General features: G+C 72.4%; 47 protein-coding genes and 1 pseudogene (1 of these 48 running past the window's edge). 31 read left to right on the forward strand and 17 right to left on the reverse strand.

Features of this window, described 5'->3' with window-relative positions:
• Positions 1–460: 460 nt before the first annotated feature.
• Positions 461–1,945, forward strand: a complete 1,485-nt coding sequence (locus tag SM793_RS18435) for an AI-2E family transporter (RefSeq protein ID WP_320439297.1) — start codon at positions 461–463, stop codon at positions 1,943–1,945.
• Between the two features lie 72 nt (positions 1,946–2,017).
• Here the strand turns inward: SM793_RS18435 and SM793_RS18440 are convergent, their stop codons facing one another.
• Together SM793_RS18440 and SM793_RS18445 are read right to left on the reverse strand one after the other, a co-directional pair.
• Positions 2,018–2,560 carry an alkyl hydroperoxide reductase gene (locus tag SM793_RS18440; RefSeq protein ID WP_266271271.1) on the reverse strand — a complete coding sequence of 181 codons (543 nt, stop codon included), beginning with the start codon at positions 2,558–2,560 and terminating at the stop codon, positions 2,018–2,020.
• A 3-nt stretch (positions 2,561–2,563) separates the two neighbouring features.
• Entirely contained in the window at positions 2,564–3,115 is a 552-nt protein-coding gene (locus SM793_RS18445) for a peroxiredoxin (protein WP_030397082.1), read from the reverse strand.
• Positions 3,116–3,308: 193 nt separating this feature from the next.
• Here SM793_RS18445 and SM793_RS18450 point away from each other — a divergent pair, with 193 nt between their 5' ends.
• On the forward strand, positions 3,309–4,262 hold the full coding sequence (locus tag SM793_RS18450; protein ID WP_320439298.1) for a LysR substrate-binding domain-containing protein: 954 nt from the start codon (positions 3,309–3,311) through the stop codon (positions 4,260–4,262).
• A 69-nt stretch (positions 4,263–4,331) separates the two neighbouring features.
• On the opposite strand, the gene SM793_RS18455 is transcribed toward SM793_RS18450, so the two are convergent.
• The gene (locus SM793_RS18455) at positions 4,332–4,955 is read right to left on the reverse strand and encodes a TetR/AcrR family transcriptional regulator (RefSeq protein WP_320439299.1); all 624 of its coding nucleotides are present in this window, start codon (positions 4,953–4,955) and stop codon (positions 4,332–4,334) included.
• 160 nt (positions 4,956–5,115) lie between these two features.
• On the opposite strand from SM793_RS18455, the gene SM793_RS18460 reads away from it, so the two are divergent.
• Entirely contained in the window at positions 5,116–7,320 is a 2,205-nt protein-coding gene (locus SM793_RS18460; RefSeq protein ID WP_320439300.1) for an MMPL family transporter, read from the forward strand.
• A 112-nt stretch (positions 7,321–7,432) separates the two neighbouring features.
• Here the strand turns inward: SM793_RS18460 and SM793_RS18465 are convergent, their stop codons facing one another.
• From SM793_RS18465 to SM793_RS18475, 3 genes are all read right to left on the reverse strand, one after another.
• Complete coding sequence (locus tag SM793_RS18465) at positions 7,433–9,322, reverse strand: SpoIIE family protein phosphatase (protein WP_320439301.1); 1,890 nt, start codon at positions 9,320–9,322, stop codon at positions 7,433–7,435.
• A gap of 110 nt (positions 9,323–9,432) precedes the next feature.
• The gene (locus SM793_RS18470) at positions 9,433–10,161 is read right to left on the reverse strand and encodes a class I SAM-dependent methyltransferase (protein WP_320439363.1); all 729 of its coding nucleotides are present in this window, start codon (positions 10,159–10,161) and stop codon (positions 9,433–9,435) included.
• Positions 10,162–10,805: 644 nt separating this feature from the next.
• Complete coding sequence (locus tag SM793_RS18475; protein ID WP_320439302.1) at positions 10,806–13,784, reverse strand: AfsR/SARP family transcriptional regulator; 2,979 nt, start codon at positions 13,782–13,784, stop codon at positions 10,806–10,808.
• Between the two features lie 216 nt (positions 13,785–14,000).
• Here SM793_RS18475 and SM793_RS18480 point away from each other — a divergent pair, with 216 nt between their 5' ends.
• Entirely contained in the window at positions 14,001–14,267 is a 267-nt protein-coding gene (locus SM793_RS18480) for a hypothetical protein (protein ID WP_320439303.1), read from the forward strand.
• A 486-nt stretch (positions 14,268–14,753) separates the two neighbouring features.
• Here SM793_RS18480 and SM793_RS18485 read toward each other — a convergent pair whose 3' ends face one another.
• A complete protein-coding gene (locus SM793_RS18485) occupies positions 14,754–15,032 on the reverse strand; it encodes a hypothetical protein (protein ID WP_320439304.1) in 279 nt (92 codons plus the stop codon).
• Between the two features lie 218 nt (positions 15,033–15,250).
• On the opposite strand from SM793_RS18485, the gene SM793_RS18490 reads away from it, so the two are divergent.
• Entirely contained in the window at positions 15,251–16,012 is a 762-nt protein-coding gene (locus tag SM793_RS18490; protein ID WP_320439305.1) for a GntR family transcriptional regulator, read from the forward strand.
• Between the two features lie 202 nt (positions 16,013–16,214).
• Here SM793_RS18490 and SM793_RS18495 read toward each other — a convergent pair whose 3' ends face one another.
• Positions 16,215–17,882, reverse strand: a complete 1,668-nt coding sequence (locus tag SM793_RS18495) for a fumarate hydratase (RefSeq protein ID WP_320439306.1) — start codon at positions 17,880–17,882, stop codon at positions 16,215–16,217.
• 223 nt (positions 17,883–18,105) lie between these two features.
• On the opposite strand from SM793_RS18495, the gene SM793_RS18500 reads away from it, so the two are divergent.
• Both SM793_RS18500 and SM793_RS18505 read left to right on the forward strand, forming a co-directional pair.
• Complete coding sequence (locus tag SM793_RS18500) at positions 18,106–18,831, forward strand: DUF1707 SHOCT-like domain-containing protein (protein ID WP_413815989.1); 726 nt, start codon at positions 18,106–18,108, stop codon at positions 18,829–18,831.
• Between the two features lie 474 nt (positions 18,832–19,305).
• On the forward strand, positions 19,306–19,659 hold the full coding sequence (locus SM793_RS18505; protein ID WP_320439365.1) for a WhiB family transcriptional regulator: 354 nt from the start codon (positions 19,306–19,308) through the stop codon (positions 19,657–19,659).
• A gap of 189 nt (positions 19,660–19,848) precedes the next feature.
• Here the strand turns inward: SM793_RS18505 and glpX are convergent, their stop codons facing one another.
• Positions 19,849–20,889: a class II fructose-bisphosphatase gene (gene glpX / locus SM793_RS18510; protein WP_320439307.1), complete on the reverse strand. Its 1,041-nt coding sequence runs from the start codon at positions 20,887–20,889 to the stop codon at positions 19,849–19,851.
• A 214-nt stretch (positions 20,890–21,103) separates the two neighbouring features.
• On the opposite strand from glpX, the gene SM793_RS18515 reads away from it, so the two are divergent.
• On the forward strand, positions 21,104–21,640 hold the full coding sequence (locus SM793_RS18515) for a DUF4245 domain-containing protein (RefSeq protein ID WP_320439308.1): 537 nt from the start codon (positions 21,104–21,106) through the stop codon (positions 21,638–21,640).
• 149 nt (positions 21,641–21,789) lie between these two features.
• Here the strand turns inward: SM793_RS18515 and SM793_RS18520 are convergent, their stop codons facing one another.
• The 4 genes from SM793_RS18520 to SM793_RS18535 all read right to left on the reverse strand — a co-directional run bounded on the left by SM793_RS18520 (position 21,790) and on the right by SM793_RS18535 (position 25,463).
• The gene (locus tag SM793_RS18520; protein ID WP_320439309.1) at positions 21,790–22,389 is read right to left on the reverse strand and encodes a malonic semialdehyde reductase; all 600 of its coding nucleotides are present in this window, start codon (positions 22,387–22,389) and stop codon (positions 21,790–21,792) included.
• A gap of 120 nt (positions 22,390–22,509) precedes the next feature.
• Complete coding sequence (locus tag SM793_RS18525; RefSeq protein ID WP_320439310.1) at positions 22,510–22,773, reverse strand: exodeoxyribonuclease VII small subunit; 264 nt, start codon at positions 22,771–22,773, stop codon at positions 22,510–22,512.
• A 76-nt stretch (positions 22,774–22,849) separates the two neighbouring features.
• Entirely contained in the window at positions 22,850–24,082 is a 1,233-nt protein-coding gene (gene xseA, locus SM793_RS18530) for an exodeoxyribonuclease VII large subunit (protein ID WP_320439311.1), read from the reverse strand.
• Positions 24,083–24,092: 10 nt separating this feature from the next.
• On the reverse strand, positions 24,093–25,463 hold the full coding sequence (locus SM793_RS18535; RefSeq protein ID WP_320439312.1) for an APC family permease: 1,371 nt from the start codon (positions 25,461–25,463) through the stop codon (positions 24,093–24,095).
• Positions 25,464–25,550: 87 nt separating this feature from the next.
• Here SM793_RS18535 and SM793_RS18540 point away from each other — a divergent pair, with 87 nt between their 5' ends.
• A complete protein-coding gene (locus tag SM793_RS18540) occupies positions 25,551–26,528 on the forward strand; it encodes a 4-hydroxy-3-methylbut-2-enyl diphosphate reductase (protein WP_320439313.1) in 978 nt (325 codons plus the stop codon).
• A 180-nt stretch (positions 26,529–26,708) separates the two neighbouring features.
• Positions 26,709–27,455: a polyphosphate--glucose phosphotransferase gene (gene ppgK / locus SM793_RS18545; RefSeq protein ID WP_320439314.1), complete on the forward strand. Its 747-nt coding sequence runs from the start codon at positions 26,709–26,711 to the stop codon at positions 27,453–27,455.
• Positions 27,456–27,520: 65 nt separating this feature from the next.
• On the opposite strand, the gene SM793_RS18550 is transcribed toward ppgK, so the two are convergent.
• The gene (locus SM793_RS18550; RefSeq protein ID WP_320439315.1) at positions 27,521–27,964 is read right to left on the reverse strand and encodes a DUF6542 domain-containing protein; all 444 of its coding nucleotides are present in this window, start codon (positions 27,962–27,964) and stop codon (positions 27,521–27,523) included.
• A 353-nt stretch (positions 27,965–28,317) separates the two neighbouring features.
• On the opposite strand from SM793_RS18550, the gene SM793_RS18555 reads away from it, so the two are divergent.
• From SM793_RS18555 to SM793_RS18570, 4 genes are all read left to right on the forward strand, one after another.
• Positions 28,318–28,710, forward strand: coding sequence for a glyoxalase (locus tag SM793_RS18555; protein ID WP_320439316.1), 393 nt, complete (start codon positions 28,318–28,320; stop codon positions 28,708–28,710).
• Between the two features lie 77 nt (positions 28,711–28,787).
• The gene (ychF, locus tag SM793_RS18560) at positions 28,788–29,861 is read left to right on the forward strand and encodes a redox-regulated ATPase YchF (RefSeq protein WP_320439317.1); all 1,074 of its coding nucleotides are present in this window, start codon (positions 28,788–28,790) and stop codon (positions 29,859–29,861) included.
• 178 nt (positions 29,862–30,039) lie between these two features.
• On the forward strand, positions 30,040–30,321 hold the full coding sequence (locus SM793_RS18565) for a type II toxin-antitoxin system prevent-host-death family antitoxin (protein WP_320439318.1): 282 nt from the start codon (positions 30,040–30,042) through the stop codon (positions 30,319–30,321).
• Positions 30,318–30,572, forward strand: coding sequence for a Txe/YoeB family addiction module toxin (locus tag SM793_RS18570; protein WP_320439319.1), 255 nt, complete (start codon positions 30,318–30,320; stop codon positions 30,570–30,572). Before SM793_RS18565 ends, SM793_RS18570 begins: the two co-directional genes overlap by 4 nt.
• A gap of 306 nt (positions 30,573–30,878) precedes the next feature.
• On the opposite strand, the gene SM793_RS18575 is transcribed toward SM793_RS18570, so the two are convergent.
• Positions 30,879–31,136, reverse strand: coding sequence for a type II toxin-antitoxin system prevent-host-death family antitoxin (locus SM793_RS18575; protein WP_320439320.1), 258 nt, complete (start codon positions 31,134–31,136; stop codon positions 30,879–30,881).
• 227 nt (positions 31,137–31,363) lie between these two features.
• Here SM793_RS18575 and SM793_RS18580 point away from each other — a divergent pair, with 227 nt between their 5' ends.
• A complete protein-coding gene (locus SM793_RS18580) occupies positions 31,364–32,701 on the forward strand; it encodes a M20 metallopeptidase family protein (protein WP_320439321.1) in 1,338 nt (445 codons plus the stop codon).
• Positions 32,702–32,771: 70 nt separating this feature from the next.
• Here SM793_RS18580 and SM793_RS18585 read toward each other — a convergent pair whose 3' ends face one another.
• Positions 32,772–33,425, reverse strand: a complete 654-nt coding sequence (locus SM793_RS18585; RefSeq protein ID WP_320439322.1) for an HAD-IA family hydrolase — start codon at positions 33,423–33,425, stop codon at positions 32,772–32,774.
• Between the two features lie 90 nt (positions 33,426–33,515).
• Positions 33,516–34,711, reverse strand: a pseudogene (locus SM793_RS18590) (dihydrofolate reductase family protein).
• Between the two features lie 175 nt (positions 34,712–34,886).
• On the opposite strand from SM793_RS18590, the gene SM793_RS18595 reads away from it, so the two are divergent.
• From SM793_RS18595 to SM793_RS18670, 16 genes are all read left to right on the forward strand, one after another.
• The gene (locus SM793_RS18595; protein WP_320439323.1) at positions 34,887–35,702 is read left to right on the forward strand and encodes a methyltransferase domain-containing protein; all 816 of its coding nucleotides are present in this window, start codon (positions 34,887–34,889) and stop codon (positions 35,700–35,702) included.
• Between the two features lie 201 nt (positions 35,703–35,903).
• The gene (locus SM793_RS18600) at positions 35,904–37,328 is read left to right on the forward strand and encodes a DUF4190 domain-containing protein (RefSeq protein ID WP_320439324.1); all 1,425 of its coding nucleotides are present in this window, start codon (positions 35,904–35,906) and stop codon (positions 37,326–37,328) included.
• Positions 37,329–37,511: 183 nt separating this feature from the next.
• Positions 37,512–37,694, forward strand: coding sequence for an SPOR domain-containing protein (locus SM793_RS18605; RefSeq protein ID WP_320439325.1), 183 nt, complete (start codon positions 37,512–37,514; stop codon positions 37,692–37,694).
• A gap of 29 nt (positions 37,695–37,723) precedes the next feature.
• A complete protein-coding gene (locus SM793_RS18610; protein ID WP_320439326.1) occupies positions 37,724–38,143 on the forward strand; it encodes a (deoxy)nucleoside triphosphate pyrophosphohydrolase in 420 nt (139 codons plus the stop codon).
• Between the two features lie 265 nt (positions 38,144–38,408).
• On the forward strand, positions 38,409–41,153 hold the full coding sequence (locus tag SM793_RS18615) for a SpoIIE family protein phosphatase (protein WP_320439327.1): 2,745 nt from the start codon (positions 38,409–38,411) through the stop codon (positions 41,151–41,153).
• Between the two features lie 206 nt (positions 41,154–41,359).
• Positions 41,360–43,963, forward strand: coding sequence for a SpoIIE family protein phosphatase (locus tag SM793_RS18620; RefSeq protein ID WP_413815987.1), 2,604 nt, complete (start codon positions 41,360–41,362; stop codon positions 43,961–43,963).
• A 186-nt stretch (positions 43,964–44,149) separates the two neighbouring features.
• The gene (locus tag SM793_RS18625; RefSeq protein ID WP_320439328.1) at positions 44,150–45,892 is read left to right on the forward strand and encodes an ABC transporter family substrate-binding protein; all 1,743 of its coding nucleotides are present in this window, start codon (positions 44,150–44,152) and stop codon (positions 45,890–45,892) included.
• A gap of 240 nt (positions 45,893–46,132) precedes the next feature.
• Positions 46,133–48,001 (forward strand): translational GTPase TypA, encoded by a 1,869-nt coding sequence (gene typA, locus SM793_RS18630; protein ID WP_320439329.1) that lies wholly within the window; start codon positions 46,133–46,135, stop codon positions 47,999–48,001.
• Positions 48,002–48,442: 441 nt separating this feature from the next.
• A complete protein-coding gene (locus tag SM793_RS18635) occupies positions 48,443–50,077 on the forward strand; it encodes an ABC transporter substrate-binding protein (RefSeq protein WP_320439330.1) in 1,635 nt (544 codons plus the stop codon).
• A gap of 90 nt (positions 50,078–50,167) precedes the next feature.
• Positions 50,168–51,112, forward strand: coding sequence for an ABC transporter permease (locus tag SM793_RS18640; protein WP_320439331.1), 945 nt, complete (start codon positions 50,168–50,170; stop codon positions 51,110–51,112).
• On the forward strand, positions 51,105–52,046 hold the full coding sequence (locus SM793_RS18645; protein ID WP_320439332.1) for an ABC transporter permease: 942 nt from the start codon (positions 51,105–51,107) through the stop codon (positions 52,044–52,046). The genes SM793_RS18640 and SM793_RS18645 overlap by 8 nt, the downstream gene beginning before the upstream one ends.
• A gap of 19 nt (positions 52,047–52,065) precedes the next feature.
• Entirely contained in the window at positions 52,066–53,115 is a 1,050-nt protein-coding gene (locus SM793_RS18650; RefSeq protein WP_320439333.1) for an ABC transporter ATP-binding protein, read from the forward strand.
• The gene (locus tag SM793_RS18655) at positions 53,108–54,145 is read left to right on the forward strand and encodes a dipeptide ABC transporter ATP-binding protein (RefSeq protein ID WP_320439334.1); all 1,038 of its coding nucleotides are present in this window, start codon (positions 53,108–53,110) and stop codon (positions 54,143–54,145) included. Before SM793_RS18650 ends, SM793_RS18655 begins: the two co-directional genes overlap by 8 nt.
• Positions 54,146–54,576: 431 nt before the next feature.
• Positions 54,577–56,223, forward strand: a complete 1,647-nt coding sequence (locus SM793_RS18660) for an ABC transporter substrate-binding protein (RefSeq protein WP_320439335.1) — start codon at positions 54,577–54,579, stop codon at positions 56,221–56,223.
• Between the two features lie 92 nt (positions 56,224–56,315).
• Positions 56,316–57,260: an ABC transporter permease gene (locus SM793_RS18665; protein ID WP_320439336.1), complete on the forward strand. Its 945-nt coding sequence runs from the start codon at positions 56,316–56,318 to the stop codon at positions 57,258–57,260.
• A protein-coding gene (locus tag SM793_RS18670; protein ID WP_320439337.1) for an ABC transporter permease crosses the window boundary here: on the forward strand, positions 57,253–57,671 show its start. It continues 595 nt past the right edge of the window; only the first 419 of its 1,014 coding nucleotides appear in the window; the start codon lies at positions 57,253–57,255; its stop codon lies beyond the right edge, outside the window. Before SM793_RS18665 ends, SM793_RS18670 begins: the two co-directional genes overlap by 8 nt.

Here is a 57,671-nt window from a genome sequence, read left to right on the forward strand (position 1 = left end):
GGGGGGCCCCCGCGGCGTTTCCGCAGCTCTTTCGGGGTCGGGGCCGGGGTCGGGGCCAGAGTGCTTCGGAGGCCCGGCGGTCCGGGAAGCGGGCCGCGCCGCCCGCCGACGCTGACCATGGCGCCCACGGGCGGTGCGGTCCTGGGTGCGGACGCGGGGACGGGGAGGGGTCCTGGTGACTCCCCGCCCGGCCGGTCCGCCGACAGTTGGCTTCTTGGCTCCTGCTTCCCGCTCGACTCCTCCCCGCTCTCCCGTGCCTGAAACCACCGGGGACATCCGGGTTTGCCCCGGAATCGACCCCTGCCCGACCGGCCCCCCGCCGCAAGAACCCGCGCGGATCCCGCTCACCGGGCGGACTCACCGCGCCGCGGCCGGGTAGCGTCTATCCCTGACGGCCGTGGCGGGACCCACGGCGTGCCGCCGCAGCGGGCGGCTCCGGCGGGGAGAAGTGGTAGCGAGCATGGCGCGGGGCGGAAAGGCCTTCAAGGCCGTGGCCAAGGGCATGGCCGTGGTGGCGAGCGCGGCCGCCGTCATCGAACGGCGCCGACGGGCCGCGATGGCGGCCGACTTCCACGAGACCCTCCACCCGGTGGAGCCGGTGGACCTGATGGACCCGGCGGCGGCTCCGGCCGCCCGTCCGCTGCCCGGTCCGCGCGGTGCCGCCGTACCCGCGGCGGCGGCGGCCGTGACCGGCGTACCGTCCGGGTCGTCCGTTCCGGCTGCCGCGCCCGTTCCGGCTGCCGCGCCCGTCCCGGTGGCCGCACTGCCCGCCCCCGCGCCGCTGGCCGCCCCGCTGACCCCGCACGGCCACTTCGGCCGGCCCGCCACCCCCGCCGAGGCGGTGCCGTGGAGCCTGCGGGTCGCCGCCGAGTCCACCTGGCGGCTGCTGCTGCTCGGCGCCGCGCTCTACGTCGTCTTCTACATCGTCGACATGCTGCGGCTGGTCGCCTTCGCGGTGCTCGCCTCGCTGCTGATCTCCGCGCTGCTGGAGCCCACCGTCTCCTGGCTGCGCCGGCACGGGGTCCCGCGCTCACTGGCCGCCGGCGGAGTGTTCATGAGCGGACTGGCCGGCATCGGGCTGGTCGGCTGGTTCGTGGTCTGGCAGGTGACCACCAACCTGGAGACCGTCACCAGCAAGGTCAAGGCCGGTGTCGACCAACTGCGGGACTGGCTGATCACCGGGCCGCTGCACCTGACCGAGCAGCAGATCACCGACTTCGCCAACCAGATCACCAAGGCGATCAGCACCAACAGCGAGCAGATCACCTCCGCCAGCATCACCGGCGCGCAGATCGCGGTCGAGGTGCTGACCGCCGTCCTGCTGGCGTTCTTCACCACCTTCTTCCTGCTCTACGACGGCGAGCGGATCTGGAACTGGGCACTGCGCGGGCTGCCCAGGCACTCCCGGTACGCGATGGCCGGCGCGGGCCCCAAGGCCTGGGCCACGCTGACCGCCTACGTCCGCGGCACCGTCTGCGTGGCGTTCATCGACGCGGTCTTCATCGGCGTCGGGATCCAGCTGCTCGGCGTGCCGATGGCGCTGCCGCTCGCCGTGATCATTTTCCTCGGCGCCTTCGTCCCGCTGGTCGGCGCACTGGTCACCGGCACCGTCGCGGTCCTGATCGCGCTCGTCACCACGACCCCGTGGACGGCGTTGATGGTGCTGGTGGTCCTGATCGCCGTCCAGCAGATCGAGGGCCACGTCCTCCAGCCGCTGATCCTCGGCCGCGCCGTCCGGGTCCACCCGCTCGGCGTCGTCCTCGGCGTGGCCGCGGGGTCGATCATCGGCGGCATCGGCGGCGCCATCGTGGCCGTCCCCCTGATCGCGGTCACCAACACCGTGGTCACCCACCTCCGCCGCCGCAACGAGGCCGGCCAGGCCGTCTTCACCGCCCTCGAAGCCGCCCGCGAGGCCGCCACCCGCCCCCATCCCCCCACCACCTGACCAACCACGAACGGGCCCCTCGCCACCCGGACCGGAGTCCGGGGCGAGGGGCCCGTTCGTGGTGGTGCCGGGTCAGGCGGTGATGCCTGCCAGGGCGGCCTCGGAGTCGAGGACGCCCGCGACGGCCTGGAGGACGGCGGCGATCTTCATCGAGGCCTGGACGACCTCGCGGTCGACGCCGGCCTTGCGGAGGACGGCCTCGTGCGAGTCGAGGCACTGGCCGCAGCCGTTGATCGCGGAGACCGCGAAGCACCAGAGTTCGAAGTCGACCTTCTCGACGCCGGGAGTGCCGATGATGTTCATCCGCAGACCGGCCCGCATGCTGCTGTACTCCTTGTCGGAGAGCAGGTGCAGCGTCCGGTAGTAGACGTTGTTCATCCCCATGACCGCGGCCGCGCCCTTGGCGGCGTTGTACGCCTCCGGGGAGAGGTTGGCCTTGGCCTCGGGCTCCAGCTCGCGCAGCACGGCGGGGCTGCGGGTGGCCATCGCGCAGGAGAGCACGGTGCCCCACAGCTGCTGGGCGGGGAGGTCGGAGTTGCCGATGACCGAGCCCAGGTTGAGCTTGAGGTCCTTGGCGTAGTCCGGGAGGGCGGACTTCAGGTCGTCGAGGGCCATGGGTCAGCCGGCCAGCAGGGCCTGGGCGTCGAGGGTGTCCTCGCCCTTGGTCCAGTTGCAGGGGCACAGCTCGTCGGTCTGCAGGGCGTCCAGCACCCGCAGGACCTCCTTCGGGTTACGGCCGACGGAGCCGGCGGTCACCATGACGAACTGGATCTCGTTGTTCGGGTCGACGATGAAGACGGCGCGCTGGGCGGTGCCGTCCGCGGCCTCGACGCCGCAGGCGCGCATGAGGTCGTGCTTGACGTCGGCCAGCATCGGGAACGGCAGGTCGCGGAGGTCCTTGTGGTCCTTGCGCCAGGCGTGGTGCACGAACTCGGAGTCGCCGGAGACGCCGAGGATCTGGGCGTCGCGGTCGGCGAACTCGTCGTTCAGCTTGCCGAACGCGGCGATCTCGGTCGGGCAGACGAAGGTGAAGTCCATCGGCCAGAAGAAGACGATCTTCCACTTGCCCTCGTAGGACTTGTGGTTGATCTCGGCGAAGGCGTTCGCGGCGTCCAGGTCGACGCAGGCGTTGAGTTCGAACTCGGGGAACTTGTCACCGATCGTGAGCACGTTCGCTTCTCCTGAGGTTGAGACTGAGGGGAGTTTGTCCGTTTTGCGGAACGGTCTCCACCATTCCACATCGTGGACTGATCAGGGAAATAGCTACACTCGATGTGACTGATCGGAGAGAGTTATCAACAGTCCCACGCCCCCCTCCCGCCCCGTCCGTCGCAGGGCTTCCGCCCGTAAACCCGACGCGACTGTGGGGAACGCCACCTCGCGCACCCCCCGGACGCCGACGGTCGCCCAGCTCAGGGCTTTCGTCGCGGTGGCCGAGCACCGGCACTTCCGGGAGGCCGCGGCGGCCACCGGTACGAGCCAGCCGGCCCTCTCCGGGGCGGTCGCGGCGTTGGAGGAGTCACTGGGCGCGCAACTCGTCGAGCGTACGACGCGCCGGGTCATGATCACTCCGCTGGGTGAGCGCGTACTGGAGCACGCGCGCCGGGTACTCGCCTCCGTGCAGGCGCTCACCGAGGAGGTGGACGCCGCCCGCCGGCCCTTCACCGGGCCGCTGCACCTGGGCGTCATCCCGACCGTCGCCCCGTACCTGCTGCCGACCGTGCTGCGGCTGGTCCGCGACCGCTACCCGGAGCTGGAGCCGCACGTCCACGAGGAGCGGACGCCCTCGCTGCTGGAGGGACTGGCCGCCGGGCGGCTGGACGTCCTACTGCTCGCGCTGCCGGCCGGCGGTGCCTCGCCGACCCGGGACATCCCGCTGTTCGACGAGGACTTCGTCCTGGTCACCCCGCCCGACCACGAGCTGGCCGGGCAGGTGGACGTGGCCCGCGACGTGCTGCTCGACCTGGATGTGCTGCTGCTCGAGGAGGGCCACTGCCTGCGCGACCAGGCCCTCGACATCTGCCGCGAGGTCGGCGCCGACCCCGGCGGCTCGACCACCAGGGCGGCCGGTCTGTCCACCCTGGTGCAGCTGGTGGCCGGCGGTCTCGGGGTGACCCTGCTGCCCGCCACCGCGCTGGACGTCGAGGCGGGACGCGCGGACCGGCTGGCCGCCGTCCGCTTCGCCGCGCCCGCGCCGGGCCGCCGGATCGGGCTCGCCGCCCGGCCGGGCTCGGCCCGCAGCGGCGAGTACGACCGCTTCGCGGCCTCGCTGCGGGAGGTGCTGGCCGAGCTGCCGGTCCGGATCGTCCAGTCCTGACGGGGTCGGGGGGCGCACCGGAGGCGCGCGGACGCGACGGCGTTCAGGGCCGCCCGCCGCCGACGGCGCTCAGGGCCGCGCGGACGCCCCGAGGCAGAGGCCGACGGTGGTGGCGACGAGCAGGTCGAGCGCCCGGCGGGACTCCGGCTCCGGGTCCTCGCCGGCGGCCTTGAGGACCAGGTAGCGGTCGCTCAGGCCGTTGAAGCCCGCCAGGAAGTACACCGAGACCTCCCGGGCGGGCAGCGGCAGCGTCAGTCCGTGCGCGGCGGCGAGCCCGGTGAGCAGCGCGGCGGCGGTGTCCTCGATCTCGTGCTGGAGCGCCCGCATGGTCTCCTGCAGGTCCGGGTCGCGCAGTGCCATCGCGGAGAACTCGGTGATCAGCGCGCACTTGCCGTCCTCGCCGACGGCGCTGTCCCAGAGGGCGTGGACCATCGTCCGGACCTGCTCGCCGAACGGGCCCTCGGCGGGTGCCGAGGCCCGGACCTGACCGATGAACTCGGCGGTCAGCTGCTCGACGACGGCCCGGTAGAGGTCCTTCTTGGTGCCGAAGGTGTAGTGCACCGTCGCCTGTGCCACGCCCAGCTCCGCCGCGATCGCGCGGGTGCTGCCGGCGGCGATCCCCTCGCGGGCCATCAGGTCGATCGCGGCCTGGATCAGTTGGGGGCGCCGCTCGGCGGCCGGGACATGAGCCATTGGGCCAGGGTATCGCCATGTTCGGACAACCGGATCGAATGATCTCGTCGAGCGTTCGCGTCGTCCGACTTTGTCATGCGACAAGGTTGCGCGTACGGTGAGGCGGACGACCGGGCACCCCACTCCCGCCTGCCCGAACGACCCGATCGAAGGTGCACGCATGGCCACGTACCTGTACCGCCTGGGCCGCCTCTGCTTCCGCCGGAGGCGAACCGTCCTCGCCGTCTGGCTCGCCCTGCTGATCGCGGTCGGCGGCGGCGCCGCGGCCTTCGGCGGCGGGACCACCGAGGAGTTCAAGGTCCCCGGGACCGAGGCCCAGGCCACCCTGGACCGGATCAAGGACACCTTCCCGGCGCAGGCCCACGGCTCCGCCCAGGTGGTGTTCCGCAGCGACGCGGCCGGTGGCATCGCGGCCCCCGGGAGCGCCCGGGCCGTCGGCGAGGCGGTCGCCCGGATCGCCGCCGTCCCCGGAGTCGCCGACATCCCCGACCCGTACGCCACCGGCGCGCTCTCCCCGGACGGCACGGTCGCGCTCGGCCTGGTCTCCTTCGACAGCAAGCTCGGCGACATCACCGACCAGCAGCGCGACGCGGTCAGGGCGGCGGCCGACCCGGCCAGGGCGGCCGGTGTCACGGTGGCCTTCGGCGGCGACGCCTACAACAGGATGGCCCAGGTCGACGGCGGCGAGGTGATCGGTCTGATCGTGGCCGGGCTGGTCCTGGTGGTCACCCTGGGGTCACTGGTCGCGGCCGGGCTCCCGCTGGTCACCGCGCTGGTCGGGGTCGGGATCGCGATGGCCGGGGTGTTCACCGTGGCCGGCTCCTTCGAGGTCATCTCGACCGCGCCCGTGCTGGCGCTGATGGTCGGTCTGGCGGTCGGCATCGACTACGCCCTGTTCATCGTCTCCCGGCACCGGCGCCACCTCGCCGAGGGACTGGAGCCGGAGGAGGCCGCCGCCCGCGCCAACGCGACCGCCGGCAGCGCGGTGGTGTTCGCCGGCCTCACCGTCGTCGCCGCCCTGGCCGGGCTGGCCGTCGCCGGGGTGCCGTTCCTGACCGTGATGGGCCTGTCCGCCTCGGCGGCCGTGGTGGTCGCCGTGCTGGTGGCGGTCACCCTGCTGCCCGCCGTGCTCGGCTTCGCCGGCCGCGGCATCGACCGGCTGCCGGTTCGGCGGCGCGCGCCGCGGACCACCGGGCGCCCGACGCTCGGCGAGCGCTGGGCGGGCTTCGTGGTGCGCCGCCCGCTCGCCGTGCTGCTGGTGGGCCTCACCGCCCTGGTCGCCCTCGCCGTGCCGGCCGCGAGCCTCACCCTCGGCCTGCCGGGCGGCGGTTCACAGGCCAAGGGCACCGACGCCCGCACCGCGTACGACCTCGTCGACCACAGCTTCGGCCCCGGCTTCAACGCGCCGCTGGTCGTGGTGGTCGACGCCGCCGGGGCGGCGCAGCCGGAGCAGGCGGTCCAGGGCGTGGCCGGGCGGCTCGGCGCGCTGCCGGGTGTCCGGACGCTGCTCCCGCCGCAGTCGGACGGGCCGAGCCGCACCGCGCTCCTCCCGGTCATCCCGAAGACCGGCCCGGACCACGCCGACACCCGGCAGCTGGTCACCGACATCCGCGACCAGCGCGACGCCCTCCAGGCGGAGACCGGCGCGCGGATCGACGTCACCGGGACCACGGCCGCCAACATCGACGTCTCCGCCAAGCTGAGCGACGCGCTGCCGCCGTTCGTCGCGGTGATCGTGGGCATCGCGCTGGTGCTGCTGGCGCTCGCCTTCCGTTCGATCCTGGTGCCGCTGAAGGCGGTGGCCGGCTTCCTGCTCTCCATCACGGCCTCGCTGGGCGCCGTCGTCGCGGTCTACCAGTGGGGCTGGCTGGACGGCCTGATCGACGTGCCGAAGGTCGGGCCGGTGGTCAGCTTCGTGCCGATCCTGCTGATCGGCGTGCTGTTCGGGCTCGCGATGGACTACGAGCTGTTCCTGGTCTCGGGGATGAAGGAGCACCACGTGCACGGCATGGAGCCGCGCGAGGCGGTGGTGGCCGGGGTGAAGAACGGTGCCCGGGTGGTCACGGCGGCCGCGCTGATCATGGTCGCGGTGTTCGGCTCGTTCGTCTTCGGCCACGACCCGATCGTCCAGCCGATCGGCTTCGCGCTCGCGGTGGGCGTGCTGGTGGACGCCTTCGTGGTGCGGATGGCGCTGGTGCCGGCCGCGATGGCGCTGTTCGGGCGGGCGGCCTGGTGGTTCCCGAAGAGCCTGGACAAGGTGGTGCCGCGGGTGGACATGGAGGGCGAGCAGCTCATGGCCCGGCTGGAGCCGGCGGCCGGCTCGGCCGCCGCCGACCCGGGGGCGAAGCTGCCCGAGCGGGTCTGAGCCGAGGCCGGCCGGGTCCGAGTTGAAGGCCGGGTCCGAGCCGAGGGCGGCCGGGTCCGGCCCGAGCACGGAGGGGGCTGCCCCGGCGTACGCGCCGGGGGCAGCCCCCTCCTCACGGCAGCCGCTGCTCGAACCAGACCACCTTGCCGTTGCCCAGCCGGGTCGCGCCCCAGCGTTCGGCGCACCTGGCCACTATCTGCAGGCCCCGTCCGCGCTCGTCCTCCGGCCCGGCCCGGCGCGGCCGGGGCAGCAGCGGACTGTCGTCCCCGACCTCGCAGCGCAGCCGGGTGGTGCGGACCAGGCTCAGCGTCACCGGGCGGGTGGCGTGCTGGACGGCGTTGGTGACCAGTTCGCTGACCATCAGCTCGGTCGCCTCGGTCAGTTCCTCCAGCCCCCAGCGGCGCAGGGTGTGCGCGGCCAGCCGGCGCGCCCGCCCCGGCGTCTCGTTGCGCGGCTGGAGGTACCAGTGCGCGACATCCCCGGCCGGGATGCCGTCGAAACAGGCGGCCAGCAGGGCGATGTCGTCGCCCCGGTCCCCCGGCGGCAGGATCCGCAGCGCCTCCTGGCAGAGGTGCTCGGGCGCGTGCCGCAGGGTGCCCGAGAGCCGGGCGCGGAGCAGTTCGAGACCGTCGCTGAGCGGTCGGCTGCGGGTCTCCACCAGGCCGTCGGTGAACAGCAGCAGGGCCGATCCCGGCGGCGCGGGCAGTTCGACGGAGGAGAAGTCCACCCCGCCGACGCCGATCGGCGCCCCCGCCTCCAGGTCGAGCAGCTCGGCCGTGCCGTCCGGTTGGACGAGCACCGGCGGAACGTGTCCGGCGTTGGCGAGCACCACGCGGTTGGCGATCGGGTCGTAGACCGCGTAGACGCAGGTCGCCAGGTGCTGTTCCCGGCCGAGCCGTTGGGCCTGTTCGTCCAGGTGGTAGAGCACCTCGTGCGGCGGCAGGTCGAGGGCGGCCAGGGTCTGCGCGCTGGTGCGCAGCTGGCCCATGATGGCGGCCGAGGTGAGCGAGTGGCCCATCACGTCGCCGACGATCAGCGCCACCCGGTTGCCGGGCAGCGGCACTGCGTCGTACCAGTCGCCGCCTACCTGGGCGCCGCGCTCCCCGGGCAGGTAGCGCTGGGCGAGCCGGACACCGTGCGGCTGGGGCAGTCGCAGCGGCAGCATGCTGCGCTGGAGCTCGTTGGCTATCTCCCACTCGCGGGCGTACCGCAGCGCGGTGTCCACGGCCAGCCCGGCCTGGGTGGCGAGGTGGGTGGCGGTGGCGGTGTCGGCGGCGTCGAAGCCGGGCCGGCCGCTCTTCTCCTGCGGGCGCCGGATCAGCACCAGCAGTCCGAGCACGGCTTTGCGGCCGCGCAGCGGCAGGGCGAGCACCGAGGTGCCCGGGCTGAGCCTGGCCAGGCCCCGGGCGCCGTACAGCTCACGCAGCAGTTCGGTGGTGCGGGCGCTGCCGCTGTCCTCGGCGGAGCCGAGTACGACCGGTTCGGCGGGGCGCCGGCTGAGCAGGGTGTGCGCGAGCGCGCCGCCGCGGGTGACCGGGGTGGCCGGGCCGGGGTCGGCGGTGGAACGCGCGCCGTACCGGCTGCCGTAGCGGTCCCCGTAGCGGTCGCGCTGGTCGTCGCCGGCCGGGCGGCCGCGCCGGCCCAGCCGGGTGCCCTGGCTGTGGTGGATCCGCAGCTGTTCGGGGAAGCCGGGCTCGCGTTCGACGTTGGGCAGCGGGTCGCGCAGGTGGACGACGGCGGCGTCGGCGAGGGCGGGGACCAGCACCCGGCCGACGTTGCGCAGGGTGGCGGCCAGGTCGAGCGCGCTGTTGATCCGCCGGGTCGCGGAGTCGAGGTAGGCGAGGCGCTCGGCGACCCGGTCCGGCGGCCGGGGCTGCTGGGCCTGCTGCTCCGGCTGCTGTCCGGACTCGGCCGGGTCCGGTGGTGGCGGGGGTGACGGCGACCGGCGCGGGAGCGGCAGGGCAGGCGGCTGTCCGGCCTCGGATTTGAGCTGGTCGCGCACGGGTGCCTGTCCTGGGATCGGTACGGTCTGGGGCCTGTTGCTGGTCTGGGGTGTGCGGTCGTGCTCCGGTCCGCCGGCGCCGCCGGGGTCCGTCGGGTGCCGACCGGCCGTCAGCCGACCCGTCGACAGCGGAGGAAGAGCTGCTCCTCCGGCGGCAGCGTGGTGCTGGCCGGCGCGTACGGACGCCCCTCCTGCTCCTCGATCACGAACCCGGCGTCCAGCAGGACCCGTTCGAGATCCTCCCGCAGGTACCCGCTGATCCGCAGCTCCCGCCCGAGGAAGGGCAGCGGAACGTGGTCCAGGTCCGCCTCGACCATACCGAGCGCCAGCAGTCCGTCGGGCCGCAGCAGGGCGCGCAGCCGGGCCAGCACGGTCGGGATCTCGTCCTGGGGGAGGAGGATCAGGGAGAAGAACGCGGTGACCGCGTCGAAGGTGCCCCGCCCGGCGGGCCCGAGCCCCGGCAGGTTCCAGGCCGAGTCGGCGCGTTCGGTCGCGAGGTCGTACATGTCGATGCGGTGCAGGGCCGGCGGGTGCGGGCCGGGGTGGTGGGCCTCCCGGGCCAGGGTCAGCATGACGTCCGACAGGTCGACGGCGGTGACCCGCATCCCGGCCGCGACCAGCTGGCGGACGGTCGGTTCGCCGCTGCCGCAGCCGACGTCCAGCACCGCGGCGCCCGGCTCCAGCCGGGCCAGCAGCCGGCGCCCGCAGGCCAGCTGGCCGTGCTTGGAGGGGAACGCCTCCGCGTAACCGGTGCCGATCGTGTCGAAGGCGACCGCCTGCAGGGCGCGCGCGGCCCGGCGGCGCAGGACGTCGGGACCGCCGCCCGCGTCCTCGTCGATGGGGAACGGATCCGATATCTGTCCGGTCGTCACGATTGAGAGGCACCTTTCGGCCGGGCCTCCGGTCGGCTGGGCGAGGCGCGAGGCAGGACCGCCGTCTCCTCCCGGCGCTCGCGCTGCCCCGCCGGCCCGCTGCCGGTGGCGGTACGTCACGCTCCCCGCGTCACACTGACTGCATTGCCACGCTGACTGCACTCTGACACTTTGCACAGACTCTTTGCACAGGGACACTCTGCACTGCGGAAGCGCCGCCGCGCTGCCTTTTGCCGGATGCTCCACCGGAGAAGTGCACTTGTGTGTGTACTGGAATCCGAGAATATGCGTGATCACTCCGCCATGGGGTCCGTTTTCGGCCAACTCGTGGCGGTTGGCCGACGGCAACCCTCTCCGGAAGCACGAGGCGCGGGCGGAGGGGGTGCGTCCGGGGCGCGCGCGCCGTACGGGCAGCGGATCCGATCCGGCCGACCTGGGGATCCGTCGATCCGCGGGCCGACGATCCGACGTTTATCGAACGTCAATCGGCGCGGTGCACAGTGGAGTCCAGCGCCGGGGAAGCGTTGAAGGTGCTCCCGCAGCCGGGGGGCTGCGGGAGCACCGAACGCTCACGGGGAGGACCCCAGGGGGGAAGTACGGGGGACGGGGGCCTACGGCGCGGGGGGAGCGGAGGGCTCGGTGTGCTGCTGGGAGATGAGGTCCGCCACGGGGGAGGCCTCCGGCACACCGAGCCGCGTGAAGACGGCGTGCGCCTCGCGCAGGCACGCCAGTCCGCGTGCCGGCTGGGCGAGGCCGAGCAGCGCTTCGCCCAGCGCGGCGTTCGCCAGGCCCTGGCAGTAGGCGGAGTCCATCTCCAGCCCGATCGCCAGCGACTCCTCGGCCGTCTCCGCCGCCTCGGCCTGCTGGCCGGCGGCGAGCAGGGAGGAGGAGAGCCGGGCCAGGGTGTAGCCCTCCCGCAGGCGGTTCTGCTGCGACTGGTAGAGCCGGTGCGACTCGCGCAGGTGCCCGACGGCGGTGCCGGGCTCGTCGGCGGCGGACAGGACGACACCGAGCTGGTAGAGCGTGTCGGCCAGACAGGGGCCGTTCTTGGACGCCCGCGCGGTGGCGACCGCCTCGGTGACGGAGCGGACGGCGGTCTCGACCATGCCCAGGCCGAGCTGGGCCCGGGCGAGGTTGCCGAGCAGTCTGGCCTCGCCGATCGGCGCGCCGACCACCCGGCTGATGGCGAGCGCCTGCTCCAGGAAGGGCAGGGCCTCGGCCGGACGGCTGGTCAGGCTGAGCATGATGCCCAGGGTGTTCGCCGCCATCGACCGCATCACGGTCATGTCCTCCGGGTCCTGGAGGCCCAGGCTCCGGCGCAGGGACTGCTCGGCGTTCTGGAAGTCGATGGCGATCGACTGCAGGGTGCCGAACGCGAAGTGGACCCGCGCGAGCGCGGCCGAGTCGCCGGAGGCTTCCGCGTTCCGGTCGGCGGTCTCCAGCATCCGGCGCACCCGGGGACCGTGGGTCGGGTCCTCGACGAGGCTGTGCAGGACGATCAGCATGTCCACGGCCGGCCGCAGCAGTTCGCTGGGGCCGCCGACGGCGGCCTCGACCGAACTGTGCAGCAGGGCGGTCTCGGTGCGCAGCCACTCGCGGGCGGCCTGGCTCGACGGGAACAGCAGCCCGGGCGAGCCGAGCGGGTTCAGTGGTTCGGGCAACTGGTCGTCGGGCTCGATGGCCTGTGCCGCGTTGCGCACGGTGGGCAGTACGAGGTCGAGCAGCCGCCGGGTCGCGGCCTGTTGCTCCTCGACGTCGCCGATCCGCTCGTTCTTCCGCTGGGCGTAGAGCCGGAGCAGGTCGTGGTAGCGGTAGCGGCCCGCGGAGAAGGTTTCCAGCATGTTGGCCTCGACGAGGGCCTCGGCCAGGTCCTCCGCCTCGTCCTCCCCCACCCCGAGCAGGGCGGCGACCGCCGCCAGCGGCAGGTCCGGCGAGTCCACCACCGAGAGCAGGCGGAAGGCCCGGGCCTCGGCGGGGGACAGCTGTCCGTAGCCGAGCCCGATGGTGGTCTCGACGGCGAGGTTGCCGAGCTGGAGCTCGTCCAGGCGCCGCCGTTGATCGGCTAACCGCCGGGCCAGGTCCGAGACGCTCCACCGCGGCCGGCTGGCGAGCCGGGCGGCCGCGATCCGGACGGCGAGCGGCAGGAAGCCGCAGGCGGTCACCACGGCCATGGCGGCCTCGGGCTCGGCGTCGACGCGCTGCTCGCCGACGATCGCGGAGAAGAGCGCCAGCGCCTCCGCCGGGGTCAGCTCCTCGACGTCCACCAGGTGCGCGCCGGGGATGCCGGCCAGTCGGGACCGGCTGGTGGCGAGCACGGCGCAGCTGGACACCCCGGGGATGAGCGGTCGGATCTGCTCGGCGTCCTGGGCGTTGTCGAGCAGGATCAGCATCCGCCGGCTGGCGAGCAGCGACCGGTAGAGGGCGGCGCGCTGCTCCAGCGACTCCGGGTTCTCGGCGACGCCGAGCGCGTGCAGGAAGTCGCCGAGCACCACGGCGGGGTCGGCCGGTGAGGCGCCCGCGCCACGGAGGTCGACGTAGAGCTGCCCGTCCGGGAACTCCGCGCGGACCCGGTGGGCGACGTGCACGGCGAGGGTCGTCTTGCCCACGCCGCCGATGCCCGCCAGCGAAGTGACCACCACGGCCTGGCCGGTGGCGTTCATCAGAACGGTGGAGAGGTCGGCCACCATGTCGGTACGGCCGCTGAAGTCGGACACGTCCGCCGGGAGTTGGGCCGGCGCCGGCGGGGCGGCGGGCCCTTCGTCGCGGGTGGCGGCCGGCGGCGCGGGGGCGGCCGGGAGGGCCAGTGCCGGGTCGGCGGCGAGGATCCGGGAGTGCATGGCGGACAGCCCGGAGCCCGGTTCGACGCCCAGTTCGTCGATCAGCAGCTTCCTGGTGTCGGTGTAGACGCCGAGCGCCTCCGCCTGCCGGCCGCAGCGGTACAGCGCGAGCATCAGCAGTTCGCGCAGCCGCTCGCGCAGCGGGTGCTCGGCGGTGAGCGCGTTCAGCTCGCCCACCACCTCGGCGTGCAGGCCGATGTCGAGCGCGACCGCACAGCGTTCCTCGGCCACCGACACCTGGCGCTCGGCGAGCCGCAGCCGTTGGGAGTCCGCGTACGGGCCGGGGACGCCGGTGAGCGGGCGGCCGGCGAACAGCGCCAGCGAGCGGACCAGCAGGTGGTGGGCGTTGTCGAGGTCCCCGGCGCCCCGGGCGGTCGCGGCCTCGACCGCGAGCTGCTCGAAGACGGTCATGTCGAGGGACTCGGCGGGAATCTGCAGGGCGTAGCCGTCGGCGACCGAGACCAGGAACTCGGCGGGCCGGCGCACCTCGCGGCGGGGCTCGATGACCGTGCGCAACCGGGAGACATAGGTGCGCAGCGCAGCGACGGCCTGGGTGGGCGGCCGGTCCCCCCAGAGTCCGTCCACGAGGTCCTGGGTGGTGACCGGGCGGCCGGCGTGGAGCAGGAGCATGGTCAGGACGGCCTGCTGCTGCGGGGAGCCGAGGGCGAGTTGCTTGCCGTCGAGCCAGGCCTGGACCGGACCGAGTACCTGGAAGCGCAGCGCCGGAGCAGGCGGCGTCTCCCGAAACTCCATGTAGTCCCCCGATGGCCTGGTGTCGATTTCCCGGTAGGGCGCTCGGCGGTTCCGCCGTTGTGGTGGCTTCAGCTTAGGCGGGGGGCCGACTCTGCCGGACGGCACGGTCAGCCGCACGATGTTTATCGGACATTTAATCAACCCTACGATACTGACTCCGTGCCCGCGCCGAGCCGGTGGGGCGCAGACATTTGATGATCGAAAGGCGGCCCGCCCATGGCCAACAACGAGAGCGCGACCCCCGTGTCGACCGAGCCGGCCGCCGAGGCCGTCACCGCGGAGGCCGGTCAGGCCGTCGAGGGCGCGGTCGCCGCGGCCCCGAGCGCGGTCTTCGAGGAGCCCACCGCCGAGGAGCGGGCGGAGCTGGAGAGCGAGACGTTCGGCGACGAGTCGGACTACGTGGTGGAGCCGCACGCTCCCGCCGCAGGTGAGCCCGGCAAGGGCGGCCGGGAGCCGCAGGGCGTCATCTGGAGCCACCCGTAGGCCCTTCCCGTCGGGCGGTCGGCCCTTCCTGGAAGGACGACCGGGGAGTCCCGCGAGTCGTCACCGTCCTGACGACCGCGCTGATCGACCATCACGCCGCGACCGCCGCCGGACCGTCCACCGGCCTGTCGCGGCCCCACAGCACCGGAGCGCCCCGCGTCCCGCCGTCGGCGGTGCGGGGCGTTCGCGCGTCGGGCCGTCGACGGCCCTCGTTTCGCGGGCCGATTCGCGGCGCCAATTCGGCACTGATATCGGCGGAAATCGCCCATGTGTATACGAGTTGATCTCCCTGTTGTCGCGTTCGCGAGTTGTACGGCCGCGACCGCCGGAGCCTTTGTCGAGAATGTCGGCAATTGCCTCCGGCACATGACCGCGCGACCCTCCCCATGACCCTCCTCGCGGGGCGGCCCGCCGTGGCGGCGAGCGGCCCGCGCGCGTACCCGGTGGCCGGAATTCGCTGTCGGGGTTGCCTCGTCGGGTGAGGGGTCAGGCCGCGTGGGCGGGGGCGGACGAAGCGGGGTCGGCGCGGCTGACGGGCCTGGTGGGGGCGGCGGGTTCGGCGTCGGCCTCCACCTCGCCGGTGTCCCCGGCCGGGGCGACGTGTTCGGGGCGGGCGGTCCACTCGCAACCGCCCTCGGGCGGGCGGAGGTAGTGCTCCCCGCCGATGGTGTCCATGTAGATGCCGGTGCGTCCGGTCCTGGTGTCGAGGACGGATTGCCCCACGCGCGGCCGGTAGGCCGCGGCGGCGCGCTTTCGGATGCTCACCGCGCTGCTCCTTGCTGCTCCGGTGCGGGCGCGGCGACGGTGGTGGCCGGCCCTGGTCGCTGTCGTGGCTTGGCTTGTGGTTCGGCTCTGCTCGGCGACTACCCAGCATCTCTAGAGAAGCTAATATCTCTAGAGATGTCAACGGTCCAGCCGGTCCTATCGGCTTACCGGCGGCCGCGGGCGCGCCTACGATTTCCGAGAGGACGAGGGAGAAGGCGATGGTCGGCAGCAGCAGCGGCGAGAAGCAGCCCAAGTACCAACGGATCGCCGACACGCTGAAGGCGGCCATCGACGCCGGCGAGTACCGGGCGGGCGACCGGCTGCCCGGCGAGAACGACCTCATGGACGTCTACGGCGTGGCGAGGATGACCGCCCGTCAGGCACTCGGAGTGCTGCAGAGCGAGGGCATCGCCGAGGCCCGCCGCGGGGCCGGCGTCTTCGTCCGGGACTTCCGGCCGCTGCGCCGGCGCGGGATCCAGCGGCTCGCCCAGGGCCAGTGGGGCTCGGGCCGGTCGATATGGTCGGCCGACATCGACAACCGCACCCTGGTCGTCGACCAGGTGTCGGTCACCGAGCAGGGCGCGCCCGAGCACGTGGCCCGGGTGCTCGGCGTCGACCCGGACGCACCGATGTGCGTGCGGCACCGGCGCTTCGTCCTGGACGGCAAGCCGGTGCTGCTGTCGACCTCCTACCTGCCCGCCGGACTCGTGGCCGGTACCGCCATCACCCGTGAGGACACCGGCCCGGGCGGCACCTACGCGCGGCTGGCCGAGATCGGCGCCAAGCCGGTGCACTTCCGCGAGGAGGTCCGGTCCCGGATGCCGGCCGCCGAGGAGGCCGTCCGGCTGGAACTCTCCGCCGGTACCCCGGTGGTCCTCATCTGCCGGACCGCCTTCGCCGACGAGGGCCAGGTCGTGGAGCTGAACGAGATGATCCTGGACGCGGCCTCCTACGTCCTGGAGTACGACTTCGACGCCTGACCGCCTGACCGCCTGACCGCTTGACCGCTTGACCGCTTGACCGTCCTACCGCCTGGCACCCGACATCTGACGCTCGATCGCCTGACGCGCCACCGCCCCGGGCGCGGGCGGCGGCCGGGGCGGTGGGTCGGAGAGGGAGGGTCGCGAGGGTGGATCGCGAGCGGTGGGCCGCCGGGGAGCGGCGGGCGCGCCCCGGTGGGCGCTACTCCTTGGAGCGGACCCGCAGGCTGGTGATCAGCGGGCCCTCGGTGGTCTCGCGGAAGAAGTCGTTGCCCTTGTCGTCGACCACGACGAAGGCCGGGAAGTCCTCGACCTCGATCCGCCAGACGGCCTCCATGCCCAGCTCGGCGTACTCCAGGACCTCGACCTTCTTGATGCAGTCCTGGGCGAGGCGGGCCGCCGGGCCGCCGATCGAGCCGAGGTAGAAGCCGCCGTGCGCGGCGCAGGCGTCGGTAACCTGCTTGGAGCGGTTGCCCTTGGCGAGCATGACCATGGAGCCGCCGGCGGCCTGGAACTGGTCGACGTAGGAGTCCATCCGGCCGGCCGTGGTGGGACCGAAGGAGCCGGAGGCGAAGCCCTCGGGGGTCTTGGCCGGGCCGGCGTAGTAGACCGGGTGGTCCTGGAGGTACTTGGGCATGCCCTCGCCGGCGTCCAGGCGCTCCTTGATCTTGGCGTGCGCGATGTCGCGCGCGACGACCAGGGTGCCGGTGAGCGAGAGCCGGGTCTTCACCGGGTACTTGGAGAGCTCGGCGCGGATCGCGGACATCGGCTGGTCGAGGTCGATCCGCACCACGTCGTCGTCGAGGTGATCGTCGGTGGTGTCCGGCAGGTACTTCGCCGGGTCGGTCTCCAACTGCTCCAGGAAGACGCCCTCGGCGGTGATCTTGCCCAGGGCCTGCCGGTCGGCGGAGCAGGAGACGGCCATCGCGACGGGCAGCGAGGCGCCGTGGCGGGGCAGGCGGACCACCCGCACGTCGTGGCAGAAGTACTTGCCGCCGAACTGGGCGCCGATGCCGATCTTCTGGGTCAGCTCGGTGACCTTGGCCTCCAGCTCCAGGTCCCGGAAGCCGTGGCCGGTCTTCGCGTCGCCGGAGGTCGGCAGCTGGTCCAGGTAGTGCGCGGACGCGTACTTGGCGGTCTTCAGCGCGAACTCGGCACTGGTGCCGCCGATCACGATGGCCAGGTGGTACGGCGGGCAGGCGGCGGTGCCCAGCGAGCGGATCTTCTGCTCCAGGAACGAGAGCATGTTGGCCTCGTTCAGGATCGCCTTGGTCTCCTGGTACAGGTACGACTTGTTGGCCGAGCCGCCGCCCTTGGCCATGAAGAGGAACTTGTAGGCGTCGCCGTCGGTGGCGTACAGCTCGATCTGGGCCGGCAGGTTGTTGCCGGTGTTCTTCTCGTCCCACATGGTCACCGGGGCCATCTGGGAGTAGCGCAGGTTGAGCTTGGTGTACGCGTCGTAGACGCCGCGGGCGACGGCGGCCTCGTCGCCGCCGGCCGTCAGCACGTTCTGGCCGCGCTTGCCCATGACGATGGCGGTGCCGGTGTCCTGGCACATCGGCAGGATGCCGCCGGCCGAGATGTTGACGTTCTTCAGCAGGTCCAGCGCGACGAAGCGGTCGTTGGGGCTGGCCTCGGGGTCGTCCAGGATGCGGCGCAGCTGGGCGAGGTGGGCCGGGCGGAGGTAGTGCGAGATGTCGTGCATCGCCTCGGCGGTGAGCAGCCGCAGGGCCTCGGGCTCGACCTGGAGGAAGGTCCGGCCGCCGGCCTCGAAGGTGGAGACACCCTCGGAGGTGAGCTTGCGGTAGGGGGTCGGGTCAGCGCCCAGGGGGAGAAGGTCGCTGTACTCGAAGTCCGGCGTGGGAGCCATGGGGGCGGTCCTTAGATGTCCAGTGTTGCCAGTGTTCCGGCTGCGTCGGCGAAGCACCCTGGAGGGCGAGAGCACCCTCAAGGGTAGGACCCGCGGGAATCGCGCACGCGGGAAGGTCAGCCTGCGTGACCGGGGTCACCCGCCGGTGGGGAAGGGACTTGCCCGGTTGACTAGGCTGGCCCCCGTGGAGAACTCGCCGTCGAAGGACCCGCAGGACCAGCGGATGGACGATCAGGGCCGGGGGGCCGTACCGATGACCAAGTCCGGGGCGACGCCGCCCGCCCGACCCGCGCACGCCCCGGTCGCGGAGGCCGAGATCCGGGCCTCGGACGCCGACCGCGAACGGGTGGCGGAGCTGCTGCGCGACGCCTACGCCGAGGGTCGGTTGGACGTCGAGGAGCACGCCGACCGGATCGAGGCGGCGTACGCGGCCAAGACCCTGGGCGAACTCGTGCCGCTGACCCGGGACCTTCCGGTGCACGGCGGGATCTCGTTCGAGAAGCCGTCGTTGGGCGACCCGGCGGCGGCCCCGCGTCCGGACGGACCGGTGCGGCTGCCGGCCCGCAACGAGGCGCCGACGATGCTGGCCGTCTTCGGCGGCTCGTCCCGCAAGGGCCGGTGGCGGGTGGGGTCCAACCTGCGGGCGGTGGCGATCTTCGGCGGGGTCGAGATCGACCTGACGGACGCCGTGTTCGAGTCGCCCGAGGTGGTGATCGACGTGGTGGCGATCTTCGGCGGGGTGGAGATCAAGGTGCCGGAGAACGTCAGCCTGCACGGCGGCGGCGTCGGCATCTTCGGTGGCTTCGACGTCAAGGAGCAGACCGCGGCGGACCCGTACGCGCCGGTGGTGCGGGTCAAGGGCACCGCGGTGTTCGGCGGTTGCGAGGCCAAGCCGCGCCGGGGCAAGAAGCTCAAGGAGTGGGTGCGCAAGCAGCTCGGCGCCGACTGAGCCCGCCGCCCCGCCAGCCCGCCGCCCCGCCGGCCCGTCGGCCCACCGGTCGGACCGCCCGGCGGTCGGACGGAACGCTCTGACGGGCCGCCGCGGCGCATTCGGAACGACGGACTCCGCTGCTCGGCGGCCGGTCCCGTGCCCGGCCGGGGACAACTCCCGGCCGGGCACTCCTCGTTGTGTCGGGTGCACCCTGTAGTCGGTTGCGTGCAGTGTGCATGAATCCCGGCGGCGTGGGGTAGTTCCTCTGGCACATCGCTTCTTGTACGGCTGCGTACCGGAGGCGGCCTGAGGCCGGCCCGGGTGTGAACGGGGACCCCGCAGCCGGGCAGGGGAGCGAGCTTCCCCGTGTCCGAGAGCCTCGTCAGGAGTACGGCCGTGCTGCATCCGATCGAGTCCCGCACCACCTCGTCCGCCGTCCCGTCGCCGGCTGCCCCGTCGCCGGTCGGGCGGCCGTCCGCCGCCGCCTCGCCGGTGGTCGCGGCGCAGCTGGTGGAGCGGCCCCCGGCGCAGCCGGCGGGCGAGGACAGTCCGTGGCACACCGCCGCGGCCTGCCGGCGGGACGAGGTGGGCCTGTTCTTCGCGCCGTCCAAGGAGCCGACCGCGGCCCGGCTGTCGCGCGAGGAGCGGGCGAAGCAGGTGTGTGCCCGCTGCCCGGTGCTGCTGGACTGCCGGGAGCACGCGCTGGCGCAGCCGGAGCCGTACGGGGTCTGGGGCGGGCTGACGGCGGCCGAGCGCCGGGTGGTGCTGGCGCGGCGCCGGCGGCGGGACGTCGAGCTGTGCGAGCCGGTCCGGGTGCCGGGGGCGAGGGGCCGGATCGCGGGGTGACCTCCGGCGCCGGGCCGGGGGCGTCGGCACCCGCTCGCCGGGCCCGTACGCGCCCGGTGGGCCGGTACACGCCCGCCGGGCCCCGCGTACGCCCGCGGCCTCGGCGAAGGGGACTTCGCCGAGGCCGCGGGTTCGTCGTGGCTCTGCCGTGGTCCGGGCCGCCGGTGGGCGGCCCGGTCGCGGGGTCGTTCAGTTGGCGCGGTCGAAGTCGATCGCGCTGTAGGCCCGCAGCTTGGACAGCCGGTGGGTGGCGTGGACCTCGCGGATGGTGCCGCTCTTGGACCGCATGACCAGCGAGCTGGTGGTGGCGGTCTCCTGGCGGTAGTGCACACCGCGCAGCAGCTCGCCGTCGGTGATGCCGGTGGCGACGAAGAACACGTTCTCGCCGCTGACCAGGTCGTCGGTGCTGAGCACCCGGTCGAGGTCGTGCCCGGCGTCGATGGCCTTCTGCCGCTCGGCGTCGTCCTTGGGCCAGAGCCGGCCCTGGATCACGCCGCCCATGCACTTCATCGCGCAGGCGGCGATGATGCCCTCGGGGGTGCCGCCGACGCCCAGGAGCAGGTCGACGCCGGTGCCCTCGCGGGCGGCCATGATGGCGCCGGCGACGTCGCCGTCGGAGATGTACTTGATCCGGGCGCCGGCCTCGCGGATGTCCCGGATCAGGCCCTCGTGGCGGGGGCGGTCCAGGACGACGACGGTGACGTCCTCGACGGCGATGCCCTTGGCCTTGGCGACCCGGCGGATGTTGACGGCCGGCGGGGCGGTGATGTCGACGAAGTCGGCGGCCTCCGGCCCGGTGACCAGCTTGTCCATGTAGAACACGGCGCTCGGGTCGAACATGGTGCCGCGGTCGGCGACGGCCAGGACGGCGACCGCGTTGTTCATGCCCTTGGCCGTGAGGGTGGTGCCGTCGACGGGGTCCACCGCGACATCGCACTCGGCGCCGGTGCCGTCGCCGACCCGTTCGCCGTTGTAGAGCATCGGAGCTTCGTCCTTCTCCCCCTCGCCGATGACGACGACGCCGTTCATCGAGACGGTGGAGACGAGGGTGCGCATGGCCCGGACGGCGGCGCCGTCGGCGCCGTTCTTGTCGCCACGGCCGACCCAGCGGCCGGCGGCGAGCGCGGCGGCCTCGGTGACCCGGACGAGTTCGAGCGCGAGGTTCCGGTCAGGAGCCTCGGGCGCGACCTCGAGGGAGCTGGGGAGATGGTGCGGGTACTGCGTGGTCATCGTCGTTACCTCTCTGTACGCGACGGCCAGTAAGCGCCCGACTACTGCCTGGTCGAACGCCGTGGTGAGGGTGTTGCGATCGTATCTGCCCACGAGATGACTGTCTGTGGCGCGGGTCCCTCCACGGCCCGCAGGGGGCGGCTTCCGCCCTCGGAGCCCCGGCGCGGCCACCCCGGGTGCGGGCGATCGCGTCGGCATGAGTCACCATGTGGGGGTGGCTGGAGAGAGCAAGGGCATGAGGGGCCGGCAGACCGTGCGGGACATGGTCCTGTCGATGCTGGCCGTCGGCGTCGTGGTCTGGGTCGGGTACCTGTTCCTGCCGCACGACGCGGACGGCGACGGCGTGCGCCCGGTCGACTACCGGGTGGCCGCCGCCACCGCCAAGCGCGCCGCGCCGTACCCGCTGCTCGTCCCGGAGGGACTGTCACCGAAGTGGCGGGCCACCTCGGTGACGTACAACGCGGCGGCGACCAACAACGGCAAGGGCAACGCCTGGCACCTGGGCTTCGTCACCCCCTCGGGCCAGTACGCGGCCGTGGAGCAGAGCGACATCGCGCGGGACGACGTGCTCAAGGCGACGGTGGCCGGCGCCGAGCCGGACGGCACCGAGGACATCGCCGGGCAGGCCTGGGAGCGGGTGCGGGGCCCGAAGGCGCGGGCGCTCATGGTGCAGACCGGCAGCGCTGTCATCGTGCTGACCGGCACCGCCTCCTACGAGGAGCTGGCGGAGCTGGCGCGGGCGTTGAAGTAGTCCGGTTCCCGCCCCCGGAGCGGAGGTCTCCGCTCCGGGGGCGGGCCGGGCAGTGGCGCGGAAGGGCCCCGCACGCGGCGCGTGCGGGGCCCTCGCGCTGTCCGGGCCCGGACGGCGGTGACTCGGCCGGTGACCCGGGCGGTGACGACTCAGACGGTGGTGACGACCTCGTCGTAGGCCAGTCGAGGCGAGCGCGGGTACCAGGCGTTCTCGCCCGGCTTGCCGATGTTCACCACGGCCAGCACCGAGTGCTCGCCGTCGGTGAAGAACTCCTTGTTGATGCCCTCGGCGTCGTAGCCGGTCATCGGGCCGGCGGCCAGGCCGGCGGCGCGCACGCCGATGATGAAGTAGCCGGCCTGCAGGGCGCCGTTCATCGCGGCCGAGGTCTCGCGGACCGGGCGCTCGGTGAAGTAGCTCTTGGCGGCCGGGAAGTGCGGGAAGACGGTCGGCAGCTCCTCGTGGAACTCGTTGTCCACGGCGAGGATCGCGGTCAGCGGGGCGGCGGCGGTCTTGGCCTTGTTGCCCTCGCCGAGGTGCTGGACCAGGCGCTCGCGGGCCTCGGCCGAGCGCACCAGGACGACCCGCAGCGGCTGCTGGTTCATCGCCGTCGGGCCGAACTTGACCAGCTCGTAGATGGCCTGGATCTGCTCGTCGGAGACCGGCTCGTCGGTGAAGGTGTTGGCCGTGCGGGCCTCGCGGAACAGCAGGTCCTGGGCGGCGGCGTCGAGAACCAGGGTGTCGGTGGTCATGTCAGTGCACCTCGGGGGAGGAAGAAGCTGGGGGGTTTGTCGCGTGACCGGCCGCAGCCGGTCAGACATCCCCAACATGGGTGAAGATTCAACTGTTCCCCGCGCCCCAGGTGACCTGCGTCACCCCTGCGGCGGAGCGTCCTCCTCGGCCGCCAGCGCGGCGTCCAGCCGGGCCCGCGCGCCGTCCAGCCAGCGCTGGCAGACCTTCGCCAGCTGCTCGCCGCGCTCCCACAGCGCCAGCGACTCCTCCAGCGAGGTGCCGCCGTTCTCCAGCTGCCGGACCACCTCCAGCAGCGCGTCCCGCGCGTGCTCGTACCCCAGCGCGTCGTCCGCGGTCGGCGCCTCCACAGGCGCGGCCGCCGTGCTCTGCTCCTCGTCTGCCATGGGAGCCAGCGTAGGGGGCCGGACCGACAGCGTGCCCCGCCCGCCGCTGCCGCGCCGCCTGCCGTTACCCGCCCCGCTACCGCCCGCCGTCCGCCGGGTCGCCGCCGTCCGCGGTGACGTCGAAGCCGCCGCCCGCCACCCGGGCGTGCAGCCCCTCGCCCGCCGCGACCTGCGCCGGATCGGTCACCACCGTGCCGTCCCGCCGCTGCAGCACCGCGTACCCGCGCTCCAGGGTGGCCGCCGGGGACAGCGCGACCACCCGGGCCAGCGTGTGCCCGAGATCGCTCTGCGCGTGCTCCAGCCGGTGGTTCAGGGTCCGCCGGGACCGCTCCAGCAGCCCGGCCACCTCCTGGCCCCGCCCGTCCAGCATCCGCTGCGGCGCGGCCAGCACCGGCCGGCTGCGCACCCCGTCCAGCCCGTGCCGCTCCCGCTCCACCCGCGCCACCACGCACCGGCGCGCCCGGTCCCGCAGCTGCCGGACCTTCGCCAGCTCCTCCCCGACGTCCGGAACCACCCGTTTGGCGGCATCGGTCGGCGTGGAGGCGCGCAGATCGGCGACGAAGTCCAGCAGCGGCTGGTCCGGCTCGTGGCCGATCGCGCTCACCACCGGCGTCCGGGCGGCCGCGACCAGCCGCACCAGGCCCTCGTCCGAGAACGGCAGCAGGTCCTCGACGCTGCCGCCGCCGCGGGCCACGACGATCACGTCCACCTCGGGATGCTCGTCCAGCTCCCGGACGGCCTCGCCCACCCGCTCCACCGCGCTGACGCCCTGCACCGGGACGTTGCGGATCTCGAAGCGGACGGCGGGCCAGCGCCGCCGGGCGTTCTCCAGGACGTCCCGCTCCGCCGCCGAGCCGCGCCCGGTGACCAGCCCGACGCACTGCGGCAGGAACGGCAGCGGCTTCTTGCGGTCCTCCGCGAACAGGCCCTCGCCGGCCAGCCGCCGCTTCAACTGCTCCAGTCGGGCCAGCAGCTCGCCCAGGCCGACCAGCCGGATCTCCGAGGCCCGCAGCGAGAGCTGGCCGCGCGCCGCGTACCACTCCGGCTTCGCGTGCAGGATCACCCGGGAGCCCTCCTGCACCGCGTCCGCGACCTGGTCGAAGACGGAGCGGAAGCACGTCACGGTCAGCGAGACGTCCGCCTGCGGGTCGCGCAGCGTCAGGAACACCACGCCCGCCCCCGGCCGCCGGCTGAGCTGGGTGATCTGTCCCTCCACCCAGATCGCGCCGAGCCGGTCGATCCAGCCGCCGATCAGCGCGGAGACCTTGCCGACCGGGAGCGGCGCTTCGGGGGAACTGGGATTGGCCATGCGTACGAGGTTAGCGACGCCCGCCGACAGCGGAACCGCTCCGGACGGCCACCACCAGCAGGCCGACCGCCAGCCAGACCAGCCCCACCACCTGCGCGGAGCCGGCCGCCTCGGCCACCACCGCGCCGATCACCAGCACGCCCAGCACCGGCACCGCCAGGTGCCTGGCCCAGTCGCGCGAGCCGTGCCGCACCACGTACCAGCCCACCACCGAGGCGTGCAGCAGGGTGAAGGCGGTGAGCGCGCCGATGTCCACCACCGAGGTCAGCCGGTCCAGCCCGTCGTCCCGGTCCGCCGCCCAGACCGCCGCCACCAGGGTGATCCCCGCCGACACCAGCAGCGCCCGGCGCGGCACCGCCGAACCCGGGTCGACCGCGCCGAGGAAGCGCGGCAGCCGCCCGTCCCGGCCCATCGCGAAGAGCAGCCGCCCGGCCGCCGCCTGCCCGGCCAGGGCCGCGAAGGCCGCGCCGACCGCCTTGCTCGCCGCGACCAGCACATGCAGCCAGTGCCCGACCGAGCCCTCCACCGTGTCGTAGAACGCCGACCCCTGCGCCGCCGGGTCCGCCGCCAGCTGCCCGGGGGAGAGCGGCTCCAGCAGCGCCGCCAGCCAGGTCTGCGCCACGAACAGCAGACCGGACACCGCCAGGCACCACAGCACCGCCCGCGCCACCGCCGCCGAGGCGCCGACCGCCTCCTCGACGAAGGTGGCGATCGCGTCGAAGCCCAGGTAGGACAGCACCGCCACGGAGACCGCGGAGAGCACGGCGGTCGCGGAGAAGCCGCCGACCGCCGTGAACGGCGTCGCCCAGCCGCGTTGGGCGCCGTCCCGCACCAGCACCACCGCGGCCGCGACCACGAACACCGTCAGCACCGCGAGCTCCGCCACCAGCACCCCGAGGCCCACCACCGCCGCCGTCCGCACCCCGGCCAGGTTCAGCGCGGTGGTCACCAGTACCGCGAGCGCCGTCCACACCCAGCGCGGGACGTCCGGCACCAGCGAGTGCAGCGCGATCCCGGAGAACAGGTACGCGACCGCGGGGATCAGCAGGTAGTCCAGCAGCGCCATCCACCCGGCCAGGAAGCCCGCCGCCTCGCCGAGCCCGGCCCGCGCGTAGGCGTACACCGAACCGGTCCGCGGCACCGCCCGCACCATCTGCGCGTACGAGACCGCGGTGAAGCCCATCGCCACGGTGGCCACCAGGTAGACCGCCGCGACCGCGCCGTGGCTCTTGGCGTCGAGCACCCCGAACACGCCGACCGGCGCCATCGGGGCGATGAACAGCAGCCCGTAGACCACCAGGTCGCGGACGCCGAGGCTGCGCCGCAGCTCGCCCCGGGGCCCGCCCTCGTCGGGCCCGTCCGGCCCGGCTCGCTCGCTCATAGCTTCCACATTTGAGCACCCGGGACCGGTTCCGGCCGGAACGTGACTCCCGTCGGCGCGGCTGCCCTCCGCCCGTACGATGGAGCCATGTCCTCCAACACCGCGCAGCGCCGTGTCCTGCTCGCCGCCCCCCGGGGCTACTGCGCGGGCGTCGACCGCGCCGTGATCGCCGTTGAGAAGGCCCTGGAGCAGTACGGGGCGCCCATCTACGTCCGCAAGCAGATCGTCCACAACAAGTACGTGGTGCAGACCCTGGAGAAGAAGGGCGCGATCTTCGTCGACGAGACGGAGGAGGTGCCCGAGGGCTCGATCGTGGTCTTCTCGGCCCACGGCGTCGCACCGTCGGTGCACGACGAGGCGCGGGCCGGCAAGCTCGCCACCGTCGACGCCACCTGCCCGCTGGTGACCAAGGTGCACAAGGAGGCCGTGCGCTTCGCCGACGAGGGCTACGACATCCTGCTGGTGGGCCACGAGGGCCACGAGGAGGTCATCGGCACCATGGGCGAGGCGCCGGACCGGATCCACCTGGTCGACGGCGCCGAGGACGTCGCCGAGGTGCAGGTCCGCGACGAGTCCAAGGTCGTCTGGCTCTCCCAGACCACCCTGTCGGTGGACGAGACCATGGCCACCGTCGGGGAGCTCAAGCGGCGCTTCCCGCTGCTGGTCAGCCCGCCCAGCGACGACATCTGCTACGCCACCCAGAACCGTCAGGTGGCCGTCAAGCAGATGGCCCCGGAGACGGACCTGCTGATCGTGGTCGGCTCCAAGAACTCCTCCAACTCCGTCCGCCTGGTCGAGGTCGGTCTGGAGTACGGCGCCAAGGCCGCCCACCTGGTGGACTTCGCCGAGGAGATCCGCGAGGAGTGGCTGACCGGCGTCACCACGGTCGGCCTGACCAGCGGCGCCTCGGTGCCGGAGATCCTGGTCGACGGCGTGCTGGAGTGGCTGGCCGCGCGCGGCTACGACGAGGTCTCCACCGTCAAGACCGCCGAGGAGCACCTGATCTTCTCGCTGCCCAAGGAACTCCGTCGCGACCTGCGCGCCGAGGCCGCGGGCAAGCTGTAACGCGCCAGGCCCGGCCCCGGCCGGAAGAGGGGAGACCCGGTACCTCCGACGGGGTGCCGGGTCCTCCGCTGTGCGGGGCCCGCCGGGCTCTCGTAGGTTTTGTGACAGCCAGGGTTCTGTGGACGGCCAGGCACAGCCGTCCACAGCCTGTGGACAACGTTCGGGCGGAGGGCGGTCGAGATGACGGCGGTATTCGGTGTGGACATCGGCGGATCGGGCATCAAGGGTGCCCCCGTCGACCTCGCCCGGGGCGTGCTCGCCCAGGAACGGCACAAGGTCCTCACCCCGCAGCCCTCCGCGCCAGAGGCGGTGGTCGCCGCCGTCCGCGAGGTGGTCCGCCACTTCGACCACCAGGGACCGGTTGGCCTGACCTTCCCCGGCGTGGTCGTCGACGGGCACACCAGGACCGCCGCCAATGTCGACAAGGGCTGGATCGGCCTGGACGCGGCCGGCCTGTTCCGGGAGGCGCTCGACCTGCCGGCGGTGGTGCTCAACGACGCCGACGCGGCCGGCCTGGCCGAGACCGCCCACGGCGCCGGCCGGGGGCAGGAGGGCGTGGTGCTGGTGCTGACCTTCGGCACCGGCATCGGCAGCGCCCTGCTCGTGGACGGCACGCTGGTGCCCAACACCGAGCTGGGCCACCTGGAGCTGCGCGGCAAGGACGCCGAGCGGCGGGCCTCCTCGGCCGCCAAGGAGCGGCACGGGCTGAGCTGGGGGCAGTGGGCCGGCCGGGTGGACGAGTACCTGGACCTGGTGGAGATGCTGTTCTCGCCGCAGCTGATCGTGATCGGCGGCGGGGTGAGCCGCAAGCACGAGAAGTTCCTGCCGCTGCTGCGCGAGCGCGGCGCCCGGGTCGTCCCGGCGGAGCTGCGCAACGACGCCGGCATCGTCGGCGCGGCCATGGCGGCCGCCCGGGCCTCGGGCTGAGCCGTCCGCCGTTCTTCCGTCCGCCGTCCCGCGCGCCGAGGGGAGGCCGTTCCGGCGGCCTTCCCTCAGCGCGCGCGGTGGATCCGGCGCTGGGCCACGAACCGGGCCAGCACGATCGCGGCGGCCAGCCCCGTGCCGGAGAACAGCCAGCCGGCCCGGGTGGCCAGGTTGGTCGCCAGCGCCACCACCTGGGCCGTCACCCCGGAGGAGGTGACCGGGCCGAACAGCAGCAGCGCGGCGGCGAAGGCGATCGGCCCACTGATCGGCGCGGCCAGCAGGTCGGCATACCGGACCCGGACCGCCAGCTGGAAGCAGACCAGCAGATAGCCGAGGCCGAACAGCGGCCCCAGCCCGCCGAAGAGCAGCCGGTCCAGGCCGGCCACCGTGATCGTCGCCGCCAGCGCGGCCACCCCGGCGCCGACGGCGGTCAGCCGGGTCGGGCGGCCGCTGCGCCGCCGCCCGTGGAGCCGCCCCGCCAGCCGGGCCCGCAGCACGGGCGGGCCGGACACGGGGCGTAGTCGGGACTCGGGGTGGCCGCCCCGCCCCGCCGTCCGTCCGGAGGTCTTGCCGCCCGACCTCCCGCCCGACTTCCCGGGGGCCTTGGCGGGGGCCTTCCCGGCGGGCCGGACGGCCGGTCCGCCCGTGGTTCCCGGGGCGCGGCCCGGCCCGGGGACGGCGGCCCCGGCCGCGCCGTTCGGCGGTCGGCGTCTGGGCCCTGGCGGCTGGGTACGGATGCTCTGCTCCACCCGCCCAACGTACGGTCCGATCATCGCCACACTGTGTAATGGGCCGTCGGGGCTTGTTCCGTGTCTTCGGACGGAGTATTGATGTGACCGACGTCCGATCACACCCGGGGGAGTGTATGACCAGCGGATTCACCTTTGAACGGCTTCACCACGTCCAGCTCGACATCCCGGCGGGGGCGGAGGACGAGTGCCGCGCCTTCTGGCACGGCGTGCTCGGTATGACGGAGCTGGCGAAGCCGCCGGTGCTGGCCGCGCGCGGCGGCTGCTGGTTCCGCGGCGGCGGGGTGGAGGTCCACCTCGGGGTGGTGCCGGAGTTCCGGCCGTCCGGCAAGGGGCACCCGGGCTTCCAGATCGGCGGCCTGGACGCCCTGGCCGAGCGGCTGGCCGCGCACGGCCACGGGGTGGTCTGGGACGACAACCTGCCCGGGCACCGCAGGTTCCACTCCAGCGACCGGCTCGGCAACCGCCTGGAGTTCCTGGAGCCCTCGCCGGCGGCGGCGGGCGCCTGACCCGCTGCCCGTAGACTGGGAGATCGGCCCGGCGAGCGGGCCGGCCCAACTCCTCCAAGCCCCCGGGACTGCGCTTCATGTCGCTCACGATCGGAATCGTCGGCCTGCCGAACGTCGGCAAGTCGACCCTGTTCAACGCCCTGACCAAGAACGACGTGCTGGCGGCCAACTACCCGTTCGCCACCATCGAGCCCAACGTCGGCGTCGTCGGCGTCCCGGACGAGCGACTGGCCAAGCTCGCCGAGATCTTCGGCTCGCAGCGCATCCTCCCCGCCACCGTCGACTTCGTCGACATCGCGGGCATCGTCCGCGGCGCCAGTGAGGGCGAGGGTCTGGGCAACAAGTTCCTCGCCAACATCCGCGAGTCGGATGCGATCTGCCAGGTCGTGCGCGCCTTCACCGACCCGGACGTGGTGCACGTGGACGGCAAGGTGTCGCCCAAGGACGACATCGAGACCATCCACACCGAGCTGATCCTGGCCGACCTCCAGACCGTCGAGAAGGTCCTGCCCCGGCTCCAGAAGGAGGCGCGCCTCAAGAAGGAGACCGCCCCCGTCCTGGCCGCCGCCGAGGCCGCCCAGGCCGTTCTGGAGACCGGCAAGACCCTCTTCGAGGCCGGTTTCGACACCGCCCCGATCCGCGAGCTGCACCTGCTGACCGCCAAGCCCTTCCTCTACGTCTTCAACGTGGACGAGGCCGAGCTGGCCGACGAGGACTTCAAGCAGGCCCAGCGCGCGCTGGTGGCCCCCGCCGAGGCGATCTTCCTCAACGCCAAGATCGAGTCCGAGCTGATCGAGCTGGAGGACGACGAGGCCCTGGAGCTGCTCCAGTCCATGGGCCAGGAGGAGCCCGGCCTCGCCACCCTCGCCCGGGTCGGCTTCAAGACCCTCGGCCTGCAGACCTACCTCACCGCCGGCCCCAAGGAGTCCCGCGCCTGGACCATCAGGAAGGGCGCCACCGCCCCGGAGGCGGCCGGTGTGATCCACACCGACTTCCAGAAGGGCTTCATCAAGGCCGAGGTCATCTCCTTCGCCGACCTGGTCGAGACCGGCTCCCTCCCCGAGGCCCGCGCCAAGGGCAAGGCCCGCATCGAGGGCAAGGAATACCTCATGCAGGACGGCGACGTGGTGGAGTTCCGCTTCAACGTGTGATCGTTTGATAACTTTGAGCTAGCTCGATCTGTCAAATGTGCAGATCGGACGGGGCCCGCCTCTCTTGAGGCGGGCCCCGGTCTCTTTTCCCGCGCTGACTTGGTGCTGACGTCTTCGGTCCGTCGTATCTGCTTGAGTGGTACGTTATGTGGTACCACTCGTGGAGGGAGTTCAGTCGATGTCGATCACTGCCAGCGAGGCGCGCAAAGCCCTCTTCCCGTTGATCAAGAAGGTCAACGACGATCACGAGGCCATCGAGATCGTCTCCAAGCACGGGAATGCCGTACTCGTCTCGGCTGAGGACTACGCAGCCCTGCGTGAAGGCTCCTATCTGCTGCGCTCACCGGCGAACGCCCGCCGCTTGCTCAAGGCGTACGAGAACGCCCTCGGCGGCACAGGGCTCTCCGAGTGGGAGCTCATCGACCCTGATGCGGCGGATGGCGAGAAGGGCGCCGCGTGAGGCTCGTCTTCGAGGAGGGCGGCTGGGAGGACTACACGTCCTGGCTCAAGAACGACCGCAAGATGCTCGCCCGGATCAACAGGCTCATCGAGGACGCGTTGCGCGACCCCTTCGCTGGCATCGGCAAGCCCGAGCCGCTGAAGTACCACTTGCCCGGGGCCTGGTCGCGGCGGATCGACGACGAGCACCGCCTCGTCTACCTGGTGACGGACCGGGAGATCATCGTTCTGGCCGCCCGCTACCACTACTGATGGCAGGGCGCGAGTTCGAGTCACCGTGCTGATTCTGTGCCGACTCGGGTTACTGGGGTGGGTACCTTCGCAGGTCACAGCAGTGTGGCGGCGATTCCGCTTCAACGTCTGACCGCCAACGGGAGGTGCCGCCCGGCCCGCTGATCCAGCGGGCCGGGCGGCACCTCCCGTTTCGTGCGGCTCGCGGCCGGCTCAATTCTCGTAGTGGTGAAGGCACGAGGAGCATATTGATCCGCTTGAGGATCTTGCGGTCCTGGGCCTGCCGCCACAGGTGGTCCTTTCAGGCCCGGGAGGCGAAGGTGACCTTCACTCCGGGTTCGCCGGCTCCCGGTCGGTTCCCCCGCCGCTCTCCAACTCCTCGATGGACGCCAGCAGGCGGCGGGCATTCGCAGGGCTGCGCAGGAGGTAGGCGGTCTCCTTGAGTGCCTGGTAGTCCTCCAGGGGGACGATGACCACCGGTTCGTGTCCGGCGCGGGTGATCACGATCTCTTCCCGGTCGTCCGTGACCGCGTTGAGCACCTCGGCGTAGCGTGCGCGGGATTCCGAGTAGGTCATCGTCTTCATGACTCGACTCCTCCGTCAGGTACAGGAAGCTGTACTCCGGCACGGATGGAGCGGCAGGGGGAGAGTCCCGCCGCAGGCCGTGTTCGGTCGTCGGCCATTGTGTCTCGATGTCCGCATCCGTAGTCGCCTCCGGGTGGTGTCGTTTCCGGTGGGGTCGATGGGGCTGGTGGTGTGCATGGGAGGCTGATTGACTGACTGTCACATTGATCGGATCGGGTGGGGGACTGATGGCGAACGTGGCGGGATCCGGGCCGAGTCGGCGGGCGGTGCTCGGGGGGATGGCCGGGGCCGGGGCCGTGGTGGTGGCGTCCGGGGCAGGGGCCTCGGCCGAGTCGGTGGGGCGGCGGAATCCGGTCGACCAGGCCGCGGTGGACGTTGTGGTGGCGCGGCTGGAGGGCGAACTGGTCGCGCTGCGGCGGGCGCTGCACGCGAACCCGCAGACCACGGGCGCGGAGACGTACGCGGCCGGGGAGGTCGCCCGGCGGCTGCGGGCGGCGGGGCTGGAGGTGACCGCTGGGGTCGGCGGGGCCACCCTGCCGGACGGGACGGTGCTGCCCGGGAACGGTGTGGTCGCGGTGCTGCGCGGCGCGCGGCCGGGTCGGACGGTGGCCTACCGGGCGGACATGGACGCGGTACCGGGCGACGGGATCATGCCGCCGAAGAAGGGCCGGCCGGCGGCGCACGCCTGCGGGCACGACATCCACACCGCGGTCGGAGTGGGTGTCGCGCTGACGCTGGCCCGGCTGCGGCACCGGTTGGGCGGCACGGTGGTCTTCTTCTTCCAGCCGGGGGAGGAGGGCCTGGTGGGTGCCCGGGCGATGATTGGGCAGGGGTGGCTGGAGCGGACCGGGGTCGAGGAGATCCACGCCCTGCACACCGGCCCCTACCCGGTCGGCGGGTTCGCCGTGACGCCGGGCAGCGGGCTGCCGGGCCAGGACTGGGTGAACATCGCGTTCGGCGGGCCGGACGCGGCCGCGGCGGCGGCCCGGCTGGTGGGCGCGATCACCGCGCTCGGCACGGTGCCCCTGCCGCAGGGTCCCGCGGATCTGGAGGCCATGGTCCGGGACGTGCAGACGCCGGACGGGCCGCTGGCCCGGTTCCTGGTGACCGGCGCGCGGGTGGCGCCGGCCCCGGACGCCGAGGGGCGGCCGGTCGTCGAGGCGAAGTTCCGGTGCTGGCCGCCGGAGCGGGACGCCGAGGTGCGGGAGGAGATCCGCCGACTGGCGCAGACGTACCCCGGGGCGGTGGTCGGCTACCCGCGGGACCCGTTCCCGGCGCTGCTCTGCCCGGCGGACGCGGCGGACGCGCTGGCCCGGCGGCTGCGGTGCGAGTTCGGCGCCGGCGCGGTCACGGTGAACCACACCGCGTTCCCGTTCAACGGGGAGGACTACGCGCTGTTCCTGGAGCGGGTGCCGGGCACGTACACGTTCCTCGGGGTGCGCGCGCCGGGGGCCGGGATCGAGACGAGCTACCCGCACTACGAGACCTTCGAGCCGGACGAGCGGGCGATCGGCGTCGGGGTGCGGGCGATGGCGGGCTGGCTGGCGGACCGCGCCCGCCGCTGAGGCGGGAGCGGGGGCGGGGGCGGCGCATGGCGGGGCCGGTGGCGGCCGGCACCGGCCCCGCCGGCCGGGGTCAGGCCACGGTGACGGTGAGCGTGCCGTCCGGGCCCGTGGTGACGGTGACGGACTCCAGGGTGGCGGCGTGCGCCTCGGGGCGGTGGCCGAGCGCGCGGGGTCCGATGCCGACGACCGGGACGCCGGCGGCGCGGGCGGCGGCGATGCCGGCCCCGGAGTCCTCGAAGGCGAGGCAGTCGCCGGGGGCGAAGCCGAGCGCCGCGGCGCCCTTGAGGAAGCCCTCGGGGTCGGGCTTGCTCGCGCCCACGGACTCGGCGGTTACCAGGACCTGCGGCAGCACGAGGCCGGCGGCCGCCATCCGGACCCGGGCGAGCGGGGCGTCGGCGGAGGTCACCAGGGCGTGCGGGTGACCGGCCGCGGCGGCGAGGAAGGCGCCGGCGCCGGGGATCGGGACGACGCCCTCGGTGTCGGCCCGCTCGGCGGCGAGCATCAGCTCGTTGTCCGCGAGGTTGAGCTCCGTCGGGCGGTCGGGCAGCAGGACGGCCATGGTGGCGTGGCCCTGGCGGCCGTGGGCCGTGCGAAGCACCTCGGCCGGGTCGAGGCCGTGCTCCCGGGCCCAGCGGCTCCAGCAGCGTTCGACCACGGCGTCCGAGTCGACCAGGGTGCCGTCCATGTCCAGCAGCAGGGCGCGGGGGGTGAAGGTCGTGGGCACGGGCGGCTCCGTCCGGGACGAGGAGGCACGCGAAATGCGAGCCGATTGTTCAACAAGGATACAAAAGATCGTCCCGGACGCCGCCGGACCTCAGTCCAGCAGGTGCGCGTTGACCGCGCGGGCCTCCTCCGCCAGCTCGGGCAGTTCGACCACCTCGACGCCGGCCGCCTCCAGCAGTCCGGCACCCCGGGTCTCCGCGACGAAGGTGGACGGTTCGCGCCAGGCCACCACCACCCGGGGGACGCCCGCCGCGATCAGCAGTTCGGCGCACGGCACCGGGCGGGAGGCCCGCTGCCCGCAGGGCTCCAGTGAGCTGTAGACGGTCGCGCCGCGCAGCCGGGGGTCGCCGGCCGGGAGCTTGGCGAGGGCCGCCTCCTCCGCGTGGTCACGGCCGTCCACCTCGCGGCTGAAACCCTCGGCCAGCACCGTGCCGTCGGCGGCGACCACCACCGCGCCGACCGAGAACGCCGTCCGCGAGGTCGGGCAGTGACGGGAGAGGTCCACCGCCCGGCGCAGGAACGCGAGATCCGCGTCGGACCCGGGGTGCGGCTCGGTCACGGGGCGGGCTCTCACGGGGCGGGCTCCTTCAAGACGGGCACCTTCAAGGCGGGCTCCTTCGGGGCGTACCTGAGCAGGACGACATCGCCCACCGTACGGGCCTCCAGCAGCCGCATCCGCCGGGCCGGGCCGCCGGGGAAGTCCGCCGTGCCGACGAACCGGGGCGCGCCCGGCTGCCCGACCAGCAGCGGGGCGACGACCAGTTGGAGTTCGTCCGCCAGCCCCTGGGCCAGGAACTGGGTGTGCACCCCGCTGCCGCCCTCGACCATCAGCCGCCGCACCCCGCGCGCGCCGAGGTCGTCCAGCACCGCGCCCAGGTCCACGGCCGGGCCGAGCGCGACCACCTCGGCCAGCCCGGCCAGTTCGGGGCGCAGCACGGCGGCGCCGGCGTCCGTGGTGTAGGCGAGCCGTTCGCCGCCGGTGTGCCAGAACCGCAGCGAACGGTCCAGCCGGCCGCTGGCGCTGAGGGTCGCCTTCAGCGGGTACGCGGGCCGCCCGGCCGCCGTCCGGGCGGCCCGCCGCCCGGGGTCGTTGACCAGCAGTCGCGGGTTGTCGGTGCGCAGGGTGTTGCCGCCGACCAGGATCGCGTCGGCGGCGGCCCGCTCGGCGTCCACCCGGTCGAAGTCGGCCGGGCCGGAGAGCAGCAGCCGCTCGGGTGAGGCGTCGTCGAGGAAGCCGTCCAGGGACATGGCGGCGCTCAGCAGGACGAAGGGGCGGGGGCCGGGCATGGTGGCGAGCCCTTCACGGTGCGGCGGTTCGGTCGGGTGTGCCGTCCACGGTACGGGCCGGGGTGTCCCGCCGCCGGTGGGGCGACCGCTATGTGAGACGAATCTTCTTGGAATGCGGGACGAGGAGTAGCGTCGGAGGCGTCGAGGAACGGCAGGTCCCGAGGGGGAGAACACCATGACCGCACCGAAGAACGCCGTCTACACCCATGGCCACCAGGAGCCCGTGCTGCGCTCGCACCGCTCCCGGACGGTCGAGAACTCCGCCGCCTATCTGCGCGACCACCTGCGGCCCGGGCAGGCCGTGCTGGACGTCGGCTGCGGCCCCGGCACCATCACCGCCGACCTGGCCGAACTGGTCGGCCCGACCGGCCGGGTGGTGGCCGCGGACGCCTCGGCCGAGGTGCTGGAGGAGGCCGCCCGCTACGTCGCCGGGCGCGGTCTGTCCAACGTCGTGTTCGAGGTCGCCGACGTGCACCGGCTGTCGTACGCCGACGGGGAGTTCGACGTGGTGCACGCCCACCAGGTGCTGCAGCACGTGGCCGACCCGGTGGGGGCGCTGCGGGAGCTGCGCCGGGTCACCGCGGAGGGAGGCGTGGTCGCCGTCCGGGACGTCGACTACGCCAGCATGACCTGGTACCCGGAGGTGCCCGAGCTGGACCGCTGGCTGGAGCTGTACGGGCGGATCGCCCGGCACTGCGGCGGCGAGCCGGACGCCGGACGGCGGCTGCTGTCCTGGGCCCGGGCGGCCGGCTTCACCGAGGTCACCGCCACGTCGAGTACCTGGACGTACGCGACGCCCGAGCAGCGCGCGTGGTGGGGCGGGCTGTGGGCCGAGCGGATCACGGACTCCGGCATCGCCAGGACGGCGGTGGCCGAGGGGTTCGCGGACGAGGCCGGACTGGCCCGGATCGCGGCCGGTTGGCGGGAGTGGGCGGCGGCCGGTGACGGGTGGTTCGCGATGCTGCACGGGGAGGTGCTGGCCCGGCGCTGACGCCGGGTCCGGAGCCGGTGCGGGCGGTGCGGTGGGCGGGTCGTTCGTGGGACGGGAAAACGCGGGTGGGTGTTCCACCGGATCCGGTAGAGTCGCGCGCCTGTTCCCGTACCCGACGGGCCGCCGGGCTCCGTCCGCGGGCACCTCGGGTCGTCCTGCCGAATTTGCCGCCCGCCGTCCGCGGGCCGGGGGAGATCGCACGTGTCCAAGTCCGAGTCCGACGCTGCCGTCGTCCCGGCGACCACGCCCGAGCCGGGGCCGGCCTCCGGGCCCACGCTGGGGCCCACGCCCGGGCCCGAGTCGACGGCCGCCCCGTGGACGGCCCCCGCCCCGGCGGCCCCGCTCGCCCCGCCTGCTCCGGCCACCCCGTTCGCCCCGTCCGTCCCGGCCACCCCGTCCGCGACGGCCGACGCCCCCGCCGCCGGCCCGGTGCCGCCGCCCGCGGCCGACCCCTGGGCGGCCCCCGCCGACATGCCGCCGCCGGTCGACCCGGCCGACCCGGCCACGCCGCAGCCGACCGGCTGGGCCGCCGTCACCCCCGCCTCCCAGAGCGGCTTCCAGCCCGGCTTCCCCTATCCGGAGGCCCCCACCCGCACCAACGGCTTCGCGATCGCCTCGCTGGTGACCGCCCTGTTCTGCCTGTGGCCGCTGGCGCTCGGCTTCGCGGTGGTCGCGCTGGTCCAGATATCCCGGCGCAACGAGAAGGGCCGGGGCCTGGCGGTCTCCGGCCTCGTCGTCGGCGTCCTGTCGCTGATCGTCTCCCTGATCGCGTTCATCGGACTGGCCGCGCTCGGCCTCGACGAGGAGCGGTACGGCGACTCCCGGCGCGGGCCGAAGGGCTCGGTGGCCGTCAACGACCTGCGGGTCGGCGACTGCTTCGACCAGCCGCCGCTCAGCCCCGGCGGGGACACCGAGTCCAGCAGCGTCTACTGGGTCCGGGTGGTGCCCTGCACCGCGCCGCACCACGCCGAGGTGGCCGGCACCGTCGTCCTCCCCGGCCGGGACGACCAGTACCCCAGTCGGAAGGAGATCGGTGACGGCGCCGAGAAGCTCTGCGGCCCGGTGCGGGACGACTACGCGCTCGACTCCTGGCTCGTCCCCGAGGGCGTCGACGGGTACTACTACTACCCGAGCGTTCGCAGCTGGATGGCCGGTGACCGCCGGGTGACCTGCACGTTCCAGGACGAGCGGCAGGCGCACACCGGCAGCGTCCGCACCGACCGGACCAAGCTCACCCAGGCCCAGCGCACCTACCTGGACGCGGTGCTCGCCTACAACAAGGCGCTGTTCGCCGAGCCGGAGCAGGACGTCGACGAGGCACCCGCCAAGTACCGCGAGTGGGCGAAGACGATGGCCGCGGCCTGCCGCAAGGAGGTCGCCGAGCTGTCGGCCAACGGGATCGACTGGCCGGAGGGCGCCAGGGCCAAGCTGATCGAGCTGGGCGCGATCAAGCTGGACGCCGCCAACGCCTGGGACGTCGCGGCCAGGACCATGGACCCCGCCGGTCTGGAGCGCGAGGTCGGCAAGGCTGACGCGCTGTCCGCCAAGAGCGGCAGGACGGCCCTGGACGTCCGGCGCGCGCTGGGGCTGTCGACCGGCGAGCAGGCCGCGGACATCCGGGTCTGAGCCCGGCCCCGGCTCCGGAGCCGCAGCCGGTCCGGCCACCGTCTAACCGGCCGTTAACAGCCCCCGTACCGGCCGGTAGCGAACGGGGCGTAGTGTCCCGTGCAGCCCCGCCCCGACCCGACCCCCACGCGGGCCGGGGCCGGGGCCTCCCCGCAGCATCCCGAGCAGTCCTAGCCTGGGCGCATGGACACCTTTCGGGTGATGCGGCAGGACGACAACGGTCAGCGCTTCCGGGTCGTCGGGGGGATCGGGCGGGAGGCGGCCGAACAGCTCGCGGCCGAGCTCGAGGCGCGCGGCCACAAGCAGCTGTACTGGGTCGAGGCCGAGCCCGCCGGGGACTCCCGGGCGCGGGGGCCGCACGGCTGAACCCGCCGCACGCCGTAGGGTCGGGGCCCATGGACAAGGCCACGGACCCCGCGGGGGAGAACCGGATCGTCGTCGGCGGCGCGCTGATCCACCGGGGGCGGGTGCTCGCCGCGCGGCGCAGCACGCCCGCCGAGGTGGCGGGGCGCTGGGAGTTCCCGGGCGGCAAGGCCGAACCCGGTGAGACCGAGACCGAGGCGCTGGAGCGCGAGCTGATGGAGGAGCTGGGCGTCCGGGCCCGGGCGCTGACCCGGCTGCCCGGCGCGTGGCTGGTGCGGCCCGGCCTCGAGCTGCGGCTCTGGGCGGCCGAACTGCTCTCCGGCGACCCGCTGCCGCTCCAGGAGCACGACGAGCTGCGCTGGGTCGGCGCCGCCGAGCTGGCCGAACTCGACTGGCTCGACCACGACCGGGAGGTCCTGCCCGAGGTCGCCCGCCTCCTCGCCACCTCCTGAGCCCTTCCCACGCCCGCCGCGCCCTGTCGCACGGCCTTGTGAACGCGCCTCCCGAGCCCGCTTCCGGAGCCCGCTTCCGGAGCCCGCCGCGCGGTGCCGCGCGGCGCGACGCGTGGCGCGGTGTCCCGGCAATCGGAAAGGCCGACGCGCCGGGCGGGATAGCCTTGGTTCTGCTGGGTATGTCACTTTTCGGCACTATTCGTCACCATCGGTGAGCCGCCCCAGCCGGCGACGCCGATCCCGAGCAGAGCCGGAGGCCGCGTCGGTGTCGAAGAGCGGGAACGGCGGCGGGGGAGCACGCCGGGCGGGCACCGGGGGGAGCGCCGCCGCTCGCGCCCGGCTGCGCCGCGGCGCGAACCGCGCGACGGCGGCCACCCGGGCCGATACCGGGGCCCACCCGTCCACGGCCCGGGCCGCGCCGTCCCCGGCGGCGTCCGACGCGGCCCAGGCCGGCGTCCGGGGCCGCCCTGGGCGGCCGTTCCCCGGCGGGCCGCGCGCCCTCCCGGAGACCCCGGGCGGGGCGGGCCCCGGCTCCGCCCCCGGCGGGACGGCCGGCGGCAGCCTCTTCGACGTGGTCAAGGTGGCCATCGCGATCCTCGACACGGCCGGCCGGGTGACGCTCTGGAGCCCGGCCGCCGAGGAACTGCTCGGCTGGCCCAACGAGCTGCTGGTCGGCCGCCGGATCGACGACCTGATCCCCGACGAGGACCAGGTGCTCCGGATCCGGGCCGCGATCCAGGACACCCTGCGGCACGGCCGCTGGTCCGGCCTGGCCGAGCTGCGCGACCGGGACGGCGTCCCGGTGCTGGTGGACGCCCGGATCTCGCTCCTCGTCGACGGCGACGGCAACCCGTTCCTCCAGGTCAACCTGGCCGAGGCGGCGGCCGTCCGGGAGGTGGAGCGCGACCTCGCGGTGCGTGACGCGCTCTTCGAGCAGTCCCCGCTGGGCATCGCGATCCTCGACACCGAGCTGCGCTACACGGCCGTCAACCGGACCCTCGCCGAGATGAACGGCGCCGCCCCGGAGGACCACGTCGGCCGCACCACCGGCGAGACCCTGCCCGAGCGCGCCGCCGACGAGATCACCGCGATCCAGCGCCAGGTGCTGGCCACCGGCGAGCCGGTCATCGACGTCACGCTCGCCTCGCCGGTCACCGCCCGCTCCGGGTACCGCTCGATCTCCTACAGCCGGATGACCGACCGCTCCGGGCGGGTCCTCGGCATCTCCGGCACCGTGATGGACGTGACCGAGCGTTACCGCGCGGTGGCCAAGGTCGAGCACGCCCGCCGTCGGCTGTCGCTGCTCAACGAGTTCGGCTCCCGGGTCGGCGACCTGCTGGACGCTTCCCGGATCGCCCAGGAGCTGGCCGGCGCGGTGGTGCCCAGGCTGACCGACCACGCGGCCGTGATCCTGCTCCAGGCCGTCGCGCACGGTGACGACCTGCCCCGGCACGGCCACGACCGCCGCACCTCGCTGCTCCAGCTCGGCACGGCCTCCGTGCAGGACGGCCCCGAGGTCGAGGTGATGCTGCGGCGCGGCGCCCGGATCACCTTCGCCGAGGACTCCGCCTGCGGCCGGGTGCTGCGCACCGGAGTCCCCGAGCTGCTCTCGGGCGCCGACCAGCTGAGCGACATCACCTACTCCGGCGATCCGAAGATGCAGGCGGCGTACGACCTGGGTGTGCACTCGATGCTGGTGGTGCCGCTGCGGGCGCGGGGCATCGTGATCGGACTGCTGCTGGTCAGCCGGGCCGGCTACCGCGAGGGCTTCGACCGGGACGACCTGGCGTTCACCGTCGAGCTGGCGGACCGGGCGGGCTCCTCGCTGGACAACGCCCGGCTCTACGCCCGGGAGCGCACCGCCGCCCTCACCCTCCAGCGCACCCTGCTGCCGCAGCAGGTGCCGCAGCCCACCGGCGTCGAGGTCGCCTACCGGTACGTGCCCGGCAGCAGCGGCACCGAGGTCGGCGGCGACTGGTTCGACGTCATCCCGCTGCCCGGCGACCGCACCGCGCTGGTGGTCGGCGACGTGATGGGGCACGGTCTGCGGGCCGCGGCCACCATGGGCCGGCTGCGCACCGCCGTCCGGGTGCTGGCCGCCCTCGACCTGCCGCCGGACGTGCTGCTGCGGCACGTCCACGAGCTGGCCGACGACCTCGCCCAGGGGCCGGACGAGGCCCTGCTCGCGACCTGTGTGTACGCGGTGTTCGACCCGGCCACCGCCACCCTGGTCGTCGCGAAGGCCGGCCACATCCCGCCGGTGCTGGTGGTGCCGGGGGAGGAGTCGGACGGGCCGACCAGGACCGGCGGACCGCTGCCCGGCGGCGCCGGCCGGATCCTGGAGCTGCCCTCGGGCGCCCCGCTCGGGGTCGGCGGGGTCCCGTTCGAGGCGGTCGAGCTGAAGATCCCCGAGGGCAGCCTGCTGGCGCTGTGCACCGACGGCCTGGTGGAGTCCCGGGACAAGGACCTGGACGTCGGCCTCGGCCGGCTGGTCACCGTGCTCCAGGAGCCGCACGCGTCGATCCAGGCGGCCTGCGAGGCGGTGCTGGGCACCATGGAGCAGGGCCGGGAGCCGGACGACGTGGCGCTGCTGCTGGCCCGGCTCGGCCACGGTCAGGCCGGTACCCCGACGGCGGGCTGGACCCTGCCCGCCGAGCCGACCGCCGTCTCCCGGGCCCGCCGGCTGGTCCGCGCGACGCTGGCCGAGTGGGGCGTCGAGCAGCTCACCGACACCGCCGAGCTGCTGGTCAGCGAGCTGGTCACGAACGCCGTCCGGTACGCGAGCGCGCCGATCGGCGTGCGGTTGACGCTCGGCGAGACGCTCCTGGTGGAGATCTCCGACCCGCTGCCGGACCCGCCCCGGGAGCGGCACGCGGCCGAGGCGGACGAGGGCGGGCGCGGGCTGGAGCTGGTGGCCCGGCTGGCCCTGCACTGGGGTGCCAGGGCCGAGGGGATGGGCAAGGTGGTCTGGTTCGAGCAGGCGCTGCCGGGAACTCCGGGCGCGGAGTAGTCCCGCATATGCCACCGGAGGGCCTCGGGGGAGCGCGCGCCCCGGTAGGGGGCGCGAGCGTGGCATTGTGGTCGCGCGGGCGGTAGGACAAAAACCTTCGCCCGATCTGATGTTGTGATGTTGAGGGCGTGTGAACGTACCCCTCGATGATGAATACTCGGTCTTCTCGACATCCGGACGGTCGCGGGTTTGGAGGGGTCGGTCCGTTGAACAGCACCCCGGCGCGCAATGCGCCGAGCAGCAGCGGTCATGCCGCTGTACCGGGGCAGGCCGGCGCCCAACACGTGCCGGCCCCCGCCCACCAGCCGCCCGCCCCCGTCCGGGCCGCCTGGCCGACCGCCGAGGGGCAGCGCTGGGGCGCCGGGGATCCGGGCTCGATCTACGACTACATCCGGGTCGCCACCTTCGCCATCGGCCCGGACGGCCGGATCAGCCAGTGGAGCGAGCGGGCCGCCGAGTTCTTCGGCGTCACCGCCGTCGAGGCGGTCGGCGCCGACCCGGTGACCACCTTCGTGCCGCGCGAGCTCTGGCAGCGCGGCCGGACCCGGCTCGAGCGCACCCTGGCCGGCGAGGAATGGGTCGGCACCGCCCCGTACCGGCACGCCGACGGCGGCGAGGGCCTCGCCGAGCTCTACCTGATGCCGGACAGCGCGCTGCCCACCGCCGGCGCCACCTGTCTCGCGGTCGACCTCGGCCGGCTCCGCCGGATCGAGACCGATCTGGCCGCATCGGAGGCGGTTTTCGGCCAGACTCCGACCGGCTTCGTCCTCTTCGACGACCGGCTCCGCCTCCAGCGGGTCAACGACGCCTTCGCCTCCGGCATGGGCCTCGCGCCCACCGACCTCGAGGGCCTCACCCCGCACGACATCTTCCCCGGCCCCGAGGCCGACCGCCTCACCGCCGCCCTGCGCAAGGTCCTCGCCAGCGGCGAGCCCGTCTTCGACCTGCGCTTCCACGCCGCCGTCCCGACCCGCGAGGGCCACCGGCTCTGGGCCGTCTCGCTCTACCGCCTCAACGGCGCCGCCGGCCAGCCGATGGGCGTCGCCGGACAGGTCTCCGACGTCACCAGCCGGCACGTCGCCGAGCGCGAGGCCGACGGCGTCCGCCGCAACCTCGCGCTGCTCAACGAGGCCAGCGCCCACATCGGCTCCACCCTCGACCTGGAGACCACCGCCAAGGAACTGCTGGACGTCGTCGTCCCGCCGTTCTGCGACCTCGCCACCGTCGACCTGTACACCGCGCTGCTCTCCGGCGAGACCGTGCCCAGCGCCGGCCGGCTCGGCGACACCGTGCTCACCGACGGCAGCGGCGAACTGCGCCGGGTCGCCGTCTCCAGCGTGGTCGGCGGCGCCTCCTCGGTGCTCGGCTCGGTCACCGGCCTGCCCATCGCCGAGGCCGGCGGCACCCTCTGCTACCCCCGCCGCTCCCCGCACGCCCGGGCGCTGCGCACCGGCCGCAGCGTCGTCCCGGAGCCCGGCCCCGATCCGCTGCTGCGCTCCACCCTGATCGTCCCGCTGGTCGCCCGCGACCAGGTCCTCGGCCTGGTCCAGCTCTCCCGGGCGATCGGCAGCGAACCCTTCGACGCCCGTGACGTCGCCATCGCCGAGGAACTCGTCGCCCGCGCCGCCGTCTGCATCGACAACGCCCGGCTCTACCGCCGCGAGCACGAGCGCGCCCTGATCCTCCAGCGCAGCCTGCTGCCCCCGGGCAACCCGGCCGCCAGCGGCCTGGAGATCGCCTGCCGCTACCTGCCGAGCAACAACAACACCGAGGTCGGCGGCGACTGGTTCGACGTCATCCCGCTGCCCGGCAACCGCACCGCCCTGGTCATCGGCGACGTCATGGGCCGCGGCCTGCGCGCCGCCGTCGCCATGGGCCAGCTGCGCACCGCCGTCCGCACCCTCGCCATGCTCGACCTCGACCCGGCCGAGGTGCTCACCGCCCTGGACGAGATCGCCCGCGGCCTCGGCGACGACACCGCGCCGGCCGCCCCTTCGGCCCCGTACGGACGGCTCACCTCCACCGCCGACGAGGAGGCCCGCGAGGTCTACCTGGCGACCTGCGTCTACGCGGTCTTCGACGCCGTCACCCGGCGCTGCGTCTTCGCCAACGCCGGCCACCTCCCACCGGTGCTGCTCAGCCCCGGCGAGAGCGCCCGGATGCTGGACGTACCGCCCGGCCTGCCGCTCGGCGTCGGCGGCGAGCCCTTCGAGGAGGTCGAGCTGACCCTCCCGGACGGCGCCGTGCTCGGTCTCTACACCGACGGCCTGGTGGAGAGCCGCAAGCACCAGCTGGACGAGGGCCTCAAGGCCTTCCGCACCGCGCTCTCCGCCGACGGCAAGAGCCTGGAGGACCTCTGCGACCACGTCCTCGACGAGCTGAACCCGCACCACGGCGAGGACGACATCGCCCTGCTGATGGCCAGGGTGCACGCCTTCCCCGCGGACGCCGTCGGCCAGTGGTTCCTGCCGCCCGAGCCCACCTCGGTCGCCAAGGCCCGCGAGGCCGCGTGCAGCTGGCTGCTGGCCCGGGGCCTGGATGACCTGGTCGACACCACCGAGCTGCTGGTCAGCGAACTGGTCACCAACGCGCTGCGGCACGGCCGGGGCGAGATCCGGCTGCGGCTGCTGCGCGACCGGACCATGGTGTGCGAGGTCTGGGACGACGGCTACGCCCAGCCCCGGCAGCGGCGCGCCCACGAGACCGACGAGGGCGGGCGCGGCCTCCAGCTGGTCAGCCTGCTCGCCGAGCGCTGGGGCAGCCGGCGCACCCCCAAGGGCAAGATCGTCTGGTTCGAGCTGGGGCTGTAAGCCCCTCCCTCCCGGGGCTGCACGGCGGCCCGGGCGGCCTCGTCGCACGGCTCGGCCGGACGGCCCCGTCCGACGGCTGTCCCGGCCGCCCCGGGCCGCACGGCCGTACCGCCGATCGGGTGCCGCAGCCGGCCGGCCGCCGTGTCGCCGCCGCCGGGGGCCGGGCAGCGGCGTTCCATGGCCGCCATGCGCGCCCGCCTCCCCGTCGCAGCCGCCGCGCTGCTGCTCGCCCTCGGTGCCGTCTCGGGCTGCCTCGGCGGCCCCGGCCCGGCCCGCACCGCCCGGACCCCCGACCCCGCGCCGCCCGCGCCCGCCGCCGTCACCGGCGACGTCCGCCCGGCCGACCGGGCCGCCGTCCGCGACGGCGGCGCCCTGCGCTGGGCCGTCGACGCCGTACCGGCCACCCTGAACGTCTACCAGCCCGCCGCCACCCCCGACTCCGCGCTGCTCGCGCACGCCCTCTACCCGGCGCTGTTCCGGCCGGACGCGCACGGCGAGTGGACCCCCGACGAGGACTACCTGACCGCCGCCGAGGCCACCCCGCCGGGCCGGCTGCCCCAGGTGGTCACCTACCACCTCGCCCCGCGCGCGGTCTGGAGCGACGGCACCCCGCTCTCCGCCGCCGACTTCATCGCCCAGCGGGCCGCGCTCTCCGGCCTGGACCCCGCCTACAGCGTCGTCCGGCCCGCCGGGTACGCGGCCATCGACTCGATCGTCCCGGGCGCCGACCCGCACGAGGTCAGGGTCACCTTCCGGCAGCCCTACGGCGAGTGGCGCGCCCTGTTCGGCCCGCTCTACCCCGCCGCCGAGACCGCCACCGCCGCCGCCTTCGGCCGCCCGCTGCCCGGCGGCACCGCCCACCCGACGGCCGGGCCCTTCCTGGTATCCGGCTACGACCCGGCCGCCGGCCGGGCCACCCTGGTCCGCAACCCGTACTGGTGGGGCGAGCCGGCCAAGGCCGACCGGATCGACTTCCTGGCCACCCCCGCCGAACGGCGCGGCCCCGAGCTGGCCGAGGGCCGGCTGGACCTCGCCCCGCTGACCACCGCCGTCGACCGCGCCGGCGGCGACGCCGCGGAGGCGGTCCGCCGTGCCGGCGCCCTGCCCGGCACCGCCCTGCACCGGGCCGCCGGGACCGGCCTCACCCAGCTGACCCTCAACGCCGCCCGCGAACCGCTCACCGACCCGGCGCTGCGCCGCGCCCTGGCCCGTGCCGTCGACCGGCGGCACGCCGCCGACGCCGCGCTCACCCCGCTCGGGCTGCCCGCCGCACCCCTCGGCCACCACCTGCTGACCGGCGACCAGGCCGGCTACCGGGACAACGCCGACGCGCTGGGCACCGCCGACCCCGGGCGGATGCTGGACGCGGCGGGCTGGCGGCGGCCCGCCGACGGCGGCACCCGGGCCCGGGACGGCCATCCGCTGGCCCTCACCCTGCTGGTCCCGGCCGGCTCGGCGACCCTGCGGCGGGCGGCCGACGCGGTGGCGGCCGACCTCGGCACGGCCGGGGCGGCCGTCCGGGTGGCCGAGGCCCCGCCGGACGCCTTCCTCCGCGACCACCTGGCCACCGGGGACTTCGACCTCGCCCTCTTCTCCTGGCCGGCCGGCCCCGGCCCGGCCGGTGAGCAGCGGCCCGTCTACGCCAAGCCCCGCCCCGGCCCGGACGGCACCCCGGTGCCGGGCAGCAACTACGCCCGGGCCGGCACGGAGGAGATCGACCGCCTGTTCGACCGCGCCGCCGCCGAGCCCGACCCGGCCGCCCGCCGGGCCCTGCTCCAGGAGACAGATGTGCGGATCTGGCAGCTCGGCCACTCGGTTCCGCTGTTCCAGCGCCCCGAACTGGTGGCCGTCCGCGAGGGCCTCAGCGGCGCCGGGGTCTGGGGTTTCACCCGTCCGAGGCTGCGGGACATCGGCTGGTCGGCGGGGTGACCGGGGCCCGGATTCCGGCGGCCGGAGGGGGGCCGTTTTGTGATCTTGCTCCCCCGGACGGCTCCCGTTTCGGCCGAGCTGGGCCGTTCCCCGTACGATAGGAGGAAGCCGTGGCATGTCCTGCCCGGCGGGTGGACCGGTAGTAGCAGGCGGAACGGGCGGCGGCGATCAACAGGGATCGCCGGTCGGCGTCACGCAGCCGGGCGCCGTAACCCACAATTCCGGGAGAATCCGCTCAGCATGCCCACGCGCAATGACATCCGCAACGTTGCCATCGTCGCTCACGTCGACCACGGCAAGACCACCCTGGTCGACGCCATGCTGAAGCAGGCCGGCGCCTTCGCCGCCCACCAGCACCTCGATGACCGGATGATGGACTCCAACGATCTGGAGCGCGAGAAGGGCATCACCATTCTCGCGAAGAACACCGCCGTCAAGTACCACCCCAAGGAGGGTGGCGCGCCGATCACGATCAACATCATCGACACCCCCGGCCACGCCGACTTCGGTGGTGAGGTCGAGCGCGGCCTGTCGATGGTCGACGCGGTCGTGCTGCTCGTCGACGCCTCCGAGGGCCCGCTGCCGCAGACCCGCTTCGTGCTCCGCAAGGCGCTGACGGCCAAGCTGCCGGTCATCCTCTGCATCAACAAGACCGACCGCCCGGACTCCCGGATCGACGAGGTCATCAACGAGACCTACGACCTCTTCCTGGACCTCGACGCCACCGAGGAGCAGATCGAGTTCCCGATCGTCTACGCCTGTGCGCGTGACGGCGTCGCCTCGATGACCAAGCCGGAGAACGGCACCGTGCCGGCCGACAGTGACTCGCTGGAGCCGTTCTTCTCCACCATCCTGGAGCACGTCCCGGCCCCGACCTACGACGAGGACGCGCCGCTCCAGGCGCACGTCACCAACCTGGACGCCGACAACTTCCTCGGCCGTATCGCGCTCTGCCGGGTCGAGCAGGGCGAGCTGCGCAAGGGCCAGCAGGTCACGTGGATGAGGCGGGACGGCTCGGTCCAGCAGGTCAAGATCACCGAGCTGCTGATGACCGAGGCGCTCACCCGCAAGCCGGCCGAGGTGGCCGGCCCCGGCGACATCTGTGCCGTCGCGGGCATCCCGGAGATCATGATCGGCGAGACCCTGGCCGACCTGGAGAACCCGGTCGCGCTGCCGCTCATCACGGTGGACGAGCCGGCCATCTCGATGGTCATCGGCACCAACACCTCGCCGCTGGTCGGCAAGGGCGGCAAGGGCCACAAGGTCACCGCCCGCATGGTGAAGGACCGCCTGGACCGCGAGCTGATCGGTAACGTCTCGCTCCGCGTGCTGCCGACCGAGCGTCCGGACGCCTGGGAGGTCCAGGGCCGTGGCGAGCTGGCGCTGGCCATCCTGGTCGAGACCATGCGCCGGGAGCTCTTCGAGCTGACCGTCGGCAAGCCGCAGGTCGTCGTCAAGGTCATCAACGGCAAGACCCACGAGCCGGTCGAGCGGATGACCATCGACAGCCCCGAGGAGTACCTCGGCGCCATCACCCAGCTGATGGCGACCCGCAAGGGCCGTATGGAGACCATGACGAACCACGGCTCCGGCTGGGTCCGGATGGAGTTCATCGTCCCGTCGCGCGGCCTGATCGGCTTCCGGACCCAGTTCCTGACCGACACCCGCGGCACCGGCATCGCGCACAGCATCTTCGAGGGCCACGAGCCGTGGTTCGGCGAGCTGCGGATGCGCAACAACGGTTCGCTGGTGGCGGACCGCGCGGGCGTCGTGACGCCGTTCGCGATGATGGGCATCCAGGAGCGCGGCACGCTCTTCGTCGAGCCCACCACCGAGGTGTACGAGGGCATGATCGTCGGCGAGAACTCGCGTCAGGACGACATGGACATCAACATCACCAAGGAGAAGAAGCTCACCAACATGCGTGCGGCTTCCTCCGACACCACCGAGAACCTGGTGCCGCCGCGCAAGCTCTCGCTGGAGCAGTCGCTGGAGTTCTGCCGCGAGGACGAGTGCATCGAGGTGACCCCGGAGACCGTGCGTATCCGTAAGGTCGTCCTGGACCAGAAGGAGCGCGGGCGTACCGCTTCGCGCGCCAAGAAGGCCTGATTCCGGCCTTCTGAGCTTCTCCGGCCGTGCTTCGGCCGGAAACCGTCGCCCCCCTTTCCGATGGAGAGGGGGGCGAACCTTTTCAACTACTCGATGATGTCGGCGCAGGTATAAACCGAATAGCGCCTACCACGCCGAGGTGTCCGCTGAGCGAACATGACAGTCCGTCATTCATGACGACTGTCCGTTTGATGCCTGTCTGAGTATGTCTCTTATGTCCGATTTTCGAAACTTACCGACCGTTCATGTGACCTAATTGAGATCGGCAGTGGTCACTTTCGTGTCCATGGGTGACACATAGTGGGTGCAGTCAGGCTCGGGTCAAGGGTTAACGCGCAGGGGTGCGCGCCGAAACCACGAGCGCGGACGGCACAGCGGACCGGTGACAACCGATCGCGGTGCTCTCCTCGTTGGAAAGTCGAATTCAGGAGGCATCCCCCCATGCGTGGTGCAACCCAGACCAAGTGGCTCGTGGCAGCGACCGCGATCGCTCTCGCGGCGACCGCCTGCAGCACCAGCTCGAAGAGCACCGACAAGGCTGCCTCCGGCGGCGGCACCATCGCCGTCCAGCTCGGTGAGCCGCAGCACGGTCTGATCCCGCAGAACACCGCGGAGTCCGAGGGTGCCGAGGTCCTGAACGCGCTGTTCGCCGGCCTGGTCGAGTACGACAACAAGACCAACGAGCCGAAGCTGCGCGTCGCGGAGTCGATCGAGTCCCCCGACAGCAAGGTCTGGACGATCAAGCTGAAGGACGGCTACACCTTCCACAACGGCGAGAAGGTCACCGCCCAGTCCTTCGTGGACGCCTGGAACTGGGGTGCCAACCAGGACAACGCGGCCGAGGGCCTGCCGTTCTTCGCCAAGATCGAGGGCTCCGAGGACCTGTCCCCGGGCAAGGACAAGAAGCCGACCACCGACAAGCTCAAGGGCCTGACGGTCGTCGACGACAAGACCTTCACCGTCTCGCTGAGCGCCCCGTTCTCCCAGTTCAAGACCATGCTGGGCTACAACGCGTTCTACCCGCTGCCGAAGGCCTTCTTCCAGGACAAGAAGACCTTCGAGGACGCCCCCATCGGCAACGGCCCGTTCCAGATGGACGGCAAGTGGGAGCACAACCAGCAGATCAAGGTCAAGCGCTACGACAACTTCCCGGCCGCTGACGGCAAGGCGAAGCTGCAGGGCGTCACCTTCAAGATCTACGACAAGCTGGAGACGGCGTACAACGACCTGCGCGCCGACAACATCCAGGCGACCGACAAGCTCCCGATCTCGGCCATGGGCACGGTCAAGGGCGAGTTCGGCGACCGCTACATCTACAAGCCGGAGTCCGGCGTCGGCTACATCGGCTTCCCGATCGCCACCAACCCGGCCACCTACGGCAAGCCGGAGATCCGCAAGGCGATCTCGATGGCGATCGACCGCGAGGCGATCACCAAGACGATCTTCTCGGGCACCCGCGTCCCGGCCGACGACTTCGTCAACCCGCTGATCCCGGGCTACCGCAAGGGCGCCATGGGCGACGCGGCGAAGTACGACCCGACCAAGGCCAAGGCGCTCTGGGACACCGCCGGCGGCGTCCCGAACAACACCATCGAGCTGGGTTACAACGCCGATGGTGGCCACAAGGAGTGGATCGAGGCCGTCGCCAACCAGCTGAAGAAGAACCTGGGCGTCGAGGTCACCACCAAGCCGTTCGAGAAGTTCGGCAAGATCCTGGACGCGCTGGGCGCCAAGCAGTACTCCGGCGGCTTCCGCATGGCGTGGTCGATGGACTACCCGTCGATCGAGAACTACGAGCGTCCGATCTTCTCGAAGGTCGCGATCGAGAACGGCTCGAACTACGGCGGCTACGTCAACGAGCAGTTCGAGTCGCTGCTGGACCAGGCCGACCAGGCGAAGAGCCCGGAGGAGGGCCTGAAGCTGTACCAGCAGGCCGATGACGTCCTCATCCAGGACCTGCCGTACATCCCGGTCTACACCTACATGTCGTCCGCGGCGTACAGCAAGAAGATCAAGAACTTTGACACCGACGCCCAGGGTCGTATGAACCTGGACGAGGTCGAGCTCGCCGGCTGATCCGGTTAATCAGACGATCGGGGGCGGGCGGACCGGACTACAGTCCGGGTCCTCCCGCCTCCCTTCCTTGTCCGAAAGTGTGGAGGTCTGATGGGCCGCTATGTGATCCGCCGACTGATACAGGCGATCCCTGTCCTGATCGGCGCGACGTTCCTGATCTACTGGCTGTGCTTCAGCCTGCCGGGTGACCCGGTACAGGCATTGGCCGGCGAGAAGAAGGCCGATCCAATCGTGGCGGAGATGATCCGCCAGAAGTACCACCTGAACGACCCGTTCCTGCTCCAGTACTGGAACTACATCACCGGCGTCTTCCAGGGGAACCTGGGCGAGAGCCTGACGGGTCGCTCGGTGAGCGAGATGATCAGCGAGGCGTTCCCGTTCACCGTCAACCTCGCCATCGTGGCTTTTGTCATCGAGGCGATCATCGGTGTGCTGGCGGGCGTCATGGCGGCCCTGCGCAAGGGCAAGTTCCTGGACCAGCTGGTTCTCATCAGCACGCTGTTCGTGATCTCGATCCCGGTCTTCGTCACCGGCTTCGTGCTCCAGCTCGTCCTCGGCGTCAAGCTGAAGAACGACTACGGCATCGAGATCTTCTCCGTCTCCTTCAATGAGGAGGACGGGCTCCGCGGCTACCTGCTGCCGGCCTTCGTGCTGGCTTCGACCTCGCTCGCGTACGTCGCCCGACTGACCCGCACCAGCCTGATGGAGACCATGCGCGCGGACTACGTCCGTACCGCGGTCGCCAAGGGTCTGAAGAAGCGCCGGGTGATCGGTCGGCACGCCCTGCGCAACGCCCTGATCCCGATCGTCACCTTCCTCGGTGCCGACCTCGGCGGTCTGATGGGTGGCGCGGTCATCACCGAGAAGATCTTCAACATTCACGGCATCGGTGGTCTGCTCGCCCAGGCCGTGTACCAGAAGCAGGGCACGATCATCGTCGGCGTCGTCACGCTGCTGGTGATGATCTACCTGGTCACCACCCTGCTCGTGGACATGCTGTACGCCGTGCTCGACCCGAGGATCCGCTATGAGTGAGACCATCACCAAGGGCGCCGAGGCCCCTTCCGGGGACAACACCCCCAAGTCCTCGCCGGAGAAGAAGCAGAAGCCGGAGCGTGTCGCCAGCCTCTGGTCGGACGCTCTGCGCGACCTGCGCCGCAACCCGATCTTCATCATCGGCGCAGCGCTGGTGTCGTTCCTGATCATCCTGGCCGTCGTGCCGGGCTGGTTCACGGACGGAAGCCCGTTCGACAACAACGCGTGCGACCTGGCCGACTCGCTCAAGCGTCCGAGTGCCGAGCACTGGTTCGGCTTCGACGTCCAGGGCTGCGACATCTACACCCGTACGGTGTGGGGTGCCCGTAACTCGATCATCGTCGGTGTGCTGACGACCTCGATGGTCACGCTGGTCGGTGCCCTCCTCGGCCTGCTGGCCGGCTGGAAGGGCGGGATCGTCGACTCGATCCTGTCCCGCTTCACCGAGATCTTCTTCTCGATCCCGCTGCTGCTCGGCGGCATGCTGATCATGTCGATGCTCGGCAAGGGCAACGCCTGGACCGTCTCGGTCGTCATGACCGTGCTCGGCTGGCCGCAGATCTTCCGCATCATGCGCGCCTCGGTGCTGGCCAACAAGAACAACGACTACGTGATGGCCGCCCGCGCCCTCGGCGCCGGCGCCGGCCGGATCACCTTCCGGCACATCCTGCCGAACGCCATCGCGCCGGTGATCGTCGTGTCCGCGATCTCGCTGGGTGTCTACATCGGTGCCGAGGCCGCGCTGTCCTACCTGGGCATCGGCGTCCAGCCGCCGGAGATCTCCTGGGGCCTGATGATCAGTGACGCGTCGGTCCGCTTCCTCGACGCGCCGCACGTCCTGCTCTTCCCGTCGGCCGTACTGAGCGTCACCGTACTGGCCTTCATCATGCTCGGCGACGCGGTGCGCGACGCCCTCGACCCGAAGCTCCGCTGAGAGAAGAGGTGACGACCCGATGACCACCGTGATCGAGAAGAACCAGAAGAACGGCCGCCTGGAGGTTGGCACCCCGCTGCTGGAGGTCAAGGACCTCCACGTGGAGTTCCACACTCGGGACGGCGTCGCCAAGGCTGTGAACGGCGTCAACTACTCCGTCGCCGCCGGTGAGACGCTGGCGGTGCTCGGCGAGTCCGGCTCCGGCAAGTCGGTGACCGCCCAGACCATCATGGGCATCCTCGACATGCCGCCGGGCAAGATCAGCCAGGGCCAGATCCTCTTCCGTGGGCAGGACATGCTCACGATGAGCGAGGAGAACCGCCGGCTGATCCGCGGCCAGAAGATCGCGATGATCTTCCAGGACGCGCTGTCCTCGCTGAACCCGGTGATGACCGTCGGCGCCCAGCTCGGCGAGATGTTCCAGGTGCACCGGGGCTCCTCCAGGAAGGAGGCCAAGGAGAAGGCCATCGAGCTGATGGAGCGGGTGCGCATCCCCGCCGCCAGGCAGCGCGTCGGCGACTACCCGCACCAGTTCTCCGGCGGTATGCGCCAGCGCATCATGATCGCCATGGCGCTCTCCATGGAGCCGGACCTGATCATCGCGGACGAGCCCACCACCGCCCTGGACGTCACCGTCCAGGCCCAGGTGATGGACCTCCTCGCGGAGCTGCAGGCCGAGTACAACATGGGCCTGATCCTGATCACCCACGACCTCGGCGTGGTCGCCGACGTCGCGGACAAGATCGCCGTGATGTACGCCGGCCGGATCGTCGAGACCGCCCCGGTGCACGAGCTGTACGCCAACCCGGCGCACCCGTACACCAAGGGCCTGCTCCGCTCGATCCCGCGCCTGGACCAGAAGGGCCAGGAGCTGTACGCGATCAAGGGCCTGCCCCCGAACCTGCTCAAGGTCCCGGCCGGCTGCGCGTTCAACCCCCGCTGTGACGTCGCCACCGACCTGTGCCGCACGGAGATCCCCAAGCTGCACCAGGTGAGCGACAAGGACGGCAAGGAGCTCACGGGCCGCCGCAGCGCGTGCCACCTCTGGAAGGAGACCCTCCATGGCTGAGCCCATCCTGGAGGTCAAGGACCTGGTCAAGCACTACCCGCTGACCCAGGGCGTCCTGTTCAAGAAGCAGGTCGGCGCCGTCAAGGCCGTCGACGGCGTCTCCTTCGAGCTGGCGAGGGGCGAGACGCTCGGTATCGTCGGCGAGTCCGGCTGTGGCAAGTCCACGCTGGCCAAGGTGCTGATGAACCTGGAGCGGGCCACCTCCGGCCAGGTGCTGTTCAAGGGCGAGGACATCTCCAAGCTGTCCGGCGCCGGCCTCAAGGCCGTCCGCCGGAACATCCAGATGGTGTTCCAGGACCCGTACACCTCGCTGAACCCGCGCATGACGGTCGGCGACATCATCGGCGAGCCCTTCGAGATCCACCCCGAGGTGGCGCCCAAGGGCGACCGCCGCAAGGCGGTCCAGGACCTGCTGGACGTCGTCGGCCTCAACCCGGAGTACATCAACCGCTATCCGCACCAGTTCTCCGGCGGGCAGCGCCAGCGGATCGGCATCGCCCGCGGCCTGGCCCTCAAGCCGGAGGTGATCATCTGCGACGAGCCGGTCTCGGCCCTCGACGTCTCGGTCCAGGCCCAGGTGATCAACCTGCTGGAACAGCTCCAGGGGGAGTTCAACCTCTCCTACATGTTCATCGCCCATGACCTCTCGATCGTCCGGCACATCTCCGACCGGGTCGGCGTGATGTACCTCGGCCGGGTGGTCGAGATCGGCAGCGATCTGGAGATCTACGACCACGCCACCCATCCGTACACCCAGGCGCTGCTCTCCGCGGTGCCGGTGCCGGACCCGACGGCGCGCGAGTCCCGGGACCGGATCGTGCTGACGGGGGACGTGCCCTCGCCGGCCAACCCGCCCTCCGGCTGCCGCTTCCGCACCCGCTGCTGGAAGGCCCAGGAGCGGTGCGCGACGGAGGTGCCGCTGCTCGCGGTGCCGGGCTGGCTGTCCGGGCTCGCCGCGCACGAATCGGCCTGCCACTTCGCGGCCGAGCGCGGGGGGACGACCCCGGGGGAGCGGTCGGAAAGCGGTTGACAGCGGGGCCCTGCCCCGTCGGCGGAGCGCGTCCTCCTTCTGGAGGGCGCGCTCCCTTTTTGTCCACCCGCCGACCTGCGGGAATTCCGCGCCTGCCGACGGGGCATCATCGAAATTGATCATTACGCTTCGTAAATATTCGAATACCGGTGTTATCGGTCCGCTATTCGGAAAGCGGATCCGACGACTCCGCGCGCGATATGGCGGAATTTGCCGAGTATTGTCACGGGTTGGTCCCGGCCTGTAATTGAAAAGAGATGTGACGGCGATTCCACCGAAGGGGTCGGGTGATCGATAGTTGCTCTGCGCGTATCAGTGGTCACCTCGCCGGCTGTGCGGATCGGCCCTGAGATGTCGACCCCCGCCGTGCGCGGCACACCGACTGGCGGGGCGCCGTTCGTTCCCAAGCCCCTAAAACGAGGAGCAGTTGAATGAGGCTCACCAAGACGATGCGCTGGACCGCGCTGGCCGCGTGCACCGCGCTCGCGATCTCCGCGTGCACCACCGGCAGCGGTAAGAAGGCCTCGGACGGGGCGAACGCGTCGGGCAAGAAGGGCGGATCGATCAGCATCCAGTCCGGTGAGCCGCAGCACGGTCTGATCCCGCAGAACACCGCGGAGTCCGAGGGTGCCCAGGTGCTGGCGCAGGTCTTCGCCGGCCTGGTCGAGTACAACCGGCAGACGAACGACCCGGAGCTGCGCGTCGCGGAGTCGATCGAGACCCCCGACAGCAAGGTCTGGACGATCAAGCTGAAGGACGGCTACACCTTCCACAACGGGGAGAAGGTCACCGCGCAGTCCTTCGTCGACGCGTGGAACTGGGGCGCCAACCAGGACAACGCGGCCGAGGGCCTGCCCTTCTTCTCCAAGATCGAGGGTTCCGAGGACCTGTCCCCGGGCAAGGACAAGAAGCCGACCACCGACAAGCTCAAGGGCTTGAAGGTGATCGACGACAAGACCTTCACCGTCACGCTGAGCGACCCGTTCTCGCAGTTCAAGGTCATGCTGGGTTACACCGCCTTCTACCCGCTGCCGAAGGCCTTCTTCCAGGACAAGAAGAGCTTCGAGGAGTCCCCGATCGGCAACGGCCCGTTCCAGATGGACGGGAAGTGGGAGCACAACCAGCAGATCAAGATCAAGCGCTACGAGAACTTCCCGGAGGCGGCCGGAAAGGCCAAGCTGGATTCCGTCACGTTCAAGATTTACGACAAGCTGGAAACAGCCTACAACGACCTCCGGGCCAACAACATCCAGATCACCAACAAGCTCCCGATCTCGGCCATGGGCACGGTCAAGGGCGAATTCGGTGACCGTTACATCTACAAGCCGGAGTCCGGCGTCGGCTTCATCGGCTTCCCGATCGCCACGAACCCGACCGCGTACGGCAAGCCGGAGATCCGCAAGGCGATCTCGATGGCGATCGACCGCGACGCGATCACCAAGACGATCTTCTCGGGCACCCGCGTCCCGGCCGACGACTTCATCAGCCCGATCATCCCGGGCTACCGCAAGGGCGCCATGGGCGACGCGGCGAAGTACGACCCGGCCAAGGCCAAGGCGCTCTGGGACACCGTCGGCGGCGTCCCGAACAACACCATCGAGCTGGGCTACAACGCCGACGGCGGCCACAAGGAGTGGATGGAGGCGGTCGGCAACCAGCTGAAGAAGAACCTGGGCGTCGAGGTCACCTTCAAGCCGTTCGAGAAGTTCGGCAAGATCCTGGACGCGCTGGGTGACAAGCAGTTCTCCGGCGCCTTCCGGATGGCCTGGCAGATGGACTACCCGTCCATGGAGAACTACCTGCGGCCGATCTTCTCGAAGGTCGCGATCGAGAACGGCTCGAACTACGGCGGCTACGTCAACGAGCAGTTCGAGGCGCTGCTGGCCCAGGCCGACCAGGCGAAGTCGGTGGAAGAGGGCCAGAAGCTGTACCAGCAGGCCGACGACATCCTGATCAAGGACCTGCCGTACATCCCGGTCTACACCTACATGACCTCGGCGGCCTACACCAAGACCGTCAAGAACGTGGTCGTGGACGCCCAGAACCGCATCGACCTGGCCAACGTCGAGCTGGCCTGACCTCCTTCCAGTCCGAACGGCACGCCGTCGCGGGCGGCGCGGGCAACCCCCGCGCCGCCGGCCCCGGCGTGCCCCGATCATGAGGAGACCGCATGGGCCGCTATGTGGTCCGCCGGGTCATCCAGGCCATACCTGTGATCCTCGGCGCGACGTTCCTGATCTACGCACTGGTCTTCCTGCTGCCCGGTGATCCCATCGCGGCACTGGCCGGCGAGAAGAGGCAGGACCCCGCCGTCGTGGCCGTCCTCCGGGACCGGTACCACCTCGACGACCCGTTCTTCGTCCAGTACTGGGACTACCTGATCGGCCTGTTCAAGGGCGACTTCGGCGAGGACTACCGGGGCAACCAGGTCGTCGACGTGATGCAGCGGGCCTTCCCGTACACCATCAACCTGGCGTTCGTCGCCCTGGCCATCGAGATGGCGGTGGGCGTCACCGCGGGCGTGGTCGCCGCCCTGCGGCGCGGCAAGTTCATCGACAACGTGGTGCTGATCTCGACCCTCATGGTCATCTCGATCCCGGTCTTCGTGATCGGTTTCGTGCTCCAGCTGGTCATCGGGGTGAAGCTCAACACCGATTACGGCATCGACTTCTTCCCGGTCTCCTTCAACGAGGAGGCCGGTTTCCGTTCGTACCTGCTGCCCGGCTACGTCCTGGCCTCGACCTCACTGGCGTACGTCGCCCGGCTCACCAGGACCAGCCTGATCGAGGTCATGCGGGCCGACTACGTCCGGACGGCGGTGGCCAAGGGGCTCAGCCCGCTGCGGGTGGTGGTCCGGCACGGTCTGCGCAACGCGCTGATCCCGATCGTCACCTTCCTGGGTATGGACCTCGGCGGTCTGATGGGCGGCGCGGTCATCACCGAGGGCATCTTCAACATCCCCGGCGTCGGACACCAGCTCTTCCAGTCCGTCTACCTGCGGGAACGCACCATCGTCGTGGGCATCGTGAGCGCCCTGGTGATGGTCTACCTGTTCGCCAACCTGGTGGTCGACCTGCTGTACGCCGTCCTGGACCCGAGGATCCGCTATGAGTGAGCCGACGAAGAGCGAGAACACGGGCGCGGCGGTCCCGGGGCAGTCCGGCTCCGGGTCGGCCGCGGGCGGGCCGGCCGCCGCGGCGGCCTCCGCGACCGGCAAAGCCCCCGCGACCGGCAAAGGCTCCGGCGCGCCGGACGCCGGGGGCGAACGGGTCGCCAGCCTCTGGAGCGACGCCTGGGCGGACCTGCGGCGCAGCCCGCTGTTCCTGATCGGCGGGTTCCTGGTGCTGTTCATGGTCGTGCTCGCGGTCGCCCCGCAGCTGTTCACCGACGGCGACCCGCGCGCCGGCGGCTTCTGCAACCTGGCCGACTCGCTGAAGCGGCCCAGTGGTGCGCACTGGTTCGGCTTCGACGTCCAGGGCTGCGACATCTACACCCGCACCATCTGGGGCGCCCGCAACTCCATCAT

This window comes from Kitasatospora purpeofusca, from assembly GCF_034043715.1.
GTDB lineage: Bacteria > Actinomycetota > Actinomycetes > Streptomycetales > Streptomycetaceae > Kitasatospora > Kitasatospora purpeofusca_A.

What these genes read in the sequence shown, in the direction of transcription:
- SM793_RS18435 (WP_320439297.1), top strand. Translation starts at nt 461, where the DNA reads ATGGCGCGGGGCGGAAAGGCCTTCAAGGCCGTGGCCAAGGGCATGGCC.
- SM793_RS18440 (WP_266271271.1), bottom strand. Translation starts at nt 2,560, where the DNA reads ATGGCCCTCGACGACCTGAAGTCCGCCCTCCCGGACTACGCCAAGGAC.
- SM793_RS18455 (WP_320439299.1), bottom strand. Translation starts at nt 4,955, where the DNA reads ATGGCTCATGTCCCGGCCGCCGAGCGGCGCCCCCAACTGATCCAGGCC.
- SM793_RS18460 (WP_320439300.1), top strand. Translation starts at nt 5,116, where the DNA reads ATGGCCACGTACCTGTACCGCCTGGGCCGCCTCTGCTTCCGCCGGAGG.
- SM793_RS18475 (WP_320439302.1), bottom strand. Translation starts at nt 13,784, where the DNA reads ATGGAGTTTCGGGAGACGCCGCCTGCTCCGGCGCTGCGCTTCCAGGTA.
- SM793_RS18480 (WP_320439303.1), top strand. Translation starts at nt 14,001, where the DNA reads ATGGCCAACAACGAGAGCGCGACCCCCGTGTCGACCGAGCCGGCCGCC.
- SM793_RS18490 (WP_320439305.1), top strand. Translation starts at nt 15,251, where the DNA reads ATGGTCGGCAGCAGCAGCGGCGAGAAGCAGCCCAAGTACCAACGGATC.
- SM793_RS18495 (WP_320439306.1), bottom strand. Translation starts at nt 17,882, where the DNA reads ATGGCTCCCACGCCGGACTTCGAGTACAGCGACCTTCTCCCCCTGGGC.
- SM793_RS18500 (WP_413815989.1), top strand. Translation starts at nt 18,106, where the DNA reads ATGGACGATCAGGGCCGGGGGGCCGTACCGATGACCAAGTCCGGGGCG.
- glpX (WP_320439307.1), bottom strand. Translation starts at nt 20,889, where the DNA reads ATGACCACGCAGTACCCGCACCATCTCCCCAGCTCCCTCGAGGTCGCG.
- SM793_RS18520 (WP_320439309.1), bottom strand. Translation starts at nt 22,389, where the DNA reads ATGACCACCGACACCCTGGTTCTCGACGCCGCCGCCCAGGACCTGCTG.
- SM793_RS18525 (WP_320439310.1), bottom strand. Translation starts at nt 22,773, where the DNA reads ATGGCAGACGAGGAGCAGAGCACGGCGGCCGCGCCTGTGGAGGCGCCG.
- xseA (WP_320439311.1), bottom strand. Translation starts at nt 24,082, where the DNA reads ATGGCCAATCCCAGTTCCCCCGAAGCGCCGCTCCCGGTCGGCAAGGTC.
- SM793_RS18535 (WP_320439312.1), bottom strand. Translation starts at nt 25,463, where the DNA reads ATGAGCGAGCGAGCCGGGCCGGACGGGCCCGACGAGGGCGGGCCCCGG.
- SM793_RS18540 (WP_320439313.1), top strand. Translation starts at nt 25,551, where the DNA reads ATGTCCTCCAACACCGCGCAGCGCCGTGTCCTGCTCGCCGCCCCCCGG.
- ppgK (WP_320439314.1), top strand. Translation starts at nt 26,709, where the DNA reads ATGACGGCGGTATTCGGTGTGGACATCGGCGGATCGGGCATCAAGGGT.
- SM793_RS18555 (WP_320439316.1), top strand. Translation starts at nt 28,318, where the DNA reads ATGACCAGCGGATTCACCTTTGAACGGCTTCACCACGTCCAGCTCGAC.
- ychF (WP_320439317.1), top strand. Translation starts at nt 28,788, where the DNA reads ATGTCGCTCACGATCGGAATCGTCGGCCTGCCGAACGTCGGCAAGTCG.
- SM793_RS18565 (WP_320439318.1), top strand. Translation starts at nt 30,040, where the DNA reads ATGTCGATCACTGCCAGCGAGGCGCGCAAAGCCCTCTTCCCGTTGATC.
- SM793_RS18575 (WP_320439320.1), bottom strand. Translation starts at nt 31,136, where the DNA reads ATGAAGACGATGACCTACTCGGAATCCCGCGCACGCTACGCCGAGGTG.
- SM793_RS18580 (WP_320439321.1), top strand. Translation starts at nt 31,364, where the DNA reads ATGGCGAACGTGGCGGGATCCGGGCCGAGTCGGCGGGCGGTGCTCGGG.
- SM793_RS18595 (WP_320439323.1), top strand. Translation starts at nt 34,887, where the DNA reads ATGACCGCACCGAAGAACGCCGTCTACACCCATGGCCACCAGGAGCCC.
- SM793_RS18605 (WP_320439325.1), top strand. Translation starts at nt 37,512, where the DNA reads ATGGACACCTTTCGGGTGATGCGGCAGGACGACAACGGTCAGCGCTTC.
- SM793_RS18610 (WP_320439326.1), top strand. Translation starts at nt 37,724, where the DNA reads ATGGACAAGGCCACGGACCCCGCGGGGGAGAACCGGATCGTCGTCGGC.
- SM793_RS18625 (WP_320439328.1), top strand. Translation starts at nt 44,150, where the DNA reads ATGCGCGCCCGCCTCCCCGTCGCAGCCGCCGCGCTGCTGCTCGCCCTC.
- typA (WP_320439329.1), top strand. Translation starts at nt 46,133, where the DNA reads ATGCCCACGCGCAATGACATCCGCAACGTTGCCATCGTCGCTCACGTC.
- SM793_RS18635 (WP_320439330.1), top strand. Translation starts at nt 48,443, where the DNA reads ATGCGTGGTGCAACCCAGACCAAGTGGCTCGTGGCAGCGACCGCGATC.
- SM793_RS18640 (WP_320439331.1), top strand. Translation starts at nt 50,168, where the DNA reads ATGGGCCGCTATGTGATCCGCCGACTGATACAGGCGATCCCTGTCCTG.
- SM793_RS18645 (WP_320439332.1), top strand. Translation starts at nt 51,105, where the DNA reads ATGAGTGAGACCATCACCAAGGGCGCCGAGGCCCCTTCCGGGGACAAC.
- SM793_RS18650 (WP_320439333.1), top strand. Translation starts at nt 52,066, where the DNA reads ATGACCACCGTGATCGAGAAGAACCAGAAGAACGGCCGCCTGGAGGTT.
- SM793_RS18655 (WP_320439334.1), top strand. Translation starts at nt 53,108, where the DNA reads ATGGCTGAGCCCATCCTGGAGGTCAAGGACCTGGTCAAGCACTACCCG.
- SM793_RS18660 (WP_320439335.1), top strand. Translation starts at nt 54,577, where the DNA reads ATGAGGCTCACCAAGACGATGCGCTGGACCGCGCTGGCCGCGTGCACC.
- SM793_RS18665 (WP_320439336.1), top strand. Translation starts at nt 56,316, where the DNA reads ATGGGCCGCTATGTGGTCCGCCGGGTCATCCAGGCCATACCTGTGATC.